Origin of the sequence: Chachezhania sediminis (genome assembly GCF_009765275.1) — a bacterium.
Taxonomy (GTDB): domain Bacteria; phylum Pseudomonadota; class Alphaproteobacteria; order Rhodobacterales; family Rhodobacteraceae; genus Chachezhania; species Chachezhania sediminis.
This window is the reverse complement of the sequence record NZ_VOPH01000008.1, coordinates 57,261-114,931: the sequence shown is the minus strand read 5'-3', so window position 1 is coordinate 114,931 and position 57,671 is coordinate 57,261. Positions and strand designations below refer to the sequence as shown.

At 66.4% G+C, this 57,671-nt stretch carries 51 protein-coding genes (1 of these 51 only partly in view); 38 read left to right on the top strand and 13 right to left on the bottom strand.

Annotated elements, in window-relative coordinates:
- The first annotated feature begins 249 nt into the window (after positions 1-249).
- The 12 genes from FQK05_RS20030 to nagA all read left to right on the top strand — a co-directional run bounded on the left by FQK05_RS20030 (position 250) and on the right by nagA (position 12,606).
- Positions 250-954: an SDR family NAD(P)-dependent oxidoreductase gene (locus FQK05_RS20030; RefSeq protein ID WP_158970202.1), complete on the top strand. Its 705-nt coding sequence runs from the start codon at positions 250-252 to the stop codon at positions 952-954.
- 63 nt (positions 955-1,017) lie between these two features.
- Entirely contained in the window at positions 1,018-1,461 is a 444-nt protein-coding gene (locus FQK05_RS20025; protein WP_158970200.1) for a tripartite tricarboxylate transporter TctB family protein, read from the top strand.
- A gap of 3 nt (positions 1,462-1,464) precedes the next feature.
- A complete protein-coding gene (locus FQK05_RS20020) occupies positions 1,465-2,970 on the top strand; it encodes a tripartite tricarboxylate transporter permease (protein WP_158970198.1) in 1,506 nt (501 codons plus the stop codon).
- A gap of 502 nt (positions 2,971-3,472) precedes the next feature.
- Positions 3,473-4,969 (top strand): FGGY-family carbohydrate kinase, encoded by a 1,497-nt coding sequence (locus tag FQK05_RS20015; protein WP_158970196.1) that lies wholly within the window; start codon positions 3,473-3,475, stop codon positions 4,967-4,969.
- A 93-nt stretch (positions 4,970-5,062) separates the two neighbouring features.
- Positions 5,063-5,809: a GntR family transcriptional regulator gene (locus FQK05_RS20010; protein ID WP_158970194.1), complete on the top strand. Its 747-nt coding sequence runs from the start codon at positions 5,063-5,065 to the stop codon at positions 5,807-5,809.
- Positions 5,806-6,537, top strand: a complete 732-nt coding sequence (locus FQK05_RS20005; RefSeq protein ID WP_158970192.1) for an SIS domain-containing protein — start codon at positions 5,806-5,808, stop codon at positions 6,535-6,537. Before FQK05_RS20010 ends, FQK05_RS20005 begins: the two co-directional genes overlap by 4 nt.
- A 52-nt stretch (positions 6,538-6,589) precedes the next feature.
- Positions 6,590-7,873 carry an ABC transporter substrate-binding protein gene (locus FQK05_RS20000; RefSeq protein ID WP_158970191.1) on the top strand — a complete coding sequence of 428 codons (1,284 nt, stop codon included), beginning with the start codon at positions 6,590-6,592 and terminating at the stop codon, positions 7,871-7,873.
- 20 nt (positions 7,874-7,893) lie between these two features.
- A complete protein-coding gene (locus FQK05_RS19995; RefSeq protein ID WP_158970189.1) occupies positions 7,894-8,772 on the top strand; it encodes a carbohydrate ABC transporter permease in 879 nt (292 codons plus the stop codon).
- A complete protein-coding gene (locus FQK05_RS19990; RefSeq protein WP_158970187.1) occupies positions 8,769-9,596 on the top strand; it encodes a carbohydrate ABC transporter permease in 828 nt (275 codons plus the stop codon). The genes FQK05_RS19995 and FQK05_RS19990 overlap by 4 nt, the downstream gene beginning before the upstream one ends.
- Positions 9,597-9,608: 12 nt before the next feature.
- Positions 9,609-10,697: an ABC transporter ATP-binding protein gene (locus FQK05_RS19985; RefSeq protein ID WP_158970185.1), complete on the top strand. Its 1,089-nt coding sequence runs from the start codon at positions 9,609-9,611 to the stop codon at positions 10,695-10,697.
- A complete protein-coding gene (gene nagB / locus FQK05_RS19980) occupies positions 10,697-11,476 on the top strand; it encodes a glucosamine-6-phosphate deaminase (protein ID WP_158970183.1) in 780 nt (259 codons plus the stop codon). Before FQK05_RS19985 ends, nagB begins: the two co-directional genes overlap by 1 nt.
- A complete protein-coding gene (gene nagA, locus FQK05_RS19975; protein ID WP_158970181.1) occupies positions 11,473-12,606 on the top strand; it encodes an N-acetylglucosamine-6-phosphate deacetylase in 1,134 nt (377 codons plus the stop codon). The genes nagB and nagA overlap by 4 nt, the downstream gene beginning before the upstream one ends.
- Positions 12,607-12,857: 251 nt before the next feature.
- On the opposite strand, the gene FQK05_RS19970 is transcribed toward nagA, so the two are convergent.
- The 4 genes from FQK05_RS19970 to FQK05_RS19955 form a co-directional block, all read right to left on the bottom strand.
- On the bottom strand, positions 12,858-13,910 hold the full coding sequence (locus FQK05_RS19970) for an ABC transporter ATP-binding protein (RefSeq protein WP_158970179.1): 1,053 nt from the start codon (positions 13,908-13,910) through the stop codon (positions 12,858-12,860).
- Positions 13,910-14,692 (bottom strand): ABC transporter permease, encoded by a 783-nt coding sequence (locus tag FQK05_RS19965; protein WP_158970177.1) that lies wholly within the window; start codon positions 14,690-14,692, stop codon positions 13,910-13,912. Before FQK05_RS19965 ends, FQK05_RS19970 begins: the two co-directional genes overlap by 1 nt.
- Positions 14,689-15,534: an ABC transporter permease gene (locus FQK05_RS19960; RefSeq protein WP_199252718.1), complete on the bottom strand. Its 846-nt coding sequence runs from the start codon at positions 15,532-15,534 to the stop codon at positions 14,689-14,691. The genes FQK05_RS19965 and FQK05_RS19960 overlap by 4 nt, the downstream gene beginning before the upstream one ends.
- Positions 15,535-15,664: 130 nt before the next feature.
- Entirely contained in the window at positions 15,665-16,768 is a 1,104-nt protein-coding gene (locus FQK05_RS19955) for an ABC transporter substrate-binding protein (protein ID WP_158970173.1), read from the bottom strand.
- Between the two features lie 630 nt (positions 16,769-17,398).
- On the opposite strand from FQK05_RS19955, the gene FQK05_RS19950 reads away from it, so the two are divergent.
- The gene (locus tag FQK05_RS19950; RefSeq protein ID WP_158970171.1) at positions 17,399-17,692 is read left to right on the top strand and encodes a hypothetical protein; all 294 of its coding nucleotides are present in this window, start codon (positions 17,399-17,401) and stop codon (positions 17,690-17,692) included.
- Positions 17,693-17,694: 2 nt separating this feature from the next.
- Here FQK05_RS19950 and FQK05_RS19945 read toward each other — a convergent pair whose 3' ends face one another.
- From FQK05_RS19945 to FQK05_RS19930, 4 genes are all read right to left on the bottom strand, one after another.
- A complete protein-coding gene (locus tag FQK05_RS19945; protein WP_233270595.1) occupies positions 17,695-18,975 on the bottom strand; it encodes an ATP-binding protein in 1,281 nt (426 codons plus the stop codon).
- A 385-nt stretch (positions 18,976-19,360) separates the two neighbouring features.
- Positions 19,361-20,899, bottom strand: coding sequence for a tripartite tricarboxylate transporter permease (locus FQK05_RS19940; RefSeq protein ID WP_158970167.1), 1,539 nt, complete (start codon positions 20,897-20,899; stop codon positions 19,361-19,363).
- A 10-nt stretch (positions 20,900-20,909) separates the two neighbouring features.
- A complete protein-coding gene (locus FQK05_RS19935) occupies positions 20,910-21,341 on the bottom strand; it encodes a tripartite tricarboxylate transporter TctB family protein (RefSeq protein ID WP_158970165.1) in 432 nt (143 codons plus the stop codon).
- A gap of 91 nt (positions 21,342-21,432) precedes the next feature.
- Entirely contained in the window at positions 21,433-22,425 is a 993-nt protein-coding gene (locus FQK05_RS19930) for a Bug family tripartite tricarboxylate transporter substrate binding protein (RefSeq protein ID WP_158970163.1), read from the bottom strand.
- Positions 22,426-22,591: 166 nt separating this feature from the next.
- Here FQK05_RS19930 and FQK05_RS19925 point away from each other — a divergent pair, with 166 nt between their 5' ends.
- Genes FQK05_RS19925 through FQK05_RS19915 form a run of 3 tightly spaced genes read left to right on the top strand, consistent with a single transcriptional unit; the run spans position 22,592 to position 25,690 of the window.
- On the top strand, positions 22,592-23,263 hold the full coding sequence (locus tag FQK05_RS19925) for a response regulator transcription factor (protein ID WP_158970161.1): 672 nt from the start codon (positions 22,592-22,594) through the stop codon (positions 23,261-23,263).
- Entirely contained in the window at positions 23,256-24,659 is a 1,404-nt protein-coding gene (locus FQK05_RS19920) for a sensor histidine kinase (RefSeq protein ID WP_158970160.1), read from the top strand. The genes FQK05_RS19925 and FQK05_RS19920 overlap by 8 nt, the downstream gene beginning before the upstream one ends.
- Entirely contained in the window at positions 24,656-25,690 is a 1,035-nt protein-coding gene (locus FQK05_RS19915) for an ABC transporter substrate-binding protein (protein ID WP_158970158.1), read from the top strand. Before FQK05_RS19920 ends, FQK05_RS19915 begins: the two co-directional genes overlap by 4 nt.
- Positions 25,691-25,796: 106 nt before the next feature.
- Here FQK05_RS19915 and FQK05_RS19910 read toward each other — a convergent pair whose 3' ends face one another.
- Positions 25,797-27,836, bottom strand: coding sequence for an NADH:flavin oxidoreductase (locus FQK05_RS19910; protein ID WP_158970156.1), 2,040 nt, complete (start codon positions 27,834-27,836; stop codon positions 25,797-25,799).
- Positions 27,837-27,953: 117 nt separating this feature from the next.
- Between FQK05_RS19910 and FQK05_RS19905 the strand changes: the two genes are divergently transcribed.
- The 10 genes from FQK05_RS19905 to FQK05_RS19860 all read left to right on the top strand — a co-directional run bounded on the left by FQK05_RS19905 (position 27,954) and on the right by FQK05_RS19860 (position 39,197).
- On the top strand, positions 27,954-28,607 hold the full coding sequence (locus FQK05_RS19905) for a TetR/AcrR family transcriptional regulator (protein ID WP_233270594.1): 654 nt from the start codon (positions 27,954-27,956) through the stop codon (positions 28,605-28,607).
- 102 nt (positions 28,608-28,709) lie between these two features.
- Positions 28,710-29,141 (top strand): hypothetical protein, encoded by a 432-nt coding sequence (locus tag FQK05_RS19900; protein WP_158970154.1) that lies wholly within the window; start codon positions 28,710-28,712, stop codon positions 29,139-29,141.
- 122 nt (positions 29,142-29,263) lie between these two features.
- Entirely contained in the window at positions 29,264-30,088 is an 825-nt protein-coding gene (locus FQK05_RS19895; RefSeq protein ID WP_233270593.1) for an IclR family transcriptional regulator, read from the top strand.
- Positions 30,089-30,259: 171 nt separating this feature from the next.
- A complete protein-coding gene (locus FQK05_RS19890; protein WP_158970152.1) occupies positions 30,260-31,843 on the top strand; it encodes an ABC transporter substrate-binding protein in 1,584 nt (527 codons plus the stop codon).
- 100 nt (positions 31,844-31,943) lie between these two features.
- Positions 31,944-32,885, top strand: a complete 942-nt coding sequence (locus FQK05_RS19885) for an ABC transporter permease (RefSeq protein WP_158970150.1) — start codon at positions 31,944-31,946, stop codon at positions 32,883-32,885.
- Entirely contained in the window at positions 32,885-33,754 is an 870-nt protein-coding gene (locus FQK05_RS19880) for an ABC transporter permease (protein WP_158970148.1), read from the top strand. The genes FQK05_RS19885 and FQK05_RS19880 overlap by 1 nt, the downstream gene beginning before the upstream one ends.
- A 3-nt stretch (positions 33,755-33,757) precedes the next feature.
- Entirely contained in the window at positions 33,758-35,380 is a 1,623-nt protein-coding gene (locus FQK05_RS19875) for an ABC transporter ATP-binding protein (RefSeq protein ID WP_158970146.1), read from the top strand.
- Positions 35,381-35,399: 19 nt separating this feature from the next.
- Positions 35,400-36,917: a M81 family metallopeptidase gene (locus tag FQK05_RS19870; RefSeq protein WP_158970144.1), complete on the top strand. Its 1,518-nt coding sequence runs from the start codon at positions 35,400-35,402 to the stop codon at positions 36,915-36,917.
- Positions 36,904-38,064 (top strand): M20 aminoacylase family protein, encoded by a 1,161-nt coding sequence (locus FQK05_RS19865; RefSeq protein WP_158970142.1) that lies wholly within the window; start codon positions 36,904-36,906, stop codon positions 38,062-38,064. The genes FQK05_RS19870 and FQK05_RS19865 overlap by 14 nt, the downstream gene beginning before the upstream one ends.
- Positions 38,061-39,197 carry a M20/M25/M40 family metallo-hydrolase gene (locus FQK05_RS19860; protein WP_158970140.1) on the top strand — a complete coding sequence of 379 codons (1,137 nt, stop codon included), beginning with the start codon at positions 38,061-38,063 and terminating at the stop codon, positions 39,195-39,197. Before FQK05_RS19865 ends, FQK05_RS19860 begins: the two co-directional genes overlap by 4 nt.
- Positions 39,198-39,660: 463 nt before the next feature.
- On the opposite strand, the gene FQK05_RS19855 is transcribed toward FQK05_RS19860, so the two are convergent.
- Positions 39,661-40,230 (bottom strand): TetR/AcrR family transcriptional regulator, encoded by a 570-nt coding sequence (locus tag FQK05_RS19855; RefSeq protein ID WP_158970138.1) that lies wholly within the window; start codon positions 40,228-40,230, stop codon positions 39,661-39,663.
- Between the two features lie 150 nt (positions 40,231-40,380).
- Between FQK05_RS19855 and FQK05_RS19850 the strand changes: the two genes are divergently transcribed.
- The 5 genes from FQK05_RS19850 (at position 40,381) to FQK05_RS19830 (ending at position 46,520) form a co-directional block, all read left to right on the top strand.
- On the top strand, positions 40,381-40,878 hold the full coding sequence (locus FQK05_RS19850) for a (2Fe-2S)-binding protein (protein ID WP_158970136.1): 498 nt from the start codon (positions 40,381-40,383) through the stop codon (positions 40,876-40,878).
- Positions 40,875-41,897 carry an FAD binding domain-containing protein gene (locus FQK05_RS19845; protein ID WP_158970134.1) on the top strand — a complete coding sequence of 341 codons (1,023 nt, stop codon included), beginning with the start codon at positions 40,875-40,877 and terminating at the stop codon, positions 41,895-41,897. The genes FQK05_RS19850 and FQK05_RS19845 overlap by 4 nt, the downstream gene beginning before the upstream one ends.
- Positions 41,890-44,136, top strand: coding sequence for a xanthine dehydrogenase family protein molybdopterin-binding subunit (locus tag FQK05_RS19840; protein WP_158970132.1), 2,247 nt, complete (start codon positions 41,890-41,892; stop codon positions 44,134-44,136). Before FQK05_RS19845 ends, FQK05_RS19840 begins: the two co-directional genes overlap by 8 nt.
- Before the next feature lie 198 nt (positions 44,137-44,334).
- Positions 44,335-45,708, top strand: a complete 1,374-nt coding sequence (locus FQK05_RS19835; protein WP_233270592.1) for a hypothetical protein — start codon at positions 44,335-44,337, stop codon at positions 45,706-45,708.
- The gene (locus tag FQK05_RS19830) at positions 45,705-46,520 is read left to right on the top strand and encodes a COG3904 family protein (protein ID WP_158970130.1); all 816 of its coding nucleotides are present in this window, start codon (positions 45,705-45,707) and stop codon (positions 46,518-46,520) included. The genes FQK05_RS19835 and FQK05_RS19830 overlap by 4 nt, the downstream gene beginning before the upstream one ends.
- Before the next feature lie 258 nt (positions 46,521-46,778).
- Here FQK05_RS19830 and FQK05_RS19825 read toward each other — a convergent pair whose 3' ends face one another.
- A complete protein-coding gene (locus tag FQK05_RS19825; RefSeq protein WP_233270591.1) occupies positions 46,779-47,762 on the bottom strand; it encodes a succinylglutamate desuccinylase/aspartoacylase family protein in 984 nt (327 codons plus the stop codon).
- Positions 47,763-47,905: 143 nt separating this feature from the next.
- Between FQK05_RS19825 and FQK05_RS19820 the strand changes: the two genes are divergently transcribed.
- Positions 47,906-49,000 (top strand): pyridoxal phosphate-dependent aminotransferase, encoded by a 1,095-nt coding sequence (locus FQK05_RS19820; RefSeq protein ID WP_233270590.1) that lies wholly within the window; start codon positions 47,906-47,908, stop codon positions 48,998-49,000.
- 8 nt (positions 49,001-49,008) lie between these two features.
- Here FQK05_RS19820 and FQK05_RS19815 read toward each other — a convergent pair whose 3' ends face one another.
- Positions 49,009-49,896, bottom strand: coding sequence for a LysR family transcriptional regulator (locus FQK05_RS19815; RefSeq protein ID WP_158970126.1), 888 nt, complete (start codon positions 49,894-49,896; stop codon positions 49,009-49,011).
- Between the two features lie 152 nt (positions 49,897-50,048).
- Between FQK05_RS19815 and FQK05_RS19810 the strand changes: the two genes are divergently transcribed.
- From FQK05_RS19810 to FQK05_RS19795, 4 genes are read left to right on the top strand one after another with little or no spacing between them, the layout of a single operon-like run.
- Positions 50,049-50,900: an amino acid ABC transporter permease gene (locus tag FQK05_RS19810; protein ID WP_158970124.1), complete on the top strand. Its 852-nt coding sequence runs from the start codon at positions 50,049-50,051 to the stop codon at positions 50,898-50,900.
- A 42-nt stretch (positions 50,901-50,942) separates the two neighbouring features.
- Positions 50,943-51,770: a transporter substrate-binding domain-containing protein gene (locus FQK05_RS19805; protein ID WP_158970122.1), complete on the top strand. Its 828-nt coding sequence runs from the start codon at positions 50,943-50,945 to the stop codon at positions 51,768-51,770.
- A 58-nt stretch (positions 51,771-51,828) separates the two neighbouring features.
- Entirely contained in the window at positions 51,829-52,734 is a 906-nt protein-coding gene (locus FQK05_RS19800) for an amino acid ABC transporter permease (protein WP_158970120.1), read from the top strand.
- 8 nt (positions 52,735-52,742) lie between these two features.
- On the top strand, positions 52,743-53,495 hold the full coding sequence (locus FQK05_RS19795) for an amino acid ABC transporter ATP-binding protein (RefSeq protein WP_158970118.1): 753 nt from the start codon (positions 52,743-52,745) through the stop codon (positions 53,493-53,495).
- Between the two features lie 200 nt (positions 53,496-53,695).
- Here FQK05_RS19795 and FQK05_RS19790 read toward each other — a convergent pair whose 3' ends face one another.
- On the bottom strand, positions 53,696-54,748 hold the full coding sequence (locus FQK05_RS19790) for an aromatic ring-hydroxylating dioxygenase subunit alpha (RefSeq protein ID WP_158970116.1): 1,053 nt from the start codon (positions 54,746-54,748) through the stop codon (positions 53,696-53,698).
- A gap of 289 nt (positions 54,749-55,037) precedes the next feature.
- Here FQK05_RS19790 and FQK05_RS19785 point away from each other — a divergent pair, with 289 nt between their 5' ends.
- Both FQK05_RS19785 and FQK05_RS19780 read left to right on the top strand, forming a co-directional pair.
- Entirely contained in the window at positions 55,038-56,579 is a 1,542-nt protein-coding gene (locus tag FQK05_RS19785; protein WP_158970114.1) for a phospholipase D family protein, read from the top strand.
- Positions 56,580-56,967: 388 nt separating this feature from the next.
- A protein-coding gene (locus tag FQK05_RS19780) for a porin (protein ID WP_158970112.1) crosses the window boundary here: on the top strand, positions 56,968-57,671 show its 5' portion. It continues 487 nt past the right edge of the window; only the first 704 of its 1,191 coding nucleotides appear in the window; its start codon is at positions 56,968-56,970; its stop codon lies beyond the right edge, outside the window.

Here is a 57,671-nt window from a genome sequence, read left to right as displayed (position 1 = left end):
GACCTTCAAGGGGTCAAGACCCCGCCGTATTCCGTCGCAGTCCGCTTTCCTGCCCCATTGCCAATCAATTTAGTTGAAGTCATGTATACGCAGCCAACCAGCCCCGGCGCGGTCACACGCGGATTTCGGAACGGGCGCGCTGGCAAGTAGTGTTGACAGTTATGCGTGCCCTTTGTCACTTCACCCGGGACCGGACGAAAGACGGCAGATGCCAGGATCAAGGATTTTTCCAATCGCAAGGCGGGACCGATGACCGCCACCCAGCCCGTTGCGCTGATCACCGGGGTGGCTTCGGGCATCGGGCGCGCGGCGGCGGACCGCTTTCGCCGGGACGGCTGGCAGGTCGCGGGGATCGATATCGCCCCGGTGCCGGGCGGGCACGGGCTTGCCGCCTTCATCCAGGCAGATCTGTCCCGTGCGGACACGCTGCCGGCTGTCGTCGATCAGGCCCTGGCCCTGGCCCCCACCGCCTTTGTCCATGCGGCCGGGATCATGCGTCCGGACAGCGATGCCGAAACGGGGGCCGACTGCGGCGCAGCACTTTGGATGCTGCATGCCGGCGCCCCGGCCCGGATCGCGAACGCCCTGGCCCCCACCATGCCAGAGCGGTGCGGACGTTTGCTTTTCGTGTCCAGCCGGGCGGCGCAGGGCCGGGCAGGACGCAGCTATTATGCGGCCAGCAAGGCGGCACTCGACGGGCTTGTCCGGTCGCTGGCGGCGGCACATGTGGCCCGGGGCATTACCGCCAACGCCGTGGCGCCGGCCGCCACCGATACGCCTCAACTGCGCGACCCACTGCGCGCCGCGGCCCCGGTCCGGCCCCTGCCCTTCGGACGGGTCATCGCCGCAGACGAGATTGCCGCCACCCTGGCCTTTCTTGCCAGTCCCGACGCCGGCGCCATAACCGGCCAGACGATCACGCAATGCGGCGGTGCCTCGCTGGCCGGGGTCTAGACCGGAACGCCGCCCGATGAACGACGCAGGACCGCGCAACAAGAGACACGGAGAGGAAACGGAATGAAGCCGCCCCGGAACACACAGGAAATAGCCGCAGGCCTGGTCTTTGCCGCCATCGGCCTGGGCGCGATGCTGTTGGCGCGGTCCTATCCGTTCGGCACCGTGGTCCGCATGGGGCCGGGTTTCGTCCCGATCATGCTGGGCGGCCTGATCGTCGTCCTGGGGCTGGCCACCGCCTGGCAAGGGCGGACCGCGCCAAAAGTGGCGCTGAACCTGTCGCCGCGGCCAGTGATGTTCGTCCTGGGCGGCATCCTGATCTGGGTGCTTCTGATCGACCGGCTGGGCTTCGTTCCGGCCACGCTGGCACTGGTCGTCGTCGCGGCCCAGGCCGAACGGGACATCACCTGGTTCGAGACCGCGGCGCTGGCAGTGGCGCTGACGGGGCTTGGCTATTTCCTTTTCATCCGCGGCCTGGGCATCCCGATCGCCGCCTTCGGGAGCTGACCCATGGATCTTTTCTCCGGACTCGCGCTTGGCCTTCAGGTGGCCATCACCGGACAGGCGCTGCTGTTCTGCCTGGTCGGCGTTTCCGTCGGCATGTTTATCGGCGTCCTGCCGGGCATCGGCCCGCTGGCCGCGGTGGCGATGACCCTGCCGATCACCTATCATCTTGAACCGATGAGCGCGCTGATCATGCTGGCCGGCATCTTCTATGGCGCTCAATACGGCGGCTCGACCGCGTCGATCCTTTTGAATCTGCCAGGCACCTCGACCACGGCGGTCACGGCGCTGGACGGCTATCCGATGGCCCAGCAGGGCCGTGCCGGGGTGGCCCTGTTCATCACCACGCTGACATCCTTCTTCGGCGGATGCTTCGCCATCGTCCTGGTAATGAGCTTCGCCCCGGCGCTGGGTCAGATGGCATTGAAATTCTCGTCGGCCGAATATTTCTCGATCATGCTTCTGGGGCTGGTGGCTGCCGCGACCATGTCGCTGGGCTCGCCGCTCAAGGGGCTCTTGTCGGTCGTCATCGGCCTCTTGCTGTCGACCATCGGGATGGATCCGACATCGGGTCACGTCCGCTACAGCTTCGGCGTGCTAGAGTTGCAGGACGGCCTGAACCTTGTCGCCATCGCCATGGGCCTCTTCGGCGTGGCCGAAATCCTGAAGAACGCGGGCAAGCCGCGCGACCTGGAACCCCAGAAGGTGCGGATGCGGGAACTGATGCCGACGCGGCAGGACCTGAAGGAATGCTGGAAGCCTACGATCCGCGGCAGCGTCGTGGGGTCCTTCGTAGGGATCCTGCCCGGCGCCGGACCGACGCTAGCCGCGTTTCTGGCCTATGCGCTGGAAAAGCGCGTGTCGCACCAGCCGGATAAGTTCGGCCGTGGTGCCATCGAAGGCATTTCGGCCCCGGAAGCGGCGAACAATGCCTCGACCCAGGCCGCGTTCATTCCGACGCTGGCGCTTGGCATTCCGGGCGATGCCGGGATGGCGGTGCTGCTGGGGGCGATGATGATCCACGGGATCACGCCCCGGCCCGAATTCTTCACCACCAATGCCGACCTGTTCTGGGGGCTGGTGGTCAGCTTCTGGATCGGCAACCTGATGCTGCTGGTTCTGAACATCCCGTTGATCGGCTTCTGGGTACGCATCCTTCGGGTTCCGCAGCGCCTGCTGTTCCCGGCGATCCTGTTCTTCATCTGCATCGGGGTCTATTCGGTCAACAACAGCGCCTTCGACGTGATGACCGTGATCTTCTTCGGCATCGCCGGATATCTGATGAACGCGTATGGCTATCCCACCGCGCCCCTGCTGATGGGCTTCATCCTGGGCCCGATGCTGGAACAGCACTTCCGCCGCGCCCTGCTGTTTTCGCGCGGCGACATCATGACCTTCGTCGAAAGACCGATCAGCGGCGCCTTTCTGCTGGTCACGCTGCTGCTGGTGCTAAGCTTGGCACTGCCGCCCCTGCTGAAGGCCTGGCGCCGCAACGCGCCGCTGGAAGACTGAACCGCACCGCTCACCCGAACACGCGGACGACCGGCGTATGCAGGCGAAGACCCAAGGGGTGGGACGGCCACACCTCGTCGAAACCGGCGCGGTCCGAACGGCGCGGACATCGGAAGGACGGCCATCCACCGCAATCCGGACCGGCATTCGGTAACGGGTATCTGCCAGACCGCGCGCAGCTCTGGGTCGAACCGGGGACCTTGTAGACGCACCGGCGCCAGCCCTTGCCGAAGAAGCCCGGGGACGCACAGGCAGGGCTGGGTCGGCGCCGAACGGGTTCCCCTTCTCGGGCCGGGACATGCTGCCGGGTATCGCCGACGCGCCCCGATGCCGGTGCGCCGGTGCACGGCATCGGGGAATTGCAGACGACACGGGGGACCACGGGCCCGACCCGCCGGGGACCTCTGCCGGCACGGAAAGCCCCCCAACCCGGAACTTGACGCCTCCGCGCTATGCCGCCAAGTAGTCGACCCGCTCTGACACCCAGACCGAAGGGAATGGCATGACATACGTCCTGGGGCTCGACGCCGGTTCGTCCGTCGTCAAGGCGGCCTGCTTCGATATCGATGGCACCATGATCGCAGTGGCCAGCCGCCGCACACCCCTGCTGCGCCCAGGCAATGGCCGGGTCGAGGCAGATCCGGACCTGTGCTGGTCCGCCACCTGCGCGGTCCTGGCCGAGGTGGTCGCGAAAAGCGGCGTGGCCGCGGACCAGATTGCGGGGCTGGGCCTGACGGCGGCGATGGTCGGCCTTTGGCTGCTGGACGCGGACGGCGAACCGGTGCGGCCGGGCATCAACTGGGAAGACAGCCGCAGTCAGCCAATGCTGGACGCCATGATCGCCGAACGGCCCCGGCTGATGTCGGACATCTTCGCCTCCTCCGGCTCGGTCCTGCAGCAGGGCTGCACCCTGCCGCTTCTGGCGAGCCTCGCCAGGTCCGAGCCCGAAACCGTCGCGCGCGCCGCAGCGGCCGTGTCCTACAAGGACTTCCTGCGCGCCCGCCTGACCGGCCGCATCGCCATCGACCGGACCGAGGCCGCGGTGGCCCCCGGCGATGCCCGGGCGCAAGGCGACAGCCCGGCAATGCGCCAACTCTTCGGCCTGGAACGCTTCGCCCACCTGTTCCCCGAACTGCTGGACAGCACCGCCGAAGGCGGGCGCCTGACCGCCGCCGCGGCTGCGGACACCGGGCTGCCCGAAGGGCTGCCCGTGGCGGTCGGGGCGGGTGACGTACCCGCCACCGTAATCGGGGCCGGCGGGCTGTTGCCCGGTGCGGCTACGGCCGTTCTGGGCACCACCTGCATGCTGGGGCGCGTGTCCGACACGCCGGTGTTCACACCGCCAGATCTGGGGTTGCTGTTTTCGCTCCCCGGCGGCGCATGGTATCGCGCGATGGTGAACGTGGCCGGGACGCTGAACCTTGACTGGGCGATGAACCTTCTGGCCCGGGATCTGGTCGAGGCACCCAACGGCTTTGACCGCCTGAATGCGGAAATCGCGGCGGTCCCGGTCGGCGCTCGCGGCCTGACCTATCTGCCCTATCTCAGCGAAAGCGGGATCATCGCGCCCGTGGCGGACCCGACCGCGCGGGCCCAGTTCGCCGGTCTGACGCCCGCGCATGGCCGGGCCGACATGCTGCGCGCGGTCTATGAAGGGGTGGCCTTTGCCATGGCAGATCTGGCCGATGCGTTGGACCTGGCCCCCGACGCCACGCTGACCCTGACCGGGGGCGGCAGCAACAGCCACCTCTGGTCCGACATGATTGCCGAAGTGCTGGGCCGCGATGTCATCGTGCCGGATGGGGCCGAATTCGGCGCCCGGGGGGCTGCAATGCTGGCCGCCGTGATGGCAGGCGCCCATCCCGACATCGCCACTGCAAGCGCCGGCCTGCGGCGACTCGGGCACCGGAGGCACCGGCCCGGAGGCACCGACCAAGGTGCCTGGGCCGAGGCCCGCATGCGGTTCTGCCGATACCGCGACCGGCTTCTGACCTCCTGAACCGACTGCAAATTCAACGCCTTCCGCCCCGCGGCCCCGCCGCGGCAGGATTTGCGCTTGCATTGCTAAAATTGGGCTATACCAATATGCAGAATGGATAAGACCGCTGAACCAGACCTGCCCCGCTACCTTGCCATCGCGCGGGATATCGAGGCCGACATCCGCGCCGGCAGGCTGACCGCGGGCGAACGGCTGCCATCCGAACGGGACATGGCGAAGGACCGGCAGATCAGCCGCATGACCGCCCGACAGGCGCTGCAGCACCTGACCAACCGCGGTTTCCTGGAAGCGCAGGTCGGGCGCGGCACCTTCGTGCGGTCGGGTGCGATCCAGCAGGAACTGACGACGCTGACCGGCTTTTCCGAAGCGATGGCCCGCCAGGGCCGCGACAGTTCGTCGATCGTGGTCGAGGCCGCGACCCGCGATGCCGATCCCGCCACAGCGCTGGCTCTTGGCCTGCCGCAGGACGGCCAGGTCCACCGGCTGACGCGGATCCGGCTGGTCGACGGCGCCCCCGTCGCGATCGAGATCAGCGAAATCGACGCGCGCGTCACGCCCGGCTTCTTTGCCGGCGCCGACTTTGCCCGGCAGTCGACCTATGACCGGCTGCGCACGGAATACGGCATCGCACCGACCACTGCCGAACAGACGCTGGAAGCCGCCGCCGCCGAAGGCGAAACCGCGCACCGGCTGAACCTGCCCGAGGGCGCGCCGATCCTGCGGCTGACCCGTCTGACCCGCGATGCCGAAGGCCGCGCCTTCGAATATGTCCGGTCCCTTTACCGCGGGGATGCCTTCAACATGAAAGTCCACCTGACCCTGGGGAGCACCGAGCGATGACCGCGGCCCGCACCTATCTTGACCGGCTGTCCGCGCTGCTCGACGCGCTGAAGTCCGGCCCCACCGCCGACGCGATCCAGGCCGCCGCTGCCGCTGTCACCACGGCCGCGCGCGCCGACCGGCAGCTCTTCGTCTTCGGCACCGGTCATTCGCACATGCTGGCGGAAGAGGTCCTGTATCGCGCGGGCGGGCTGGCCTGTGCCGTGCCGATCCTTTCGGCGGCGACCATGCTGCACGAAGGCGCGGTGTCCGGCTCGGCGCTGGAACGGACCGAAGGGCTCGTCGCGCCGATCATCGGCCGCTACGGGCTGGGCAAGGGCGACGTGCTGCTGGTGATTTCCAACAGCGGCGTGAACGCCGCCCCGCTGGAGGCAGCGCAGATCGGACGCGAAGCCGGCGCCACCGTGGTGGCACTGACCTCGCTTGATTATTCGACCGCCGCCGCTGCGGGCCGCACCCGGCTGGCGGACCTCGCCGACATCGTGATCGACAACGGGATCGAGGCCGGCGACGCCATCGCCACACTGCCCGGCACCGACCTGCGGGCCGGGCCCGCGTCGACCGTCATCGGCGCCGCGATCCTGAACGCCATCGTCGTGGAAGTGTCCCACGCCCTGGCACAGGACGGCGACCCGCCGGTGTTCCGCAGTGCGAACATGCCGAATGCGGCGGAAAACAACGCCCGCCTCGTCGCGCGCTACCGCGACCGCAATCCGCATCTGAGATGACCAAGGGCCGATAAGTGCCTTCAACCCCCAGCAACAGAGAGAGACGCGCAGAATGACCCGAATTCGCAAACCCCACCTTCTGGCAGGCGCGGCCCTGACCGCGCTGATGCCGCTGAGCGCCGCGGCGCAGACCGAACTGACGCTCTGGCACATGGAGCAGCCGCCGCACCGCGTCGAGCGGGTGCAAACGCTGCTGGACGAATTCAACGAAAGCCACCCCGACATCGTGGTGAAGCAGGAACCCCAGAACTGGGGCGAGGTCTATGCCAAGGCCCCGGCCGCACTGGCCGCCGGCGTGGGCCCGGACATGCTCTTCGCGATCCCCGACTTCACGCCCATCCTGAAAAGCGTGGGCGCCCTGACCTCCGTACAGGATTTCGTCGAGGAACTGGACGGCGAACACGACTTCATCGATTCCGCGGTCGAAGCCTATTCCTATGACGACGGCATCTGGGCGGTTCCGCTTTACAACATGTCGATGAACCTCTGGTATCGGCCTTCGGTTCTGGATGCCGCGGGCGTCGCGGTTCCCACCACCTGGGAAGAATGGGCTGCTGCCGCCGAAACGCTGACCGCGGACGGCGCCTATGGCATGGGCCTGCCTGCCAACAAGCAGCTTTACACCGACCAGACCGTCTATTCGGTGATGGCCAATGGCGGCGCGTCCGAGATCTATAACGAGGATGGCACGCTGCGTTTCGACAATCCCGAAACGGTCGAGGCCTATACGTTCTACAACGACATGCTGCAATTCTCGCCGCCCGACGCGCCGTCCTGGACCTGGGGCGAGGCCGAGGCCTGCTTTGCCTCCGCCAGCTGCGGCATGATCCTGCAGTTCTCGGTCATCTCCACCTATGACACGCAGGCCGAAGGCGACGCCGCCGACCTGGGCGTGGCGGCGATCCCGTCGAAGGACAGCGAAGGCCACAACACCATCGCCTATGCCAACGCGGTCATGCTCCTCAGCCAGGACGAAGAGAAGATGGAGGCGTCGAAGACCTTCGTCCGCTGGCTACTTCAACCTGAAAACTACGGCCGCTTCCTGAACATGGAACCGGGCCTGTTCATGCCGGTGACAGCGGACGGCGCCAAGGCCGACAGCTTCTGGAGCGACCCGATGGTCGAGAAGTACAAGCCGCAGATCGAGACGGTGATCGAGAATTCGCAGAACGGCATGCTGTTCGGCTTCACCTCGGGCCGCGTCTTCCCGGCCATCGCCGCGATTTCGGCCCAGAACGTGCTGGCCGAAACGCTGCAGGCGATCGCCATCAACGGCAAAGACCCGGCCGAAGCGGTCGCCGCCGGCCAGGCCCGCATGATGGACCTGACCGACTGAGCCAAGACAGGGACGGGCCGATGAAACTTCCAAGGACCTTATTGCCTTATGCCTTCATCGGCCCGGCCATCCTGTTCCTGGCCGCGCTTCTCGTCTGGCCACTGGTGCAGGCGGTCGTCCTGTCCCTTCAGGACGTCCGGTCCGTCGGCACGACCGGCAAATGGGTGGGCCTCGACAATTACCGCGAGGTGCTGACCGACGGCACATTCTGGTCGTCGACCTGGCTGAGCCTGGTCTGGGTGGTCACGAATGCCGTCCTCCAGACCGTGCTGGCCCTTCTGGCCGCGCTGGCCCTGAACCAGAACTTTCCCGGGGTCCGCATCGCCCGCACCTGGATCGTGCTGACCTGGATCATCCCGACCGTCGTCGTGGTGATGATCTGGCGGTGGCTCTTTTCGACCTCGGGCGGGATCGTGAACCCGCTTCTGATACAGGCCGGGATCATCGACCGGCCGGTGGGCTTCTTCGCCCGTCCCAACACCGCCTTCGCGACGCTGGTCTTCATCAATTCCTGGCGCTGGTTCCCCTTCATCACGCTGATGATGCTGGCCGGCCTGACCCGCATCCCGGGCGACCTGTACGAGGCCGCGCGGATCGACGGCGCAGGCCCATGGAAACGGTTCAGCCGCATCACCTGGCCGCTTCTGGCACCGACGCTGGGCGTACTTCTGGTGATCGGCACGCTGCTCAGCTTCAACGTCTTCGACATCATCTGGCTGATGACTTCGGGCGGTCCGGCCGGCGGGACCCGAACGCTGCCCGTGCTGATCTACGAAACCGCCTTCAAATCCTATCGCATGTCCGAAGCCGCCGCCGTCGCCGTCCTGGCCACGCTCTTCCTGATGGGCTTTGCCGTGGTCGCGACCCGCTGGCTGGCCCGCCCGCCGGAGGCCCGATGAAACGCCCGATTCGCTGGACCGTCGCCCTGACCGCCGCACTGGCCCTGTTCGCGGGCCTTGTCCTGCTGCCGTTCTGGCTCGTGCTGACCGGATCGGTCAAGGCCCCGGCCGAGATCATCGCCCGCCAGCCCACCATGGTGCCCCACAGCTTTACGTTGGACCACTATGCCAAGCTGCTGGCCGCGTCGGATTACCCTGTCTACATGATGAACAGCCTGATCGTGGCGTCGGTGTCGACGCTGATCACGCTGCTGCTGGCGATCCCGGCCGGCTATGCTTTCTTCCGGATGTCGTTCCCGGGGCGGGAAACGCTGTATCGGGCGATCCTCTTGGCCTACGCTTTCCCGTCCATCGTGATCCTGATCCCGCTGTTCGGCATCTTCGCAAAGATCGGCCTGATCGACAGCCGGATCGCACTGGTGCTGGTCAACGTGGCCTTCGCCCTGCCCTTTGCCGTCTGGTTGCTGCGTTCCTTCTTTGCCGGCATCCCGGCCGAGATCGAGGAAGCCGCACGCCTGGACGGCGGATCGCCCTTCATCGTGCTGCGGCGGATCATGATCCCGCTGGTGGCGCCCGGCATCGCGGCGGTGGCGGTCTTCGCCTTCGTGACCGCCTGGACCGAATATGTCTTCGCTTCGGTCATGATCCTGTCGGACGCCAAACGCACCGTGCCGGTCGGCTTTTCAGGGATCATCGGACAGTACCAGATCGACTGGGGCCTGCTGCTGGCGGGGGCAAGCCTGTCGATCCTGCCAGTGGTCGTCCTTTTCGCCTTCGTCGGACGCTGGTTCGTCGCCGGCCTGACCGAAGGCGCCGTGAAATGAGAAAGGAATGCCATGGGTGAGGTGACCCTGCGCGGCGTCAGGAAGTCCTTCGGAAGCACCGAAGTGATCCCGCCGCTGGACCTGTCCATCGAACCGGGTGAATTCGTCGTCTTCGTCGGCCCCTCGGGCTGCGGGAAATCCACGCTGCTGCGGATGATCGCCGGGCTGGAAAGCCCCAGCGCCGGCACGATCGAAATCGCCGGTCGCGACGTGACCCATGCCGAACCCGCCGACCGCGGGCTGGCGATGGTGTTCCAGACCTACGCGCTTTACCCCCACATGACGGTGGCCCAGAACATGGCCTTCGGGCTGGAGATGGCAAAGGTCCCCGCGGCCGAACGGGCCGAGGCCGTCCGCAAGGCGGCCGAGATCCTGCAGATCACCGAGCTTCTGGACCGCAAGCCGCGGGAACTGTCCGGCGGCCAGCGCCAGCGCGTGGCCATCGGCCGGGCCATCGTGCGCGACCCGGTGCTGTTCCTCTTCGACGAACCACTGTCGAACCTGGATGCCGAACTGCGGGTGCAGATGCGGCTGGAAATCGCGCGCCTTCATGCGGGCCTTGCCGCCACGATGATCTATGTCACCCACGACCAGATCGAGGCCATGACCATGGCCGACCGGATCGTCGTGCTGCGCAAAGGCGTGATCGAACAAGTCGGCCGCCCGACCGAATTGTATTCCGACCCCGACAACATCTTCGTCGCCGGCTTCATCGGCAGCCCGCGGATGAATTTCCTGCCCGCCGCGATCACCGGGCAAGGGCAGGAAGGCCATGTGCTGGTCGACGTGCCGCGGCTGGGTCTGTCCGGTCTGCCCGTGCCGCTGCGCGATCCGGGCGTGCGCCAAATGGGCGAGGTCACGCTGGGCCTGCGGCCCGAGGATTTCGGCCATCCCGAGACGGGCGACCGGACGGTCGAACTGACCGCCGAGGTGGTCGAGAATCTGGGCGGGACCGCCTATCTTTACACCGATGCCGGACGGGATGCGGCCATCGTAGCCGAAGTGCCGCGGCGCGCCCTGCCATCCCTGGGCGAGACCGTGTCCTTCGGCCTGCGCGCCGCGGACTGCTTCCTGTTCGGGCCGGACGGAAAGCGTCTCTGATGCGGGTCCTGATCTGCCACGATGCCGGTGCCGCGGCGCGCCGGACCGCCGATATCCTGTGTGACGCGGTCGCGGCGCGCCCCGCCGCCGTACTGGGACTTGCCACCGGCGGAACGATGGAACCGGTCTATGCAGTGCTGCGCGACCGCCTGGCCGACGGGTCACTGGACCTGACGGCCACGACCACCTTCAACCTTGACGAATATGTCGGCCTGCAAGGCGATCATCCGCAAAGCTACCGCGCCACAATGGACCGGCTGCTGTTCGACGCGGCAGGTCTGCCCCGCGACCGCACCCATCTGCCCGACGGTGCAGCCCCCGATGTGGCGGCAGAGGCCGTCCGCTATGATGCGGCCATCGCCGCCGCAGGCGGGATCGACCTTCAGCTTCTGGGCATCGGCGGCAACGGGCATATCGGCTTCAACGAACCGACCTCCAGCCTCGGCTCCCGGACGCGGGTCAAGACGCTGACCGCAGAAACACGGAACGCCAACGCGCGCTTCTTCGGGACCGACGAAGCTGCGCCGCGCTTCGCCATCACCATGGGGATCGCCACGATCCTGGAAAGCCGGGCCTGCGTGTTGCTGGCCACCGGCCCCGGCAAGGCCGCCGCCATCGCCGCCGCAATCGAAGGACCGCTGTCGGCCGCCTGCCCTGCCTCGGCCCTGCAACTGCACCCCAATGCCACCATGGTGCTGGACCCGGCTGCGGCCGCCGACCTCCGCCTGCGCGACTACTATGAAACCGTGCATCCCGGCGGGGGGGAGGCATTGTTATGAGCCCCCGGCTGATCCATGCGGAAACGCTTTATGACGGCACCGGCGCCCCCCCGCGGCAGAACCGCCTGATCGAGATTGCCGATGGCCGGATCCGCAGCGTTTCAGACGCGCCCGCCATGCCGCCGCGCGGCACGCAGCAGGTGGAGATCGCCACCCCCGGCTTCATCGACCTGCAGATCAACGGCGCCGGGGACGTACAGTTCAACGATGCCCCGACCGTCGACGCGGTCGAAACTGTCGTCGCCGGGGCGCGCAAGGGCGGTGCCACGCAGATCCTGCCGACCTTCATCACCGCCGAAGGCGATGCCTGGCACGACGCCATCGACGCGGTGACGGCCGCCCGCGCCCGGGGCGTGCCCGGAATTGCGGGCCTGCACCTTGAAGGCCCGTTCCTGTCGCCCGCCCGGCCGGGGATCCATCCGGCCCATGCCATCCGGCCCTTGCGCGACGCCGATCTGGCGCGGCTTGAACAGGTGCGGGTTCCGCTGCTGCTGACCCTTGCTCCCGAGGAACAGCCCGACGGCAGTATCCGGCGCCTGGCTGCGGCGGGGGTGCGGGTCTTTGCCGGACACAGCACGGCCACCGCAGGGCAGATCGACCGCGCCGTGGCCGAAGGGCTGACCGGCATCACCCATCTGTGGAACGCGATGCCGCCGCCGCAGGGACGCGCGCCGGGCATCGTGGTCCGCACGATGACCCATCCGACGCTTTTCGCCGGGATCATCGCAGACGGTTTCCATGTCGATCCTCTGAACCTTCGGCTGGCCGCGCGCATGATGCCGGATCGCCTGTTCCTGGTGACCGACGCCATGCGCACCTATGCCGGGGCGGTGCCGTTCTTCGACCTCATGGGCACGCCCGTCCGCCTGCAGGACGGCCGGTTGACCGGGCCGGACGGAACACTGGCCGGCGCGCATCTGGGCATGGACGATGCGGTGCGCACCATGATCGGGGCCGCAGGAATCCCGGCCGAGGCCGCCGTCAGGATGGCCTCGGCCATACCGGCGAAGGCCTTGGGATGCGCTTCGGATCTTGGCCTTGTCGCGCCGGGATACCTGGCGAACCTGACGTTCCTGGATCGCGGGTGGAAGGCCACGGGCACCATCGTCGATGGCGATCACGTCTTCTGAGAGCTTCCACACGCCCGCAGGCCCCACAGGCGGTCGGGAGAGCGGAGAGCGGAGAGCGGAGAGCGGGCCATGACGGGTCCGCGACCAAGCCTGCAAGACCGACTCCCATGATCGCCTGAAAGGGCCCTGCCCCTCAAACGGTTCGATCAAACGAGGGGCCCGTTTCCCGGATCTGCCTGTTCCGCAGTGACCGCGAAGGGACAACCGGATGCAGGGCTTCGTTTCAGCCCGGTGGCCGGGTCCTCTCCCGCCTAGCGGTCCAACAGGAAGGCGTGCTTGCCGGACAAGCCGATCTCGATGGTCTGGCCGGGGGACGGCGGCGGCATGTCGGGGCGGTTGAACGTATCCAGCGCGATGGCCGTGCCCGCCATCCGCGCCGAAACGCGGATCACCGAACCCAGGAAATGCACTTCCTCGACCACGGCCGGCAGGACCGTCTCGAACCCGTCGGCCCGACCCAGGCGCAGCGCCTCGGGGCGCATCGCCATCGTGATCCGGCTGCCCGGTTCCGCCGTCACGGGTTCGGCCATCGTGACCATCTGGCCATCCATCTCCAGCGTTGTGGAGTTGACGACCGTGACCTCGAAACTGTTCAGCGTGCCCACGAAATTCGCGACGAACCGCGTCGTCGGCCGGTTGTAGATCTGGAACGGGCTGCCGACCTGGTCGGCGATGCCCGCGTTCATCACTACGATCCGGTCGGAAATGCTCATCGCCTCTTCCTGGTCGTGGGTGACGAAGATCGTGGTGATGCCCAGATCGCGCTGGATCTCGCGGATCTCGTTGCGAAGGCTGACGCGGACCTTGGCGTCCAGCGCCGACAAGGGTTCGTCCAGCAGCAGGACCCGCGGACTGGGCGCCAGCGCGCGCGCCAGCGCCACGCGCTGCTGCTGGCCGCCCGACAACTGGAAGGGAAAGCGCTGGCCAAGCTCGGGCAGGCCGATCAGCTTCAGCATCTCGGTCACGCGGGCCTCGCGTTCGGCCCGGGGAACGCCGTTGACTTTCAGGCCGAAGGCCACGTTGTCGGCGACCGTCAGGTTCGGGAACAGGGCATAGGCCTGGAACATCATGCCGATCTTGCGGGCATTGGGCTTGAAGCCGGTCACGTCCTGCCCGTCGATCAGGATCCTGCCCGTGGTCGGCGTCTCGAACCCTGCGACCATCCGCAGGACCGTGGTCTTGCCGCAGCCCGACGGCCCCAGAAGCGAGATGAACTCTCCCTGTTCGACGTCGAGGTTGAAATCCTTCACCACGCGAAGACTGCCGAAGGATTTTTCCAGATGCGAAATGTTCAGGAAAGACATCAGGCCTTGGCCCTCTCGTGTTTGGCAAGCCGGGTGACAAGCTGGATCAGGCCCATGCAGCCCCATGTGATGGCAAAGGCGATCACCGCCAGCGCCGGCGGTTCATAGGCGCGGTTTGCGCCCAGCAGCTGCATGTAGGGACCGAAGGCCGGACGGTTCAGAAGGGCCGCCATGGTGAATTCGCCCATCACGATGGCCAGCGTCAGGAAAGCCCCTGACAGGACCGCAACCATCACGTTGGGCAGGATGATCTTTGCCAGGATCGTGACCCAGCCGGCGCCCAGGCTTTGCGCCGCCTCCGTCAGGGTCGCCACGTCGATGGTGCGCAGGCCTGTGTCGACGCTGCGGTACATGTAGGGCAGCGCCAGCGTGGTATAGCCCATGGTCAGCAGGAAATCGGTCCCGATGGCCGACCCGGTCAGCGGCAGGATGCTGGAGGTATTGTAAAGCCGGATATAGCCGAAGACGACGACGATGGCCGGGATCACCAGCGGCAGCAGCGTGACGAACTCGATATAGGGCCGGGCCTGCGGCAGCTTCAGCCGCACCCAGTAGGCGGTCGGCACCACCAGCAGCACGCCCACCACGATCGTCGCCGCAGCCAGCGTCAGCGAATAGCCGAAGGTGGCCCAGAAGGACGGATCCTCGAACACCTTGCGATAGGCATCCAGGCTGTAGACCCCGCGCCGCATCTTCAGGCTGAATTCGGTCATGCCAATCAGCGGCAGCGCAAAATAGATGCAGCCCGCCAGAAGGGCGAGCCAGGCGAAGAGACGGGTCATTTCAGCCACCTCTCGGCCCGGATGCGCAGCACGATATAGACTGTGTTGGCGGCGGCGGTGATCACGATCATGCCGAAGGCCAGGGCATAGCCCAGGTTCGGATTGCCCAGAACGTCGCCGCGGATCTGTGCGAAAAGCTTGATCGGCACAATGTTCAGTTGCGGGCCCACCAGCGCAAAGGCGGTGGCCACGGCCCCGAAGGCATTGGCAAAAAGCAGCGCGAAGGTGCCCAGCAGCGACGGGAACAGCACCGGCAGGGCCACCATCCGCCAGTATTGCAACCCGGTCGCGCCCAACACGGCCGCAGCCTCGCGCCATTCCTTCTTTAGCCCGTCCAGCGCCGGGGTGATGATCAGGATCATCAGCGGAATCTGGAAGAACAGATAGGTGATCACCAGCCCCTGGAACGACAGCAGGTTGAACCCCATGGCGCGCAGGTTGATGCCGAATTCGGTCCGAAGCCACATCGTGATCAGGCCCACGGGGCCCAGCGTCGCGATGAAGGCAAAGGCCAGCGGCACGCCGGCAAAGTTCGACGCCACGCCGGAAAAGGTCATCAGGGGCCCGCGGATCCGTTTCGGCAGGCCGCCGAAGACCACCGCGGCAGCCATGGCAAAGCCCACGCCCCCGCCGATCAGCGCCGTCGCCACCGACAGCTTGATCGAGGTCCAGTAGGCATTCCGGATCGAGCTGGTGTTCAGGTCGATCAGGTTCTGGAGAGTGAAGCTGCCGTCCTGGGTCTGGAAGGCGCCGATGACGATCTTCATCGTCGGCAGGATCAGGAACAGAAGCGCGAACAACATGAAGGGCACGAGGCCCAGCCAGTTCAATGGAAGACGCATGCCCCGTCGCGTCGGCTGCTGTGGCATCCGGTTCCCCCTTCGGTCCCTGCTGTCGGATCCGGGGCTTCTGGCCACCCCGGGGAGTCGCGGCCCCGCCCCGGACCGATCCGGGACGGGGCCGTCTGTCCTGTTACTCGACGTTCGCACCCACGGTCGCGTCCCAGCCACCGGTGACGGCGGTCTTGTTCGCGTTCACCTGGTCGATGGTCGGGAACACGGCGGCCTCGTAGGCGGCGGCCGGCGGCAGCGCGTCCAGCAGATCCTGCGGAATCTTGCCCGCAGCGGCCATCGCGTTGAAGCGCGCCGGGTGGCAATAGCCCTTCAGCCACAGGGTCTGGCCCTCGTCGCTGTAAAGGTATTCCATCCACAGCTTGGCGGCATTGGGATGCGGTGCGAAGGCGCTGATCCCCTGCACGTAGACACCGGCCAGGACGCCGGTCGACGGGACCACGATCTCGACCGGGGGATTGCCGGCCAGCGTGTCCTTCCACGCAAGGGCGTTATAGTCCCAGGCGACGACGATCGGAGTCGTCCCCTGCGCCAGCGTGCCGGTCTTGCCGATCACGGGGACGAAGTTCTGGGACGCGTTCAGCTCCTTGAAATATTCCAGGCCGGCGGTCCCGGCAGCTTCGCCCGGTGCAGCACCGGTCGACATGCCGGCGGCCATCACGCCCAGGATCGCCTGGTTCGACGCCCGCGGGTCGCCCGCCAGCGCCACCTGCCCAATATATTCCGGCTTCTTCAGGTCCGCCCAGTCGGTCGGTGTCGTGTCGACAAGGTCCTTGTTCACGATGAAGGACATCACGCCGTAATAGTCGCCGTACCAATAGCCTTCGGCATCCTTGATGTCGGCCGGGATCTCGTCCCAGGTCGAGACCTTGTAGGGCTGAAGCAGGCCTTCGGCCTTGGACGACGGCCCGAATGCCAGGCCCACGTCGATGACATCCGGCGCCTGCGGGCCGGTATTGTCCTTGTTCGCCTTGATCGCCTCGATCTCGTCGGCGGAACCGGCATCCGGGTTCAGTTCGTTGACCTCGATGCCCGGATACTTGGCCTTGAAGCCGTCGATCACCGCGCCATAGCCGCACCAGTCGTGCGGCAGGGCGATCGTGGTCAGCATGCCTTCCGCCTTGGCGGCGGTGTACAGTTCGTCGATCGACTGCGCCGAAACGACCGTGCCTGACAGCACCACGGCGAAACCGGCCGCACTGGCCAGCAAATTCTTCATCGTCATGAGACACTCCCGGTTGTTAGATCCGGCCGCTTTTCTCCGGTGACCCTTGCCCAATACGGGGCCCACGCGCGCGGCCGTTTCATCGTCAATCTAGCGACGGCTTCGCGAGATTAGCAAGCAAAACCGGGGACATGGCAGAAACCTGGACGTGTAACGTGCCCCTGCCGGGACAAACCCGCGGGCCAACGCGCAAATATTGATCGAAGAGCGCCGGCAGAGCCGCGGAAACAAGGACTTACAGGGCGGACTTCGCGCCCGTTCGGGACGGTCCGGGCAGGTCCTCTGCGCCCATATCGGGCGTAGAGGGGCGCGCGGCCGATCAACCTGAGCGGTGACATGCCGCCGCAGGCCAGGGAACCCGGGCCAGGACCGCGGGGCGGGAACGTCCTGCGAACCGGTCTGCCAGCGCCAACGGGCAAGGGCGGCCGACGGCACGGAATTCCCGGCTCGCCTGTCGTGACCGCGCGCTGCGCAGGGTCGCCGCGCGTCCCAAGAGTTCTTTCCCGGCGCACCCCACACCCGCAGCCACTCGCCAGGTTCTGCATCCGTTCTGATCGCACAAGCAGCAAATCTTGAAAATGTTCCCTTTCTGTTCTATATTCGAATCGACCCCAGAAAGGGAGAAACCCGATGGAAGGCACGACTTTCGCACTCCCCGCGACACCGAAACAGGTCGCCTATGCCCGCGCGCTGGCTCTGCGGAACGGAACGCTTTTGCCGGTAGAGGTCCAGCAGGATCGCCGCGCGCTCAGCAGCTGGATCAACGGGCAGGCCCGGCTGAAGCCCTTGACGCATGACAACCGCCCGAGCTCGAAACAGGTGGCCTTTGCCGAGAAGCTGGCCCGGATCAAGCGCCGCGCGGTGCCCGAGGAATGTTTCCGAGACAAGGGCCTGATGTCGAAGTGGATCGACGGCAATCGCTGAGGTCAGACGTCCACGACACTCCACAGCGCGCTGAGCGGCAGGGCAAAGTTCCTGTCGCCGAAGGTCAGCTTTTCCCGCCCCAGGTAAAAGACGATCCCGGTACAGGTCCGGCTGCGCCCCGGGCCGTCGGCCGCGAACCAGCGCAGATGCTTGAAATCGCCGGCCTCCACGGTTGCCGAGGCCTTGACCTCGACGTTCAGCAGATGGCTGCCGGCATCGACCAGGATGTCGATCTCTCGCTGGTCGGCGCTGCGCCAGTGGTACAGGCGATAGTCAGCGTCCTGCAGCGGCAGTGCCCGCTGCAGTTCGCCGGCGACATAGCTTTCCAGCACTCCGCCCAGAACCTGCGGCGTGCCGTCCAGACCGAAGGTCGCCGAGGTGAACCGCCGCAGGGCGCAGGTGATCCCGGTATCGACGAAGTGGAACTTGGGCTGCCGGATCTCTCTCCGGCTTTCACCCGATGACCAGGCGCCCAGCTTCGTCACCAGCGACAGGCGGATCAGGATATCCAGATACTGGTCGACCGTGACCCGTTGAAGCCGGGTCAGCTTTGCCAGTTCCGTGGTATTAATCTCTTGCGCGGTGCGCGCCGCCATCTGGTCGATCAGCTGCCGCAGTGCATCGGGTTTGCGGACCGGCATCACGTCGGCCACGTCCCGGTCGACGACGGCATCGATGTAGTCGCGGTATTGCCGCTGGCGCGGCCGGATCGGCAGGGTCCGGGTTTCCGGGAAACCGCCTTCCAGCACCATCTCGACATAGTCCTGCCGGGCCAGCGGTTCCGGATCCGCGATCTGCGCCAGCAAAGGGTTCGGCTGCATCGCCCAGTCCATCAGGCGGTTGACCGGCGCACGCCGGATCTCGGCCGCGGACAGGGGCCACAGCTTCAGCGTCCGCATCCGCCCGGCCAGCGAATCCGCTACCTCTGCCGTGGTGAACACGTTCGACGACCCGGTCAGCACGAACTGCCCCTTGCGACGATCGGCATCGACCAGCCGCTTGATCGCCAGGGCCAGGGTCTTGGACCTTTGCGCCTCGTCGATGATCAGCGGGGCGTCGCCCAGCCCGGCCCGAAGGCTTTCAAGCTGACCTTCTGGATCGGCCTCGACGGCGGCCAGGACGGCGGCATCGTCCAGCGTCACGAAATGCCCGTGTCCGAACAGGTCGCGCACCAGCGTCGTCTTGCCTGCCTGCCGCGGCCCCACGAGGTTGACCACCCGGGCCGAGGCCAGGGCGTCCTGCAATTCGGGTACGAGATGCCTTGGAAGATAGCTGTCGTTCACCGGTGGGTATCCGTCTTGGTGCCGGGCCGCCGGCAGTCTTCTGTCGAACGCCTGTCGAGCATTCCGCGGAACGCTTATCAGGATATCCACCATTTGTATATTAGAGTATCCACGGAAAGATCATTATTTCCAGTGCGAAAGGAAAGCCGGCATCCAGGCAGCCCATGGTCGACAGGGTGCCGGATACACGACATGGAACAGATGTCCATGTCCGGCACCGTGCCGGGCGACAGTCTGACCTTGTCACGCACCGCACGGACCGTGCGATACCCCCCGCGTCCCGGTCCGGGTCCGCGCCACCGAAACCCGGAAGCCGGACGTGAAAAGGCCCCGTCCGGGGACAGGGCCTTGATCTGTGCCTTGATCCTTGTCCGGGGCGGCAGGGTCAGTCGCTAATCGCGCCTTCCTCATCCCGTTTCTGATGCATCTTCGCCTTGGCCTTGCGGTTGACGATTATGGGCAGCACGAAGCCGATGATGGCAATGGTCCACAGCGCGATGGCCAACGGACTGTCGATCAGGGTCCACCAGTTGCCGTTGTCGATGGAAATGGCCCGGCGCAGGTTGTTTTCCATCGCGTTGCCCAGCAGCGTGCCCAGGATGACCGGCACCAGCGGCACGTCCAGCTTGCGCAGGCCCCAGCCCATGACGCCGAACCCGATCATCACCAAAAGGTCGAAGGTCGAGCCCGAGATGCCATAGATCCCGACGAAGCTGACCATCGCCACGATCGGCATCAGGATCCGCGACGGAACCAGCAGGATCCGGGTAAAGAGACCCACCATCGGGATGTTCATCGCCAGCAGCATGAAGTTCGCGATGAAGAGCGCGGCAATCAGGCCCCAGACAACGTCAGGGTTCTGGCTGAACAGCAGCGGCCCCGGCGTGATGTTCAGCGACAGCAGCACCGCCAACAGCACCGCGGTCGTCCCCGACCCCGGCACCCCCAGCGCCAGCATCGGCACCAGCGCCCCGCCGGCAGCGGCATTGTTGCCGGCCTCGGGCGCCGCGACGCCGCGGGGATCGCCGGTGCCGAAGGTGCCCTCCTTGTCGACGAGCCGCTTTTCCATCGAGTACGAGATGAACGACCCCAGCGAGGCCCCTGCTCCCGGAAGCACGCCGGCCAGGAAACCGAGGACCGAGGTGCGCAGCATCGTTGGCGTGCACTGTTTCAGCATCGACAGCGGCGGATAGATCCGCCCGATCTCGATCTTGCGGCCTTGCGCGTCGGACCCGCCGTGACGGTGTTCCAGGAAGATAAAGACCTCGGACAAGGCGAACAGGCCCACAATGGCGACAAGGAAATCCAGGCCGTCATAAAGGTGCACCTCGCCGAAGGTGAAGCGCGGGACGCCCGTCTGGGTGTCGACGCCGATGGTGGCCAGACCCAGCCCAAGCGCCGCGGCAAAGGCCGACTTGGCCTGGTTGGTCGACGACACGCCGCCCAGGGTCATGAAGGCCAGCGCGAAAAGCGCGAAGTATTCGGCCGGACCGAACAGCAGCGCGATCTTTACCAGTTGCGGGGCCAGCAGGATCAGGCCCCAGGTCGCCAGGAAGGCGCCCACGAAGGAGGCGACGCCCGACAGCGACAGCGCTTCGCCCGCCATGCCCTTCTTGGCCATGGGATAGCCGTCCAGGCAGGTCATCATCGCCGGTTCGTCTCCGGGGATGTTCAGCAGGATCGAGGAGATCCGCCCGCCATACATCGCTCCGTAATAGACCGATGTCAGAAGGATCAGCGAAGGCGTGGCGCCAAGACCCATGGTGAAGGCCAGGGGGATCAGGATCGCCACGCCGTTCGACGGGCCCAGCCCCGGCAGCGCGCCCATGATCGTGCCCAGAAAGCAGCCCAGAAGGGCCAGCAGAAGGTTCTGCCAGGTCAGGGCGATGACGAAGCCGTCGGCGAGGTTGGATAACGTGTCCATGCCGGTCCCCTCAGAAGCCCAGAGGGCCGCGGGCCAGCGACAGCCCCAGCACCAGGTGGAAGATGACGTAGATACCGACCGAGGTGCCGATGCCCGTGGCCACCGCTTCCAGCGGCTTCGACCCCAGCCGCCAGGCAAGGTAAGCCGCTGCGAAGGCGGTCGCGATCACGAAGCCCGCAACGGGAAGCATCTCGGCATAGATGATCATGACGACCACGGCCGCCGCGATTTCGGCCAGCCGGCCCAGGGCGGGCCACTCGGGTTCGGCCTCCGGACGCAGGGCTATGGCGGCGCTGGACAGGCCCAGGATGGCCGCGATGATCAGGGGGAAGGCCTTGGGGCCCACGGCATCCGACAGGAAGCTTTCCTCGATGGCGAAGGCCGCAAGGGCGTAGCCGATCGCAAGGAGCATGCCGAAGACACCGAAGATGCGATCGCTCATGTCGATCTCCTCTCGTTCGGGTGTGCGGGACAGGGCCGGAAGCCGCGCAGGGCGCACGGCTTCCGGCGGGGGTAATCCGCTTGGGGCCGGATTACTTGATGATACCGATCTGGCGCGAGATCGACTGGATCTGGTTGACCGAATCCGCGACGAAGGACTGGAAATCGGGGCCCTGCAGGTCCAGCGGGGCCAGCCCGTTGGCTTCCATAACGGCCTTCCATTCGTCCGAGGCGTAAAGCGTTGCGATCTTCGACACCCATTCGTCATAGGCCGCGTCCGACATGCCGCCCGGGGCATAGAAGCCGCGCCAGTTCGCGCCAATGGCGTCGACACCCTGTTCGCGCGCGGTCGGGAACTTGCCGAACTCGCCATCCAGCCGCTCCGGTGCCAGCACCGCGATGACCTTGATGTCGCCCGAGTCGACAAAGCCCTTGGCCTCGGAGATATCGCCGGTAAAGCCCTGGACCGACCCGGCCAGAAGCTGGGTCACCGCCTCGCCGCCGCCGTCGAAGGCGATGTACTTGACCTTGCGCACGTCATCGATGCCATAGGCATTGGCCGCGATCAGGACCTTAAGGTGGTCCCAGCCACCGACGGCCGAGCCGCCCGCGATGGAGATGGAGGTCGGGTCTTCCTTGATCTTCTGCAACATCTGCGGAAGCGTATCGATCTCGCTGTCGGCGGCCACGGCAATCACCCCGTAATCGGCCCCGACCGACGCCAGCCAGCGCACCTGGTCCATCGTGTTGCCGGGATAGGCGCCCTGCGCCAGGCGGGTCGCGGTGGCGGAGGATGCCGCGACGATCAGGTTGTCGGCCGCGTTGCGCTTGTTCACGACCTCGGCAAAGGCCACGCCACCGCCGCCGCCGGCCAGGTTCACGACCTGCATGGTCTGGTCGATCAGGCCCTGATCCTGCAGCGATTTGCCCACCTGCCGGCAGGTGAAGTCCCAGCCTCCGCCCGGGTTGGCGGGGGCGATGCATTCGGGGCTTTCCTGGGCCTCGACCGCGACGGCGGACAGGGTCAGGGCGCCTGCGGCAAGGGCGACTGCGGCAAGGGCGCCGCGGGTTGCGGAAAAGATCATCTGGTCCTCCTCAGGTCCGGAATGGCGCAGGGCGTGGCGCCGGAAATCATCCGCAGGCGGGTTTCGTGCGACCACTTTCCTGCGGGTCCGCGATGTGTAACCCTTGATCCTGTCACCAAGCTGTCATCGTGACAGGAAAGACCGCAGCAATGGGGAAGGCGGACCGATGCGTGTCCTGATGGTCGAGGATGCCAGGGACCTGGCCGAAGGAGTGATCGCCCAGCTGGCCCGGTCGGGCATCGTCTGCGATCTGGCCACCGGGGTCGGCGATGCCCGGGATTTCCACGCCGTCCAGCGCTATGACGCGATCCTGCTGGACGTCAACCTGCCCGACGGATCGGGCCTGACCTTCCTGCGCGACCTGCGCGCCGCGGCCGATCCGACGCCCGTCCTGATGCTGACGGCGCTGTCCGCCGTCGAAGACCGGGTCGAAGCGCTGGACCAGGGCGCCGACGATTACCTGCCCAAACCTTTCGACCAGCGCGAGCTGGAGGCGCGGCTTCGCGCCCTGGTCCGGCGCGAGGCCGACCGGAAGGCGGAGCAGATCAAGCTGGGCGCGCTGGTCTACGCCCCCAAGGATCGCAGCGCACGGCTGGACGGCCGCCAGCTGGACCTGACAAGGCGCGAGGCCGCGCTGCTGGACATGCTGATCCGCCATCGCGGCCAGTACCTGTCGAAGACGCGGCTTTACGATTCCCTTTACGGGTTCAACGATGCCGATGTCGGCGTGAACGCGATCGAACTGTACATCGCACGCCTGCGGAAGAAATTCGCGGGGTCGGACGTCGCGATCACCACCCAGCGCGGCGTCGGCTACCGGATCGGACTGGATGAGTGACGCCATTGCCCTGAAGCGCCCGGTTCGCAGCCTCGTCACCCGCGTCATGGGCACGGTGCTGGTCCTCCTGGTGCTGGGCGGCCTGCTGGTGTCTGCCTCGATCTGGTGGAACGGACGGCTGGCGGCGCGACAGTCCTATGACCGGATCCTGCTGGGCGCGGCGCGGGACATCGCGGAATCGGTGCGGATCCTGGACGGCGCGCCGCTGGTCGACCTGCCGGTGTCCGCCTTCCAGCTGCTGGCGCAGGCGCCGGACGACCGCATCTACTATGCCGTCCATGGCCCCGGTGGGGACATCGTCACCGGCGTCGATCCCGACAGGACGGTGGACCGGCCGTCCGGCGGCACCGCGCCGGTCCGGTTCTTCGACGCGATGCTGAACGGCGAACCGGCACGCTTCGTCCAGGTCACCCGGCGCTTCGTGGAACGCGACTTTTCCGGCCCCGTCGATGTCGTCGTGGGCCAGACCCTGCGCGCGCGCCAGGCGATGACGCGGGAACTGATGCTGGACGCCCTTCTGCCGATGGCCATCGCGGGCGTGGCGCTGATGGTCCTGTCCTTCCTGGTGATCAGTTCCGCCCTGCGGCCGCTGGGATCGCTGGTCGAGGATCTGTCCCTTCGCGATCCCCGCGACCTGACGCCGATGCCCACCGATCGCCTGCCACGGGAACTGCAGGTGATGCTGGGTGCCATGAACCGATTCATGCAGCGGCTGGACAGACAGGTCGACGCGATGCGGAACCTGATTTCCGACACAGCGCACCAGTTGCGCACCCCCGTCGCCGCGATCCGTGTCCATACCGAGACCGCAGCGGCCGAAACCGATGCCGGGGCAAGGGCGCTGGCGCTGGACCGGCTGCAGGCGCGGACGCGGTCGCTGGATGTGCTGCTGAACCAGCTTCTGGCCCGCGCGCTGGTCATCCACCGGACCGACAGCGCGCCGCGCGCGCCCGTCGACCTGCGGGAAATCGCGCTGGAGATGCTGGAGCGGGACGACCACGCCGTACTGATGCCCGATGCCGACCTGCGACTTGTGATTGGCGAAGATCCGGTGATGGTCCGCGCCGATGCGTTTTCCCTGGGCGAGGCCGGGCGGAACCTTCTGGGCAATGCGCTGACCCATGGCGGGCAGCCGATCCTTGTCGGGGCCGAACGGGCCGGCCCTGATGCCATCCTGTGGGTCGAGGACGGCGGCCCCGGCCCGGAGGCCGCCGTGATCGAACGGTTGGGGCAACGGTTCAACCGCAACTCCGCCACCAGCGAGCAGGGCACCGGGATCGGCCTGTCCATCGTGGCCGCCGTCGCCGCAGCCTTCGGCGGACGGGTCGAGATGACGCGCACCGACACCGGCTTTCGCGCCAGCCTGATCCTGCCGGCAGAGGAGACGACGCCATGAAGATCCTGCGCCTTGCCGCGGCCCTCGTGCTGCTGGCCTCACCTCTTCCGGCGCAAGAGGCCACCGCCCGCTTCGGAGAGGGCGGAACCGAAGTTCTGGTCCGTTCCACCACCGATATCCAGATCATTCGCCCTGTGATCGAACGTTTCGTGACCCGCAACCCGGACCTTTCGATCCGCTATGAACAATGGGGCTCGAACGCGCTCTTCGACCGAAGCCGGGCGGATTGCCAATCCGGCGATGCGCCGGCCGATGCGATCGTGTCATCGGCGGTCCAGCAGATGGTCTGGCTGGTGAACGCGGGCTGCGCGCAGCCCTACCGGTCCGCCGTGACGCTGGCCCTGCCGCAGGCCCGCCGCTGGCGGGACGAGTTGTGGGGGATCACCACCGAACCCGCCGTCATTGCGTACAACAAGGACCTGCTGTCGGCAGAGGACGTGCCGCGCAGCCGATTTGCCCTGCTGGACGCGATGCGGGACAATCCGGAATTCTATCGCAAACGCATCGCGACCTATGACATCTCTGAAAGCGGCCTGGGGTTCCTGTTCGCCTACAGCGACAGCCTGGAGGCCACGACCTTCGGCGCCCTCTTGGAAGGGTTCGCCCGGATCGAGGCGGTGGCGACCTGCTGTTCGGCCGAGATCATCGCCGGCGTGGCCGACGGGACGTACCTGCTGGCCTACAACGTCCTTGGTTCCTACGTCCTCAACGCGGATGCCGCAACGGTGGGGATGGTACTGCCCGAGGATTACACGCTGGTCCTGTCCCGCGGCCTGATGATCCCTAAGGGCGCGGCCCAGCCGGCCGCGGCGGGGCGGCTGCTGGAATTCCTGTTCACGGCCGAAGCGCAAAGCCTGCTGGCGCAGGCCGGGCTGGTGGTCGACACCGATGACGACGACGCGGGGATGGACGTCGGTGCCAGGCGCTTCATCCCGCTGTCGCCCACGCTTCTGGTCGCCCGCGACGCCAGCCACCGGGACCTGTTGCTGCGGTTCTGGTCGGAAACCTTCCGCCAGGCCGAGATCCCCTGATCCGTCCGCGACCCGGTGCGGCTGTCCCCGCGATGCCCCGGACCGGCGCCGGTGCAATGGCGCCAAGGCCGATGATCCCGATCTTCAAGGGCCGGTCCTTTGCCGGTCAGACCGTCCGTACCAGCCGCAGAGCGTCATAGACCGCGGCATGGGTATTGCGCGCCGCGACGGCGTCGCCGATCCGGAACAGCTGATAGGTGCCGTCCCCGTTCGTCGCCACGTTCTGCGGCTGCCCCGCGATCAGCGCGTCATAATCGACCTCGCCCAGGTTCGACGATCCGGGCCGGAGGTCGAAATAGAGGTCGTCCAGCGGCCGCGTCCCGTTGTTCACCACGACCTGGTCGACGGACCGCGTCCGCGTGGCCCCGGTATAGTCGGACCCGACCCGGGCCTGCAGCAGGTTCCCGTCGCGCGCGACCGCGTCCAGTTTCCACGTCACGGTGAAGGTCACGTCGCGCTGCTGCAGTTCCCGCATCGCAGGGGTCAGCGACATGGCCATAACCTCGGGCACCAAGGTGCGGTCGCGGGTCATCACCTCGACCGAGGCACCGGCGGCGGCAAGCGCCTCTGCCGCCTGCAGCCCGGCATAGTCGCCGGCATCGTCATAGATCAGGACGTTCTGGCCGGGCCGCGCATCGCCCGACAGGATGTCCCAGGCGGATACGACAAGGTCGTTGCCGTCCTCCAGCAGCGCGGTATGGGGCAGACCGCCGGTGGCGACGACGACAACATCCGGCCCCTCGGCCTTCACCACTTCGGCATCGGCGAAGCTGTTGAAGCGGAAGGTCACGCCCAGCCGTTCGCATTCGGCGAAACGCCATTGGACCAGCTGCATCATCTCGGCCCGGCGCGGGGTGCGGGCGGTCAGGCGAACCTGCCCGCCGGGCCGGTCCGCGGCCTCGTGCACGATCACCTCGTGCCCGCGCTCGCCCGCCACGCGCGCGGCCTCCAGCCCTGCGGGGCCTGCACCGACGATGACGATGCGACGGCGGTCCACGGCCGGTTCGATCCGGTGCGGCTGTTCCAGTTCGCGCCCCGTCGACGGGTTGTGCAGGCACAGCGCCATGCCACCCTGGTAGATACGGTCGAGGCAGTAGTTGGCACCGACGCAGGGCCGGATCCGGTCTTCCTCGCCCCGCCGGATCTTGGCCACGATATGCGGGTCGGCCATATGCGCGCGGGTCATGCCGACGATGTCCAGCTTGCCGGACGCAATCGCGTGCCGCGCCGTCGCCACGTCCTGGATCTTGGCCGCGTGGAAGGTGGGAAAATCGGTGGCGGCCCGGATTTCCCCGGCGAAATCCAGGTGCGGTGCACTGGCCATACCCTGAACCGGGATCACGTCCGTCAGCGCCGCGTCGGTTTCGATGTGCCCGCGGATCACGTTCAGGAAATCGACCAGCCCGCTGGCCTTCAGCCGGCGCGAGATTTCCATCCCTTGCGCCTTGTCGATGCCGCCCTTCATCGCCTCGTCGCCCGCATAGCGGACGCCCACGATGAAATCCGGCCCCACCCGTTCCCGGATCGCGGTCAGCGCGTCCATCATGAAACGCATTCGCGTGTCCAGGCTTTCGGCGCCGTAAGGACCCTCCAGCGCGTTGGTCGCAGGCGACAGGAACTGGTCCATCAGGTGGCCATAGGCCTCCAGCTCGATCCCGTCGAGGCCGGCGGCCTTCATCCGTTCGGCGGCATCGGCATAGTCCCGGATGATCCGGGCGATGTCCCAGTCCTCGACCGGTTTCGGAAAGGCCCGGTGCGCGGGTTCGCGTTCGTGTCCGGCAGACACGACCGGCAGCCAGTCGCCCTTGTCCCAGCGGGTGCGGCGGCCCAGGTGGGTCAGCTGGATCATTACCGCGCAGCCATGGTCGTGGCATTCGTCGGCCAGCTTCTTCATCCAGCCCACGACCTCGTCCTGCCAGGCCAGCACGTTGTTGAAGACCGGCGGGCTGTCCCGCGACACAGCGGCGGACCCGGCCGTCATCGTCAGCCCCACGCCCGCCCGTGCCCGTTCGACGTGATAGGCGCGATAACGATCCTTGGGCATGCCGTCTTCGGGATAGGCCGGTTCGTGGCTGGAAATCATCAGCCGGTTCTTCAGGCGCAGATGCTTCAGATCATAGGGCTGGAACAGGGGATCGCTGGACATGGGTACACCTCCGAATGCCCGTCATGATCGGCAAAATGTTCACTTGTGTCAAGAAACCGTTCACTACTGTACGCAGACCCCAAAACACCCCATGATGATCGGGCAGGAGGACCGGACGTGGCGAAAGAGAAAACCACCGGCTGGCGCGGCTCGCGCGATATGTGGCTGGCGGCGGCGAAGGCGGCGCTGGTCGATACCGGCGTGGGTTCGGTGAAGATCCAGCCGCTGGCGACGCAGCTGAAGATTTCCCGCACCAGTTTCTATTGGCACTTCAAGGACCGCGAGGCGCTGCTGGACGCCCTGCTGGACGATTGGGAGACGCAGAATACCGGCGCCTTCCGGACCGCCTGTGCCGCCTATTCCGAAACGATCACCGAGGCCGTGCTGTCCCTGATCGGCATGTTCCTGGACGGCGCGCCCTTCGATCCGCGGCTGGATTTCGCGATCCGCGGCTGGGCCCACCGGTCGGACGCGGTCACAAGGCGGGTCATCGCAGCGGACGAGGCGCGGCTGGACGCAATCCGCGCCATGTTCCGCCGTTTCGACTATCCGCAGGACAGCGCCGATGTCCGGGCGCGGACCGTCTACCTGACGCAGATGGGCTATATCTCGCTCCAGGTGTCAGAGGATCTGGCCACCCGGCTGGCCCGCATCGAAAGCTATGTCGAAATCTTCTCGGGCCACCGTCCCGCCGCGCTGGAAATGGCCCGCTTCGTCGCCCAACGGCAGCTGTGCCAGGCCACGCGGGCATACAGGGACCCGCCCGGATGAACGCGGGCCATTGCCGGGGGCAGGTCGGTCTACCATAGTCCGGGCCTACAGGCGCGTTTGTCGCCCCCCCCGGCCGGGCGTCCCGCGCGACATTAACCCCGAGTGAACCTGGCGGTGCAGGCCGCTCCGATCGCCGGCCAGCACATCATCTTCTCGCCCGGTGCCGGTATCCGGGCACGGGTCACCACGCTGTTCATGGGATCCATGTTCCTGGACGGCGCCACAGGCTCGGCCATCGCCGGAACGGCCCATCACATCGGCGGCTGGTCCTTCATGTGTCTGGCGGGCCCGGGCTTCGCCCCGCTCGGCACCGCGACGCATTTGTGGTGGAATCGGCCGGATCGGCGGCATCGTCTTCCGGGGGCAGGTTGCAGCATCCTTCCCCGACAGCCTGCCTGCCCGACGCGCCCCGCAGCCCATCCGCCGCATCCGGGTCGCATACCAGGGCAAGCCGCGCACCGGGTCGGCGAATCATTTCTTTTGTATCGCCTGCCGATACAGTATAATCACTGGACAATCATTTACGGGCGCTGACAGGGCCGCCTAAATTGAAGGCACACATATTCCGATCTCATCTCCTCGGGACACTGATTGATGAAAAAAGAAGCAAACCTGAATCACGCTCTGACCCGCTTTCAGGGCCGGGGCGACACCGCATGACCGGCTATCTCAGTCCCGCCATGCTGCATCGCAATCCTGAGTTGCGTGAGGGCGAGGGCGAGGAGGCACACGATCCGCTGTTCGTCCGTTCCGTGGCCCGCGCGATGGGGGTGCTGTCGGCCTTCCACACCACGGACCGCCCCCTTAGCCTGTCGGAAATCGCCCGCGCGGCCGAGCTGGACCGCAGCACCACCCAGCGGATCGTCCACACGTTGCGAAAGCTGGGATATATACAGCGAGATCAATACGATCAGGGATATGTGCCGGGTATCCGGATCTACGATCACATCTTCGATTCCATGCGCCTGAACCGGCTGATCCAGCGCGCGGTGCCCTATCTTCTGGACCTGCGCAGCGCGGTGAACGAACGGGTCGACCTGTCCCTGATCGACGATCTGCGGCTAGTCTATACCGCCAGATTTCAACCTAAAAGCGAAGTCATTCATGCCATGATGGTCGGGCTCAGCGTGCCGATCTACTGCACCTCCGCCGGCTGGGCAGTGCTGGCGCGCCTGCCCGAAGACCGGGCCCGCGACATCATCCGCCGGTCGGAGAGGGTCAGCTATACGCCCAGGACCCTAACCGACGAAGACGCGATCATGGAGCGTGTCGCCCAGGCCCGGGAACAGGGCTATATCGCTGCAGCGGAACAACTTTTACCCGGGGAACTTGGCATCGGCGCGGCCGTGACGGACAGTGCCGGCCACCCGATCGGCGCGGTCACCATCACCTCGCTTATGTCGGACTGGACTCTCGAGGAATTCGATCACGCGATTTCGCCGACACTGATGCAGACCGTCCGGGCACTGAGCACCGGTTAGATCCCGTCCGGCGTATCATTTGCACAATTTTTGATCTTCATGAAAAAGGCTTGTCCGAAAGTCGTGTTTCACCTTCAAGGTAGCCCACCGGGTGACGATGCTTCGGCCAAGCCCCCGCCAAGCGGGGCCCGCGACACCCCCCAACGTGATACGACAACAGAGAGGACCGATATGACCGCCTTTTGGAGCAATCTGCGACGAGGCGCCGTTGCGGCCAGCGCCCTGACGCTCTCCGCGATGTTGCCCGCCAACGCCGAGACGACCATCACCGCGGTGATGCATTCCGGCCTGCGCGTGCTCGACCCTGTGATCACCACGGCGCACATCACGCGCGACAACGCCTTCATGGTGTTCGACACGCTGGTGGCCCTGAATTCCGACTTCGAGGTCACGCCCCAGATGGCGGATTTCGAGGTGTCGGCCGACGGGCTGACCTATACTTTCACCCTGCGTGACGGGCTGAAATGGCACGATGGCGGCGACGTGACGCCGGCCGACTGCATCGCGTCGATCAAGCGCTGGATGCAGCGCGACGGCGGCGGCCAGATGATCAACGACCGCATGGCCAGCCTGGAAGCGACCGGCGACAAGACCTTCGTGCTGACCCTGACCGAACCCTTCCCCTATACGCTGGAAGCCATGGCCAAGGTGTCGAGCCTTGCGCTCTTCATGATGCCCGAACGCATCGCCAGCGCCCCGGCGAACGAGGCGATCACCGAATTCGTCGGGTCGGGCCCTTTCAAGTTCGTGGCCGACGAATTCCAGCCCGGCGTGAAGGTCGTTTACGAAAAATTCGACGATTACGTGCCCGCCCCCGGCCCGCGCAGCTGGTTTTCCGGCGCCAAGGACGTGCTGGTCGACCGGGTCGAATGGGTCACCATGCCCGACGCGCAGACCACGATGAACGCGCTGATGAACGGCGAGATCGACTTCATGGAAAGCGTTCCGGTCGACCTTCTGCCGCTGCTGGAAGGCATGCCCGGGATCAAGACCGAGGTTCTGTCGACGCTGGGCGCGGTCACCATCGGCCGGATGAACTTCAAGCATCCGCCGTTTGACGATCCGAAGGTGCGTCAGGCCGCCAAGCTGGCGATCAGCCAGGAAAATGTGCTGACGGCGCTGATCGGCAACTCGGAATATTTCCAGGTCTGCGGCGCGATCTTCGGCTGCGGCACGCCGTACGAGTTTACGGACGGTTCGGAGTCGCTGACCTCGGGCGGCGATATCGAGGCGGCCAAGGCGATGCTGGCGGAATCGAGCTATGACGGCACACCCATCGTGCTGATGCAGCCGACCGACGTGGTCACCCTGACCGCCCAGCCCATCGTGGCGGCCCAGGCCCTGCGCGAGGCCGGCTTCAACGTCGACATGCAGCCGATGGACTGGCAGACGCTGGTCACCCGCCGCGCCAGCCAGATCCCGCCCGCCGAAGGCGGCTGGAACCTGTTCTTCACCAACTGGATCGTGCCGGAAGTCTCGAACCCGCTGGGCAACGTGATGCTGAACGGCCGCGGCGACCAGGCATGGTTCGGCTGGCCCGAAGATCCGGAAATCGAGGACCTGCTGAAGGCTTTCGCCGAAGCGCCGGACCTGGCCGCCCAGCAGGCGATCACCCAGCAGATCCAGGCCCACGTGATGGAGAACGTGAACTACATCCACCTGGGCCAGTACTTCTCGCCCTCGGCATGGAGCACGAAGCTCTCGGGCGTGGAACCGGCACCGTTCCCGGTCTTCTGGGGCATCAGCAAGGAATGACCTCCGTCGGGGGCGCCTGACGCCCCCGACCGTCGATATCGCCCCGGCCGGCCCGCCCGGTTGGCCGGGGCCGCGCCAGCGCCACGACCAAGGACCTCAAATGCCCACCTACTTCATCCGTCGCGTGCTTGCTGCCATACCGGTCATGCTCGTCGTCGCCGTGTTCGTGTTCCTGCTGTTACGACTGACGCCCGGCGATCCCGCCGCGATCCTGGCCGGCGACATGGCCACGCCGGATCAGCTGGAAAAGATCCGCACCTCGCTGGGCCTGAACGAACCCGTCTACGTGCAGTTCACCCGCTGGATCGGCGGCCTGCTGCAGGGCGATTTCGGCACCTCGCTGATTTCCAACACCCCCGTCATCGACCTGGTGGCCGACCGGATGTGGCCCACGATCTGGATCGCGCTGATCACCATCACGCTGTCGGTCATCGTGGCCGTGCCGATGGGCGTGCTGGCCGCCTGGAAGCATCGCTCTTGGGTCGACCACGCCGTCATGACCTTTTCCGTCCTTGGCTTTTCCGTCCCGGTCTTCGTCATCGGCTATCTGCTGATAAAGCTGTTCGCGCTGGATCTGGGCTGGCTGCCGGTGCAGGGCTACATCGCGCCCAGCCAGGATTTTGCCGCCTTCGCCGCGCGCGCCGTGCTGCCGGCGCTGACGCTGGCGTCCATCTACATCGCGCTGATCGCCCGCATGACCCGTGCCAGCCTGCTGGACGTCCTGGGCGAGGATTATGTCCGCACGGCCCGCGCCAAGGGCCTGACCGAACGCCGGGTCCTGTTCCGCCATGCGCTGCGGAACGCCGCAGTCCCGGTCATGACCGTGATCGGCACGGGCTTTGCGCTTCTGATCTCTGGTGTGGTGGTCACAGAATCCGTTTTCAACATCCCCGGCCTCGGCCGTCTGACCGTCGACAGCATCTTTGCGCGCGACTACCCGGTGATCCAGGCGCTGATCCTGCTGACCTCGGGCGTCTATGTCGGCGTCAACCTGATCATCGACCTTTCCTACTCCCTGCTTGATCCGAGGATCCGTTACTGATGGCCGAAACGACCCAACGCGCCGCCTTTCCGATCAGGACGAGCTTCATCACCGAAAAGGTCGGCATCGCGCCGATGATCGCTGCCGTCGTCCTGCTGCTGATCGTGCTGGCCGCGATCTTTGCCCCCCTGATCGCGCCGCATGATCCGATTTACCAGAACCCGATCATGCGGCTGAAACCGCCATCCGCCGAGTATCCGCTGGGCACCGACAATTATGGCCGCGACCTTCTCAGCCGGGTCATCTGGGGCGCCCGCGTCTCGCTTCTAATCGGGATCGGCGTCACCGTGATGGCCGTGGTCGTGGGCCTCCTGATCGGCCTCGTCTCGGGCTATATCCGCCTGGCCGACGCGATCATCATGCGCGTCATGGACGGCCTGATGGCCATGCCTTCGGTCCTTCTCGCCATCGCCATCGTCTCGCTGATCGGCGCCAGTATCTGGACTGTCATGGCCGCGATCACCATTCCCGAAATCCCGCGGGTGGTGCGCCTTGTCCGGTCCATCGTGCTGTCGGCGCGGGAAGAGCCTTACGTCGAAGCCGCGATTTCGCTTGGAACCTCGATGCCCAGGATCTTGTGGCGGCACCTGATGCCCAACACCTTCGCGCCGCTGACGGTGCAGGCGACCTATGTCTGCGCCTCCGCCATCCTGACCGAGGCGATCCTGTCCTTCCTGGGCGCAGGCGTCAGCACCGAAACCCCCACCTGGGGCAACATCATGGCCGAGGCGCGGGTCTATTTCCGCCTGAAGCCCGAACTGATCTTCTGGCCGGGCATGGCGTTGTCCTTGTGCATCCTGTCGATCAACCTGTTGGGCGATGCTGCCCGCGATATCCTCGACCCCCGCATGAACAAGAGGGAGGCCTGAGCCATGTCGCTTCTTGAAATCGACAACCTGACCGTCGCGGTCGACCGCAAGAACGGCAAGACCGTGGTGCGCGATATCTCGATCCACATCGAACCCGGCGAACTGGTCTGCCTGGTCGGGGAAAGCGGGTCGGGCAAGTCCGTCAGTTCGCTGGCCACCATGGGCCTTTTGCCCAAGGGCGCACTGAAGGTGACCGCGGGCAAGATCCTGCTGGACGGGGAAAACCTGCTGGACCTGTCGCCTTCGGAACTGCGCGACCGGCGCGCCACGCGCATGTCCATGATCTTTCAGGAGCCGATGACCGCGCTGAACCCGGTCCACAAGGTCGGCGACCAGATCACCGAGGTGCTGGAGGCGCATACCAAGCTGTCGAACGCCGACAAGCATGCCAAGGTCATGGACATGCTGAAACAGGTCGGCCTGCCGGATATCGAACGGGTCGCCGGCAGCTATCCCCACCAGTTGTCGGGCGGCCAGCGGCAGCGGATCATGATCGCCATGGCGCTGATCCTTGAACCGCGCCTGCTGATCGCGGACGAACCTACGACGGCGCTGGACGTGACCACGCAGAAGCAGATCCTGAAGCTGATCAAGGACCTGCAACGGGAACACGGCACCGCGGTCCTGTTCATCACCCACGACATGGGCGTCGTGGCCGAAATCGCCGACCGGGTCTATGTCATGAACCAGGGCGACCTGGTCGAGGACGGCCCGGTGATGGAGATTCTGGCCACACCCAAGGAAGACTATACCCGCAAGCTCCTGTCCTCGGTCCCGTCGCTGGTGCCCCGCCCTGCAAGGGCATCGGTCAGCAAGAAGACGGCGCTGGACGTGTCGGACCTGAACAAGTTCTACGGCGCGGGCAGGTTCCTGGCCAAGGGCAGCGCCACCCACGCGGTGCAGGACGTCAGCTTCAAGGTCACGGCCGGCAGGACACTGGGCATCGTCGGCGAAAGCGGATCCGGCAAAAGCACCGTCGCCCGCTGCATCATGCATTTGATCGAACCCACCTCGGGCGGTATCCGCGTCGGAGGTCAGCAGATCTCCGGCCTGTCGCGCCGCGGGCTGAAGCCCTATCGCAAGAAGCTGCAGATGGTGTTCCAGGATCCCTACCGGTCGCTGAATCCGCGGCTGACGATCGAGGAAAGCATCATCGAGGGCCCGGTGAACTATGGCACGCCCAAGGCCCAGGCAAAGGCCCGCGCCGCGGAACTGCTGGACCTGGTCGGAATGCCCGAAGGATCGGCCGACCGTTACCCCCACATGTTTTCCGGCGGGCAGCGGCAGCGGATCGCCATTGCGCGCGCGCTGGCGATGGAGCCGGAGCTGCTGGTCGCGGACGAGGCTGTCTCGGCGCTCGACGTTTCGGTCCAGGCGCAGGTGCTGAACCTTCTGGCGGAAATCCAGGAACGAACCCATGTCGCGATTCTGTTCATCACCCACGACCTGCGGGTCGCGGCCCAGATCTGTGACGAGGTGGCAGTGATGCAGCGCGGACAGGTCGTGGAATACGGCCCCACCGCCGACGTCCTGGGCGCCCCCGCCCACGATTACACAAGGTCGCTTCTGACCGCCGCGCCGGGTCGGGACTGGGACTTCCCCAATTTCCGCCCCGTGGCCGCCTGACATCCCGGAGAAAAGACCCATGCCCCGGATCGCAATCGGCGGCTTCCTGCACGAAACCAATACCTTCGCCCCGTCGAAGGCCACCTACGAAGACTTCCTGCACGGCGGCGGTTCCGGCCGCCTGCTGAAAGGCGAGGAAATCCTGACCCAGATGGCGGACGTCAATTCCGCCATCTCGGGCGCCATCCGCCATGGGACAGAGCACGGGTGGGAGCTGGTGCCGACGCTTTTCGCCGCCACCTCTCCATCCGCCCATGTCACCGCCGATGCCTTCGAACGTATCGGCGGCGACCTGGTCGAACGCATCGCCGCGGCACTGCCGCTGGACGGCGTCATTCTGGACCTGCACGGGGCCATGGTCACCGAACACCTGGACGATGGCGAGGGCGAGCTTCTGGCGCGCCTGCGCGACCTGATCGGGCCGGACGTGCCGGTCGTCGTCTGCCTTGACCTGCATGCGAATGTAACGGCCAAGATGTTCGACATGGCGGATGTCCTGGAAAGCTATCGCACCTACCCGCACGTCGACATGGCCGAAACCGGCCTGCGCGGCGCCCGTGCGCTGGAGGCGATGCTGGACGGCACGCGCCCCGAAAAGGCGATGCGCGTCGCGCCCTACCTGTCCGCCATCGCCTGGCAATGCACCTTCGCCGAACCTGCCCGCGGTCTCTATGCCCTGCTGGAGGATCTCGCCGGCGACACGCGGGAAATGAGCTTCAACATGGGCTTTCCCGCCGCCGATTTCCCGGAATGCCAGATGACCGTGCTTGCCTATGGGCCGGACGCGGACAGCGCCGCCGACCGGATGCTGGCGGCCGTGACCGATGCCGAACCCGCCTTTGCCGGGAAGGTCTGGACGCCAGAAGACGGCGTGGCCGAGGCGATGCGCCTTGCCGCCCTGCCCGAGACCAAGGGCCCCGTGGTCATCGCCGACACCCAGGACAACCCGGGCGCCGGTGCGGACAGCAACACCACCGGCATGATCCGCGCCATGGTCGCGGCCGGGGCGAAAGGCGCCATCGGCAACCTCTACGACCCGGCCACGGCCAAGGCCGCGCACGAGGCCGGTGAAGGCGCCACGCTGGACATCGCCATCGGCGGCCAATCCGGCATCCCGGGCGACAGTCCCTTCCGGGCCAGTTTCACGGTGGAGAAGTTGTCGGACGGCAATTTCACCGCCTCCGGCCCCTACTATCGCGGCAAACACATGGCCATGGGGCCGTCCGCCTGCCTTCGGCTGGGCGCCCTGCGGATCGTCGTCGTTTCCGCCAAGGCGCAGATGGCCGACCGGGACATGTTCCGCCAGGTCGGCATCGTGCCCGAGGACGAGCCTATCCTGATCGTCAAAAGCTCGGTCCATTTCCGGGCCGATTTCGAACCCATCGCGGGCGCGCTTCTGACCTGTGCCGCCCCCGGCCCGATGGCCGTCGACCCCGCCCTTCTGCCCTTCACGCGGCTGCGGCCCGGCCTGCGCATCGGCGCCACCGGTCCCGCCTTCGCCCCCGATACCAAGGAGACCCAAGATGCCGGTCATTGAAGACATCGCCGCCTTTGCCGACGACCTGACCGCGATCCGCCGCGATCTGCACGAACACCCCGAGCTGGGCTTTCAGGAGGTCCGCACCTCTGCCATCGTGGCGGAAAAGCTGAAGGAATGGGGGATCGAAGTCACAACCGGCATCGGCAAGACCGGCGTCGTGGGCGTGCTGAAAGGATCCCGCCCCGGCAAGACCATCGGCCTGCGCGCCGACATGGACGCGCTTCCGATCCACGAAACGACGAACTTGCCCTGGGCGTCGAAGACCCCGGGCGTGATGCATGCCTGCGGTCATGACGGTCACACGACGATGCTGCTGGGCGCCGCGCGCTATCTGGCCGCCAATCCCGACTTCGCCGGCACCGCCGTCTTCATCTTCCAGCCGGCCGAGGAAGGCCTGGGCGGCGCCCGCGCGATGATCGCCGACGGGCTTTTCGACAGGTTTCCCTGCGACGAGATCTACGGGATGCACAACAACCCGATGGACGAACCCGACCGGGTGAAGATCCGGAAAGGTCCGGCAATGGCCGGGTCCGACTTCTTCGACATCACCATCAACGGCCGCGGCAGCCACGGCGCAAGGCCGGAGGACAGCAAGGACCCCATCGTCATCGCCACGACGCTGGTCCAGCAGATCCAGTCCATCGTCGCCCGGAACATCCCGCCGGTGAAGCCCGCCGTCGTGTCCGTCACCAAGATCCAGGGCGGCGATGCCTATAACGTCGTGCCCGAAACCGTCAAACTGGGCGGCACGATCCGCTTCTTCGATACCGAAGTGGGAGAGCTGATTTCCGAACGGATCCGCGCGCTGTGTGCCGGAGCGGCGATGGCCTATGACGTGGACGTCCATGTCGACATCCGCAACACCTTCGACGTGCTGGTCAACGACGGTCCGCTGGCGGACGCGGTGCTGAAGGCCGCGGCCCCGGTCGTGGGCGACGACATGTACGGCTATAACGACGAGCTGGTCATGGGGTCCGAAGACTTTGCCGACATGCTGCGCGTCGTGCCCGGCGCCTATTGCACCGTGGGCCATTCCGGCGGCGTGCCGGTCCACAATCCGGCCTATACGCTGGACGACGCGATCCTGCCGGTCGGTGCCAGCATCTATGCCAACCTGATCACCGCCCGCGGAGAAGCTGCATGAGCACCTGGCGCGACCTGCCCTTCGACACGGACGACATCATCGCCGGCCTGAAACCCTGGATCGAGTGCGAAAGCCCGACCTTCGATGCTGCCGCGGTCGACCGGATGATGGACCTCGTGGCCCTGAAATGCGCCGAACTGGGCGCCGTGGTCGAACGCATTCCCGGCACGCTGGGCCTGGGCGGATCGGTCCGCGCGCGGTTCCCCCATCCGAAAATGGGCGAGCCGGGGATCATGATCAGCGGCCATTTCGACACCGTTCACCCGGTCGGCACACTGGCCAAGAACCCGTTCCGTCGCGAAGGCGGCAAGGTCTATGGCCCCGGCATCCAGGACATGAAGGGCGGGAACTACATCACGCTGGAAGCGATCCGTCGCATTCAGGAGGCGGGGATCGTGACCCCCCTGCCCATCGTGGCCCTGTTCACGCCCGACGAGGAAATCGGCACCCCCGCCACCCGCACCCTGATCGAGAACGAGGCGCTGCGCGCGAAATACGTCCTGTGCCCGGAACCGGCCCACAGGGACAACGGCGTGACCACGGGCCGCTATGCCATCGCGCGCTACAAGCTGCGCGCCTCCGGCACCCCATCGCACGCGGGTGCGGCGGCGCTGGCCGGCGTGTCGGCCGTGCGCGAACTGGCCCGGCGGATCATCGAGATCGAGGAAACCACGACCGAGGATCGCAGCTTTTCCTGCAACAACGTCCACACCGGCCAGTGGGTGAACTGCGTGCCCGACCTGGCCACCTGCGACTGCCTGTCGATGGCCAAGACGCAGGAGCTTCTGGACGAAGGGACCGACTGGCTTCTGGGCCTTGCCGGCGAACGGAACGGCGTGACCTTCGAGGTGGAAAGAAGCGTCGTCCGCCCGGTGTGGGAACCCGAACTGCCCGGCACAATGGATCTTTACGCCAAGGCAAAAGCCCTGTCGGAAGAACTGGGTTACGACATGCCCCATGCTTCGACCGGCGGCGGGTCGGACGCGAACTTCACCGGCGCACTGGGTATTCCCAGCCTCTGCTCGCTGGGGGTCAAGGGTGCGGGACTGCATACCCTGAACGAGCACATCGACGAGGACATGATCATCCCCCGTACCCGCATCATGGCGGGCCTGCTGACCACGCTGGACTAACGTCCGGCTTCGCCCGGCGTGTCCCCTCATGCCATGGCGCGGGGGGCCTGCTCCGGGCGGATGTCACAGGGCCGGCGAAGCCAGACGGCACTGTCGGCCAATTGCTGGCAAACGGGGTTTCGGGACGTCGGGAGCCGGGCCGAGCCGCGTTCGTCCCTGACGGCAATTGGCGCACCGGCTCCACATCTGACCCACATCGGGCATTGCCCATTGGCCGGTCCGGCGGCCAGCGCCGGACCCGCACATCCGGCGGGCGGGGATTGCAAATCGGCCCTTTCAGGCAGCAATGTGACGGACTGCGCGACAGTCATCGCAACGCCTGGCACGCAGCCCGCATCCTGTCTCGGGCTGCGGAAAATCTGCGCCATCGTCCGGCCGCAACAGGGCGTTGTCCGGCACCTCGCGCAGAACGGTGTCCAGGCCCGCGCCCGGACGGCAGCGCGTCAGCCCCGGGTTTCCGCGCTCAGCATTCCAGCCCGTCTAGGAAGATGTCCAGCAGGCGCAGAACGCGCGGGCGCCAGTCCGGGCCTGCGGGGCGCGCATAGCAAAGGGCGTACATGGTCTGCATCAGATCCTCGGAGGTCACGCCCTGGCGGATGCGGCCTTCGGCCATGCCCCGTTGCAGAAGGTGGTCGACCGCAACGGTAAGGCGTTTGCTCAACTCGGCATAGGACTGCTTCGATTCCTCGGTCATCACGACCGACAGCGCGCCCAGCATGCCCCGCTTGGTTTCCACCACTGCCACGTTGGCATGCAGCCAGTCGCGCACCGCGGCGACCGGATCGGGCGCCTCCTGCTGCCCCTCGACCATGCGGACCAGGTCTTCCAGCTCGCGGCTGAAGACCGCATTGAACAGGTCCTCGCGTGTCGGAAAGTGCCGGTAGAGCGTACCGATTCCCACCCCCGCCTGCCGGGCCACCGCTTCCAGGCTGGCCTCCGGCCCGCCCTGCCCCAGCACGTCCCGCGCCGCTGCCAGCAACAGCTCGCGGTTCTTCAACGCATCGGCACGGGGCTTTCGCTTACGAACTTCCACGCGCGCACGACCTTTCCCTTGCTAAACGGAGGCATCCTCCGTATACATATCCCACGGGGCCAGGCAAGCGCCCCGCTCCGACCATACGGACTTATCCGCCGGGGCGCGAGAGCCCGGGCCATCAGAACATTGCAAAGCCAAGGGGGGCATATGTCACTCTCCATCAGCCTGTCCATCAACGGGGCAGCGCGCGACATCGTGCTCGACGATGTCCGCGTGACCCTTCTCGACCTTTTGCGCGAACGTCTGGCGCTGCCCGGCACCAAGAAGGGCTGCGACCGTGGCCAGTGCGGGGCCTGTACCGTACTGGTGAACGGCCAGCGGGTGAATTCCTGCCTGACCCTGGCCGCAACGCTGGACGGCGCAACCGTCACCACCATCGAAGGCCTGGCACAGGGCGACCGGCTGCATCCCGTCCAGCAGGCGTTCCTGGAGCATGACGGGTTCCAGTGCGGCTATTGCACCCCGGGCCAGATCATGAGCGCGGTAGGCCTGATTGCCGAAGGCCACGCCGGCGACGATGCCGACCGGATCCGCGAGGGGATGAGCGGCAACCTCTGCCGCTGTTCCGCCTATCGCGGCATCACCGAAGCGGTGCAGGACGCCACCCGCCGCATGACCGCTCAAGCGGCGGAGGACGCGGCATGAGACCTTTCGACTTCGTGCGACCCACTTCTGTGGACGAGGCGCTGGCGGCCTGGGAAGACGGCGCGGCCTGGCTGGGCGGCGGCACCAACCTTGTCGACCTGATGAAGACCGGCGCCGTGGCGCCGACGCGTCTGATCGACCTGTCCCGCCTGCCGGGTATGCGCGGGATCGAGGTGCTGGCCGATGGCAGCACCCGCATCGGCGCGCTGGTCGGTAATTCGGAACTGGCGAACGACCCGGACTTCGCCGGAAACTTCCCCATGGTGGCAGAGGCGATCCTGTCCGGCGCTTCCGGTCAGATCCGGAACGCCGCGACGGTGGCGGGCAACGTCATGCAGCACCCGCGCGAAGCCTGGTTTCACGGGCCCGCCTCCGACCCGTTGGCCGGCGACACCGGCAAGCTGGCCGTTCTGGGCACGGATGGCGCACCGGCCGCGGTGAACCCGTCGGATTTCTGCGTTCCGCTGGTCGCCCTTGGAGCGGTGGTGGAGATCGTTGGCCCCGATGGCACCCGGGACATCCCGGTGGCGGACCTTCACCGGATGCCCACTGCAGACGACCCTCGCCACACCACCCTGACCCCGGGCGAGTTGATCCTGGCCCTGCGCCTGCCGCCGGAAGCCGCCGGTTTCGCCGCCCATTCTCGGTATCTCAAGGTCCGCGACCGGACGTCCTTTGCCTTTGCGCTGACCTCTGCCGCCGCTTGCATGCGGATCGAGGACGGCAAGATCGCCGAGGCGCGACTGACCCTTGGCGCGGTGGCCCCCCGCCCTTGGCGCGTGGCCGAAGCCGAGGATCTGCTGAAAGGCCAGACCCCGGGACCGGAGGTCTTTGCCACGGCCGCCGAACTTGCGCTGGACGGTGCCCGTGCCGTCGGCGGCAACGACTGGAAGATCGATCTGGCCCGCCGCACCGCCCTGCGCGCGCTGGACATGGCCGCGGCCGGAACCCCGGCCGAGATGCCCGCCCTGCCCGCCTCTGTCTTCGGGACCCAAAGGAAGGAGCCCGCACATGCCTGACACTCTGGACCGAACCATCCGCTTCGGATCGAATTCCGGACAGCCGATGACCCGCCGCGACGGCATCGCCAAGGTGACCGGTGCCGCCACCTTCACCGCCGACAACACGCCCGACAACGTGCTTCATGCCGTCTATGTCCCCGCCACCATCGCCCGCGGACGGGTGACCAGCCTGGACGTCGCGGCGGCCGAAGCTCATCCGGGCGTGACCCATGTCCTGACGCCCGCCAACCGCCCACACCTGCACGGCGACCCGGAAGCGAAACCCACCATGTTCTCGTTCCGGATCGAGGTGCTGCAGGACGACACCGTCCGCTATGCGGGCCAGCCCGTGGCCATGGTGCTGGGCGAGACGCTGGAAGCCGCGACCGAAGGCGCGCGGCTCCTGGCTCCGACCTACGAGATGGCGCCCCCCCGCGTGGACCTGGACAGGGCCGAACCCTATGACGTCGAGCCCGGCGGCTTCGGCCGGCCCACCGGCGCCAGCCATGGCGACATCGACGCAGGCCACAGGGCAGCGGTAAAATCCGTCGACGTGACCTATTCCACCGCGCCGCAATACCACAACGCGATGGAAACCCATGCCATCGTCGCGGCCTGGGACGGCGACAAGCTTCACCTGGACGTGCCGACACAGGCGCTGTCGATGTCCTGCGCGGCCTATGCGTCCTTCTTCGACATCCCGGTCGAGAATGTGACCATCAACAGCCCCTATCTTGGCGGCGGCTTCGGATCCAAGGCGGTCCCCATCGGCCCCAACATCCTGGCGATCCTGGCCGCGCGGATGACCGGCCGCCCCGTCAAGCTGATGCTGACGCGACAGCAGATGTTCGGTCCCACCGGGCACCGCGGCGCCACGCGCCAGCGGCTGCGGCTGGGGATCGACGAAGACGCCAGCCTGACGGTGATCGACCACGACTCGCTGTCCGAAACCTCCAGCTTCGACGACTTCCACGAACCGGCCGCCGGGGCCTCGCAGGGGCTTTATGCCGCCGGGGCGCTCAGGTCGGTCCACCGCGGCGCGCGGCTGGATATCGGCACGCCCGGCGCGATGCGGGCGCCGGGCGAGGCATCGGGCTCGGCCGCGCTGGAATGCGCGATGGACGAGATGGCCGAGGCCGCGGGCATGGACCCGCTGGAATTCCGCCTGAAGAACTATGCCGAGACGGAGCCGGGGACCGGCCGCCCCTATTCGTCGAAGGCGCTGCGCGACTGTTACCTTCAGGGGGCCGAACGCTTTGGCTGGGCCGGGCGGCCGCTGGCGCCGCGGCAGATGCGGGACGAAAACGGCCTGCTGACCGGCTGGGGCATGGGGACGGCGCTGTTTCCCTGCCCGATGTTCATGGCCGAGGCCCGCGCCACCCTGCGGGCGGACGGCAGCGCGCTGTTCGAAACCTCGGCCGTGGACATGGGCCAGGGCGCCCTGACCGCGCTGGCGCAGATCGCCGCCGACAGCCTGGGCCTGCCGGTGGACAACGTGGAGTTCCGCGCCGGCCATTCCAGCCTGCCGGATGGCGGCGTTGCCGGCGGGTCGGGCCACACCGCCACGGCCGGGGGCGCGCTTCATGCCGCCGGTTCGGACGTGATCCGGCAACTGGGAGAGATGGCGGCCGCCGATCCGGCCTCGCCGCTGCATGGGGCGGGCAATGCCAGCTTCGTGGCCCGGCACGGACGTCTTTACGTCGACGGCGACGACAGCCGGTCCGAACCCTTTGCCGACATTCTGTCGCGGGCCGGCGGGGCGGATCTGGTCGGCAGCGGCAGCGCCTCGCGCCCGCCGGAGACGGCGGCCCAATATGCGATGTATTCCCATGGCGCGGTCTTTGCCGAGGTGAAGGTCGATCCCGACCTGTGCCAGGTACAGGTGACGCGGCTGGTGGGCGCCTTCGCGGCGGGGCGGATCATCAACCCGAAACTGGCCGACAGCCAGCTTTTGGGCGGGCTGATCTGGGGCATCTCCTTCGCGCTGCATGAAGAGGCCCACCACGATCCGGTAACGGGCCGCATCGTGAATGCCGACTTCGCCGGCTATCACGTGCCGGTGAATGCCGATGTCCGCGGGCTGGAGGTGCTGACCGTCCACGAGGACGACCCCCATGTGAACCTCCTGGGCATCAAGGGCGTGGGCGAAATCGGCATCGTCGGCACAGTGGGCGCCATCGGCAACGCCATCTGGCATGCCACCGGCCACCGCATCCGCCGCTTCCCGATCCGGATCGAGGACCTGCTGAAGGCCTGAGCGCCCGCACCGAAATCGACGGCCCGGACCCCGCGCCCGGGCCGTTTGCGTCCTTGAAAGGCCAATCTGCGAACAAAAGCCCCTCACTTCCCCGTGCATCCGGCCTCCACGGCCCTATGGACCTTGATCGCGACTTCGCGCGTTCACACTTGCGAAAGCATTGTCCGGGCTTCCGGTCGAGATCTCGGGAACGACTGCATGCAAGACGATCCGGCACGTTCGGTTGACGGCCAGCGCGGCCTTCGCCACGTCCGTGAACTGGAAGGCCATCTGGCCTGGCTCGACAGCTTTTCCGGTGCCGCCCTTGGCGTGCTGGCGGCGGCGTCGGGCATCTATACCTATCTGGGCGTCTCGGGGCTCCTGGACGATACCGGCGCCTTCGCCTTCTTTGCCGCCGCGGCCTATTCTATCGCCGTGTCTGTCGGGATCTTCGTCTTCTGGTCCTACATGATGCGCCTTCTGCCGGCGATGCAGACGGCGGCGTCTAAGCTGAAGCTGGCCGGCGCGATGATCCTGGGTTGTTGTGCCATCGTCGCCATGTCGTCCTGGCTGAATGCCGCGGCGCTGGCGGGGGCCGCCGCCGTGGAACAGCACCTGGCATCGACCGTACAGGATTACCAGAAGTCGCTGGAACAGGCCCATGACACGGCGATCACCGCGCAGGCGCTGGAACGCGACGTGGCGCGCGTCCGGCAATCGTTCGAGGACCTGTCCAGCCAGGAGGCGGACGGTAACTTGTCGGGCCTGTCGGGCCGCGGCGCGGTGTTCCGGGTGCTGACCCAGAAGGCGTCCGAACTGTCGGCGCTGGAAACCCAGATCGCGGCGCAAGGCCCCCTGATCGATGCCGCCTTCGATGAAGGCAACGCGCTTCTGTCCCGGATGCGGTCCCTGACGGTGGAGCCCGGTCCGGTCGAGGCGCGCAGCGTGGCCTTCAGCGAGGATGCCGTGCGCCTGGCCGGGCTGGTGGCGCAACTGCGCCAACTGTCCGTGGCACCGCTGGTGGAACGAGCCGCGGCGGATCTGTCGGCCTCGGTCGTGCTGCCGGAACTCGACGGGCGCACGCCCGGCAGCCAGCTGACCCAGCAGCAGACCATCACCTCGGTCATGGAGGTGCTGCAACTGCGCGCGGATTCACTGGCGCAGGCGGCGGACGAGGTTCTGTCGCGCCCCGCCCCGGACGACGTCGTCTATACCCCCGTTTCGGCCGCCGACGCGGTCATCATCTACGCCCGGAACTTCGTGCCCTCCTGGGCCGGGGCCATCGCCATCGACCTGCTGCCGGCGGTGCTGGTCCTGATCCTGATGGTCACCCATTCCGCCATCCGCGCCGGCCGGGGCCAAGCCGCCCCCGTCGACGCGCTGAGCCTGGGCGAGCTGCGCGCCGCCCTGCGGGCCATGCACGATATCGAACAGGAACTGGGCGCACGCACCGGCACCCCCCGAACCGATGCGCCCGAAGCTGGACCTTTGCCCAGCCGGGATGACGCCAAAGGCACTGTACAAGGTACAGACCAAGGGACTGGCCAGGGCAACGGGCCGGACCACAAGAACGGCGGCACCGCCGCGCCATGAGCGACGCGACCGAAGTGCCCGCCGCCCGTTCGGCGCGGTCGATCCGGCGGGTCATCCTGGGCGTCCTTTGGCTGCAGGTGGCGATCGCGCTGTACCTTGCAGGCTCGGATATCGGCGCGCGGCTGGACGGGCTGGCGAGCGGATGGCGCCCCTCGGCCGCGCCGTCGATCCGGGAACCCGTGGCCCCCGGCGACCAGACCCGGCGTTATCGCCCCGCGGACATGGGGCCGCAGCCGTCCGACCCGTCCCGGCGCGTGGCCTTCCCGGGCGGCGACAGCCTGCCCCCGCGGCTGGCCTTCGAGGAAGCGGACGGCACCGCCTTCCTGAAGGGCACTATCGCGCCCGGCGATGCCGCCCGGTTCGGTGAATGGCTGGCGGACCGGCCCGACCTGACCGCGGTACGCCTGATGTCCCCCGGCGGATCGGTACAGGATGCGCTGCAGATCGGCCGCGCGATCCGCAGCGCCGGGCTGGAAACGGCGATGCTGGCCGGCGACATCTGCTATTCCGCCTGTCCCTATGTTCTGGCGGGCGGCGTGCGGCGGCAGGTCGACGACGGCGCCTCGGTCGGCGTGCATCAGCACTATTTCGGCGAAAGCACGGTGCTGCCGGCCTTTGTCGCGGTGGAAAAGATCCAGCAGGGCCAGGCCCGGGTCGTGGCCTATCTGGACGAGATGGGCATCGACCTGCGCCTGACCGAACACGCGCTGGCGACCCCACCGGACGAAATCTATGTGCTGATACCCAAGGAACTGCGCGACTATCGCCTTGTCACCCCAGCCGAAAACCAGGCTGCGGTGGACGAAAGCTGAGCCGCGCGCCTTGAACCCGGCGCAACGGAGCCTTCAGCCCTCCGGCCCGGCCAGCCGGGCGGCAATCATCGTCGCCAGTGCCCCGCCCAACAGCCGGGCAGGACACTGCGGTCGGTCAGCGGCGCGAAGCGCAGCGTTCCGGCCAGCAGTTTCGCCAGCGCGCCCAGGCGCGAAGTGATGGCCATCAGCCACCCCTGACCCGGCACCTGATCTTTCGTGGATTTGGCACCGATGGCGCAGGACGCATGGGTCCTGAGCCTAGTCCGCCGACACCTCGTCCTGCGCGACAAGTGCCAGAAGGTCGCCGCGTTTCACCATACCGCGGTTGCAATGGGCCAGAACGAAACCGTCCGCAGGGAAGGTGACCGGGACCGACGCGCGCGCCGGCTCCTGCGGGAAGAAGAACCGTCCCGCCATCTGGCCGACCGTCACGTCCTGCCCCGCCGAGACATGGCGGTCGAACATCCCGTCCGACGGGGCATAGAGGGAATGGAACGGCGACGCGATCTCGATGGACCGGGGCGTGTCGTGCATCAGGGGGGCGTCGTCGAGACAGCCAAGATGGCGCAGTCCGTTCCAAAGGCCCGCCTCGGTCGCGTCGGCGATCGCGGGATCGACCCCGCCGCAGCCGCCCAGTTCGGCGGCGATCATCGGCACGCCCACCCGGGCGGCGGCGCTGTTGACCGACCGGTTGTCATTGTGTTGGCCCAGCCGCCACATCAGCGGCAACCCGAAGGCGCGGGCCAGGGCGTCGTTGGCCGCCGTCAGGGCCGGATCGTCCGTCCGCGTCGACAGCGAACAGGGCGCGAAGAACGACGCCTTGCCCCCCGAATGCAGGTCGAAGACGGCATCGGCCATGGGCAGAAGCTCCGTCTCCAGGAAATCCGCGATCATCGCCGTGGGGCCACCGTCCGGGTCGCCCGGGAAGGCCCGGTTCAGGTTGGCCCCGTCCAGCGGCGACACGCGGGAAGACCCGAAGAAGGCAGGGGCATTCAGCGCAGGCAGGATCACCACCTGCCCGGCCAGCCGGGCCGGATCCAGCGACTCGGCCACGCGCATCATCGCGGCAGGGCCTTCGAATTCGTCACCATGGGTGCCGCCGATGATCAGGACCGTGGGGCCCGTCCCCCCGCGGATGCTGATCACGGGCACCGGGTAATACCCAAGCGGCGTCGCGTTGTCCGACCAGCGCAACATGATATCGCCGACCTGCCGGCCTGCAGCCGCAAGGTCGATCGTCATCTTCAGCCTGCTTTGCACCATCCCGCCCCGCCTGCGCACGTTGACCCGCAAGCGGATTGTTAACATAGTTTTTTCTGAAGTAAACGGCAGCGAATATTCACGGATGTGATAGATCCAGCATGCCCAGGTCGGGAGAGAACACCGTGACCATAGCCCTTGCGAAGCCCGGGATCGACAGGATCCGGCCACACATGATCGGCCGCGGCGAAGAAGCCCAGACGCCCGCGACGATCCTGCTGAATTCCAACGAAAGCGCCTATGGCCCCAGCCCCCTGGCCCGGATTGCCGCCCGCGCGGCGGTGGACCGGATCGAGCGGTATCTGGAAGATCCGGACCGGCTTCTGGCGCCGGCCCTGGCTGACCGATTTGATCTGAACGGCGACCATATCGCCGTGGGACACGGGTCCGACGACCTGCTGGCGCGGCTGGCCCGCGCCTATCTGGGGCCGGGGACGGAACTGCTGCGCACCGCCAATGGCTATCTGAAGGTGCCGAACTATGCCCATGCCAACGATGCCGAGGTCGTTTCGGCCCCGGACGAGGATTTCAGGCCGTCCGTCGACAACATGATCGCCGCGGTCAGCGACCGCACCCGGATCGTCTATGTCGCCAATCCCGAAAACCCTGCCGGCATCCATCTGTCGGGCGCCGAGATCCGGCGGCTGCACGCCGCGCTGCCCGACCACGTGCTGCTGGTGCTGGATTGCGCCTACGAGGAATATGTCGACGCCCCCGATCACGAACCCGCGCATCGGCTGGTCCAGGAGGCGCCGAATGTCGTCATGGTCCGGACGTTTTCCAAGATCTTCGGGCTGGCCGGGGCACGGGTCGGCTGGATGTACGGTCCCGATGCGGTGGTCGATACCGTGCGCCGGATCGGCACCACCTTCCCGGTTGCGACCCCGTCTGTCGCGGCGGCCATCGCCGCGCTGAAACATCGCGAACACACCGACCTTGTCCGCGCCGAAACCGCCAGGTCCCGCCGCTGGTTGACCGGGGAGCTTCAGGCCCTTGGCCTGCAGGTCGTCCCCAGTCAGGCGAATTTCGTGCTGGTCCGCTTTCCCGATCCGGGCCGTTCCGCCGAAGCGGCGGATGCGGCGCTGCGCGCGCAAGGCATCGTGGTCCGGCGGCTGGCGGCGCCGGCCTATGCCGACTGCCTGCGCATCACGCTGGGCCTGCCGGTCGAACTGCAGGCCACCCGCGACGCCATCGCGGCCTTTCTGGCCGGGCAGGCCTGATCGCCGCCCTATCCGCTGACCGAGGCCCGGGCGATGTCGAGGAAGTCCCGGGCGACGGCCGACAGGGGCTTGTTCTTCGACCAGAACATGACAGCCCGGAAGGACAACGGCGCCTCGAAGGGCAGGGCCACACAGCCGGGCATGGTTTCCAGGTAACTCTTGCTGCAGCCCACGACGGACACGCCCAGACCGCGGGCCACCAGACGGCAGATCGCGTCCGTTGTCCGCGTCTCGTGCCGGGTGATCCGTTCGACCCCTTCGGCTTCGAAGAACTCGTCCACCTCGAACCGGAAGCGCGAAGACGAAACATAGGAGATGAAACTTTCCCCCGCCAGGTCCCTTGCCCGGATGATGTCCCGGTCCGCCAGCCGGTGACCCAGCGGCAGCACGCAGCAGACATCGTCGCGGCGCACGATCAGACGTTCGAAAGACGGGTTGGGCGGTTCGCTGGTGGTCAGGCCAAAGTCGAAATTCTGCGACACGCGCCATTCGACCGTGTCGTCGATGGCCTCGATCTCCAGCTGGACCAGGGTGTTCGGCCGTTTCGCCGCAAAGGCCGCGATCAGGTCGGGCGCCAGTTGCAGCGAACATGTGGGCGTGGTGACAAGGTTCAGCCGTGCGTGACCGTATTCGCCGATGGCCCGGGCGGTTTCCTTGATATGCTCCATCCCGCTGATGGCCTGCCGCACCTCGACCGCCAGCAGCCGTGCCTCTTCCGTGGGCACCAGAACCCGGCCGGACCGCTGGAAGAGCTGAAACCCCACCTCGGCCTCCAGGTCGGAAATCAGCCGGCTGACGGCAGGTTGCGATATCCCGAGCATCGTCGCCGCTTCGGTGACGGTCCCGGTCGACACGACGGTTCTGAAGGCATCAACCTGCCTGAACGTGATCTTCATCGCCCCCTCATCTGCAAATGCTGCATCTGCGCAATGTTTAAGCCATCCATAGTATTTCTGAAATCCGTATGCCCCATTTGATTGACAGCACTATACATCAATGCCGATAGTTTCAGCACCAAGTTCAGCGACCGGGAACCAGGGGGACACTTATGGAGCGGCAGGTCTGGGCATCCACGCCCCGTGACGAACGCCTGCCGGACCGGGCCCGGTTCGATCTGTCGGGCACGTCCCGCCGGACCTGGCAGGTCGCGCAGGCGGCGATCGTCTTCGCCGCCCTTGGCTACCTGATCTGGCGCGGAGCCGCGGCGATGGAATATCGCTGGCAGTGGTATCGGATCACGCCCTTCTTCTATCGCGTCATCGACGGGGAAATCATCTGGGGCCCGCTGGTCCGGGGCCTGATCATGACGCTGAAGCTGGCCGGTCTTGCCGCCGTCTTTGCGGTTCTGATCGGCTTTGTCACCGCCTTCGCGCGCATGTCCACGCTGATTTCGGCGCGGGTCATCTCGTCGGTCTACCTCGAAGCCATCCGCAACACGCCGTTGCTGGTGCAACTGTTCCTGTTCTACTTCGTGCTGTCGCCGATCTTTGGCATCGACCGGTTCTGGACCGGGGTCCTGTGCCTGGCCCTGTTCGAAGGATCCTTCGCCTGCGAGATCATCCGCGGCGGGATCCAGGGCGTCGACAAGGGCCAGTACGAGGCGGCGGACGCCATCGGCCTGAACGCCTTCGACAAGTTCCGCTTTGTCGTGGTGCCGCAATCGCTGCCGCTGATCCTGCCGCCGCTGACCGGGGTGCTGATTTCCCTGGTCAAGCATTCGGCCATCGTCAGCGTCATCGCCGTGGCCGAACTGACCACTGCCGGGCTGAACCTGATCGCCGACACGTTCATGGCGTTCGAGATCTGGTTCATCGTCGCCGGCATCTACCTTGTCATCACCGTCACCCTGTCGGTCTGCGTCAGCCTGTTCGAACGCCGCCTGAACAGGGGCCGGCGATAAGTGTTCATAAAAACCGAAGATCGTTCCAACAGGAGGGAAACAATGACGTTCGTGAAATCCGTCAAGGCCATGCTGTTCGCCGTCGTGGCCACCGCCGTGGCCGCAGTTGCCGTGCCGGCCGCCGCCGACAGCGTGGTCGACGACATCCAGAAGCGCGGCAAGCTGATCGTCGGCATGTCGACCTTCGTGCCCTGGGCCATGCGCGACAAGGATGGCAACCTGATGGGCTTTGAAGTCGAGGTCGCCAAGAAGGTGGCCGCGGACATGGGGGTCGAGGTCGAATTCGTCCCCACGGCGTGGAGCGGCATCATCCCCGCCCTGCTGGCCAAGAAGTTCGACATCATCATCGGCGGCATGTCGATCACGCCGCAGCGGAACCTGACGGTCAACTTCACCATCCCCTACGCCCATTCCGGTCAGCAGATGGCCGCGAATACCGAACTGGCGGGCGGCTTCACCTCGATGGACGAATACAACGATCCGAAAGTGACGATTTCCTGCCGTCGCGGCGCCACGCCCTGCAACTTCGCCCAGAAGCGGTTCCCCAAAGCCACGCTGCGCCAGTTCGACGACGATGCCCAGGCCTTTCAGGAGGTCGTGAACGGCAACGCCTATGCCACGATCTCGTCCGCGCCCAAGCCGCGGTTCTGGGCCGACGCCTATCCCGACAAGGTCTTCGTCGCCAACAATGGCGAGAACCTGTCCAAGGGGGACGAGGCCTTTGCCCTGCGCAAGGGCGACCCGGACGCGCTGAACTTCTTTTCCAACTGGATCCTGGTGAACATCTCGAACGGCTGGCTGCAGGAAACCCACGACTACTGGTTCAAGGACCAGTCCGCGTGGAAGGACATGGTCGCCCCGAACCAGTGACCCGACACAGACCAGAGCGCGGCACGCGCGCTCTGGCCCTTTCCACGAAAGACCCCGCATGAACCGCACCGACCCGCCGCCCGCGCCGCCAAGGAAGCGCCTGACCTTCGTCGACCTGATCCTGTTCGGCGCCGTGGCGGCCCTGGTCCTTTATGCGGTCTACAAGGTGAACGACGTCCTAGTCTATGACTGGAACTGGTCCCGCGTCCTGGGCTTCGTGATCCGCTGGGATCCGGAGACCGGCCACTGGGTCGCGAACCTGCTGCTGCTGGGCCTGTTCACCACGCTGCGCCTGGCCGTCTGGGGCACGATCCTGGCCACGGTGATCGGCGTCGTGATGGGCTTTTGCCGAACCAGCGACAACCTGACCCTGAAGATCCTGTCCCGCGGCTATGTCGAGCTGATCCGGAACATCCCGCCGGTCGTCTTCATCTTCATCTTCTTCTTCTTCGTCACCAGCCAGATCTTTCCGCTGCTGGGTGTCGACAACATCGACACCCACAGCCCCGCCGTCGACAACTCCGTCTTCCGCGTGCTCTTCGGCCGCCCAGAGCTGTTCGGGAACTTCCTGGCCGGCCTTCTGTGCCTTGCGATGTTCGAAGGCGCCTATGTGACTGAAATCGTCCGCGCCGGCATCCAGTCGATCCCCAAGGGCCAATGGGAGGCCGGGCAGGCCATCGGCCTGTCGCCGCTGAACGTCCTGCGCGACGTGATCCTGCCGCAGGCGCTGCGCAAGGTGTTGCCGCCGATGGCGGGTCAGTTCATCTCGCTGATCAAGGATTCGGCCATCGTCTCGCTGATTTCCATCCAGGAGCTGACGTTCCTGGCGACCGAGGTCGCATCGACCACCACCCGCGTGTTCGAGACATGGATCCTTGTCGGCGCCATGTACTTCGCCCTTTGCTACAGTTTTGCGCTGCTGTTCGGCTGGCTGGAACGCCGCGCCGCCCGCACCCGCCGATAGGAGCCTTCATGTCCGACGCAACCAACAGGCCGCTGGTCGAGATCGCGGGCCTATGCAAGTGGTACGGCGATTTCAGCGCGCTGTTCGACATCAACCTGACGGTCCACGAACGCGAAAAGGTGGTCGTTTGCGGGCCGTCGGGGTCCGGCAAATCGACAATGATCCGCTGCATCAACCAGCTGGAGGCACACCAGAAGGGCACGATCCGCGTCGACGGGACAGATGTCACTCCCGGCATGAAGGATATCGAGAAGATCCGCCGCGAGGTCGGCATGGTCTTTCAAAGCTTCAACCTGTTCCCGCACATGACCATCCTGGACAACCTGACGCTGGGTCCGATGCGGAACCGGGGGATGTCGAAGGCCCAGGCGCGCGAACTGGGGATGCACTATCTGGAACGGGTGCATATCGCCGAACAGGCCGCGAAGTTCCCGACACAGCTGTCGGGCGGCCAGCAACAGCGCGTCGCCATCGCGCGGGCCTTGTGCATGAAGCCCAAGGTGATGCTCTTCGACGAACCGACCTCGGCCCTGGACCCCGAGATGATCGCGGGCGTCCTAGACGTGATGATCGAGCTGGCCGAGGACGGCATGACGATGATCTGCGTCACGCACGAGATGGGATTTGCCCGCAAGGTGGCCGACCGCGTGGTCTTCATGGACGAGGGCGAAATCGTCGAGATCGCCGAGCCCGAGACATTCTTCAACGCCCCCAGGACCGACCGCGCGCAACTGTTCCTGAGCCAGTTGCTGGGGCACTGAAGGGGTACGCAGGTACATCGAATGTCCCGCCGGGCCGCAGGCCGGGCAGCGGGTGGAAGAAGCGGGACGTCCGGTGTCTCGACATGACGGATGGCGACAGTCCCCAGGGATGGTCGCGAAACGGCCGCTCCCGGGGTGGCGGGTCGATCGGTGCCCGGCGTGCCGCCGGGTGGGACTTCAGCTCCGAAGCGTGGCCGGCCTTACTCTGCCCGCTCCGCCTCCGCCCGCCTGGCGACCTTCTGGCGGAACCGCATCGCGCCCTTGTCCAGCCCGAGGTTCAGATAGGGTGTCACCCGCCCCGCCATGCCCTTCTGCACCTCTTCCAGGACTTCCTTGTCCTCGTTGAAGGCCATGGTCGCACCTTCGAACATCTTCCGGTCGATCTCTGCATCCCCCGCATGGCCGTTCCGGTGCTGGAACCAGAAATAGAGAGAGCTTTCGCCGTCCACCGGCGTGATGAAGTTGTACGAGATGTTGATGAAGGACTCTGCCGGCAGGGCTGCGTCGTCGCCGCCCTGCCCGGCCGGCGTATAGATCGACTTGTTGATCGCAGTGGACGGCACCCGGCATTCGTAGTGCTGCTTGCGGTCGCAATTGTCCCCGAAATCCATCAGTGCCTTGTAGTAGGGCGGCGCGGGTTGCGACGGGATCCAGCGATAGATCGTGACGTGATCGTCGCTTTCCTCCATTTCCAGCGGGCGATTGTCCGTCCCGGCCCCGGCGAATGACGTGACATGCACCCAGGCCACGTGGCTGGGGTCCAGCAGGTTGTCGGTGACGTACAGGTAGTTGCACGCGATGCTCAGCGCACCCAGCGCCGTCCGGCCCCAGGTCGGATCGTCGAAATGCGGAATGTCGATGATCGCGTCCCGGTCCGCCTTTGCCGCATCGCCCATCCAGATCCACAGAAAGCCCCAGCGATCCTCGACCGGGTAGGGCCGCACCACCGCGCGCCCGGGGATCGCGTCTTCCTGCGTCGGCGCCGCCACACAGGCGCCGGTGCAATCGAAGGTCAGCCCGTGATAGCCACAGACCACGGTGCTGCCCTTCACCTGCCCCTTTGACAGCGGCAGTTTGCGGTGCGGGCAGGCGTCTTCCAGTGCGATGGGTTCGCCCCCTGCCCCGCGGAAGATCACGACCTTCTCGCCCAGCAGCGTCATCGCCGACAGCGACGGCCCGAAATCCGCGCTGCGCCCGGCGACGTACCAGCAATTGCGGACAAAGACGTCCCCGCCGAGAAGATCATTCTGCATGGCATACCTCTGAAAACGAACGGAAAGCGGCCCCCGGCCGCGCCCCGGATCATTTTACTTCCAGTTGAAAAATTTCTCCAAGAGAAATCGCCGCCACGGGGCAGATGCCGTGACCAGACGGACCTGCCGCCCTCTCGGCACCTGGTTCCGGCTGCGGCAGTCCGGGCCCTACGCGCCCCGTCGCAGCGCGATCCGAACTTGGAGCCGGGCGCCTTGTGTGTTCAATTTGCCCCGGCAAGGCCGGCTGCGCCTCCCCCCCGACCGACAACAAACCTGGTGACGTCGACCGATGCGAATCCTGAAATTCCTGGCCGTGATCGTGATTGCCCTTGCCGTCGCCCTTGTCGGCCTGATGATCCTTTTCCCGTTGCCCTCCGAACATTTCGCCGCGCGCAGCCACCGGCTGCCGCCGGACCGGGACGGCCCGCTGGCACAGGCGATCCTTCCAACCACGGAACGTCATCCCGGCGAAACCGGGATCCGGCCGCTGGCGGACGGACGCGGCGCCTTCGCCGCCCGGGCGATACTGGCCCGCGAGGCGGTATCGTCCATCGATGCCCAGTACTACATTTGGCAGGACGACACGACGGGGCTGCTGCTGCTGGACGAATTGCGGGCGGCGGCCGCGCGCGGTGTGCGCGTCCGGCTTCTGGTCGATGACAACGGCATTCCCGGCCTCGACCCGCTGCTGGCCGAACTGGATGCGATGCCTTCGGCCGAAGTGCGCATCTTCAATCCCTTCGCCCTGCGAAATCCCAAGCTTCTGTCCTATGCCTTTGCCTTCAGCCGTCTGAATCGCCGGATGCATAACAAGTCGATGACGGTGGATGGCGTTGCCACGATCCTTGGCGGCCGGAACATCGGCGACATCTATTTCGGCTATGGCGAAGGCACGCATTACTTCGATGTCGACGTCATCGGCGTCGGCCCGATCGTGGGTGACGTCGCCGCCAGTTTCGACGCCTACTGGAACAGCGATGCGGTCTGGGCAGCCGACAAGTTGCTCACCCCGGCCGGAACACCGTCGATTGCCGCCCTCGCGGCCGAGGCGCGCGACACCGCCATCGGCGCAGGTTACCGGGATGCGATCCGGGACAGCCTTTTGATCAAGGCGATGGAATCCCGTGACCTGCAGTTCGAATGGGGCACCGCGGTTCTTTACGTCGACGATCCGCTGAAAGGGTTCGGCCAGGTCGCGGACGACCGGCTTGTCAACGAAGGGCTGCTGGCGCTGACGGCAGATGTGGACACTTCCCTCGATCTGGTCTCCGCCTATTTCATCCCGGGTGACCGCGGGACCGAGGTCCTGACCTCGCTGGCGCGACAGGGCGTCCGCGTCCGGGTCCTGACCAACGCGCTGGAGTCGACGGACGTGATGCCGGTGCATGCGGGCTATGTGGCCTATCGACAGGACCTCGTCGACAGCGGGGTCGAGCTTCTGGAACTTAGGTCCATGCGCGAGGAACATGTCGCCCGCAGCCTGCCGGAAATCCTGGCGGGATCGGCATCGGGGCTTCACGCCAAGGTCTTCGGCTTCGATGGAAAACGCGTTTTCGTCGGATCGTACAACCTGGACCCCAGGTCGGCACGACTGAACACCGAGATGGGGGTCCTGATCGACAGTCCGACCATGGCAGCCTCGCTCGCGGCCCAGCTCGATGCGCCCGGTTTTGCCTACAGGGTCGGACTGGACGACAAGGGCCACCTCGACTGGACCGAGACCTTGCCCGACGGCACCACCCGGACCTATGACGCCGATCCCCGCACCAGCCTGTTTCAGCGGCTCATGGTCCATGTCGTCGGCTGGCTACCTGTCGAATGGATGCTGTAGGTGCAGGATCGCAAGCGCCGCTGGGGCGCGCCTTCTGCCGCCGGAATGGCGGCGGGTGCCGTGGGACGGCCCGGCCGCGGCCGGGCCATCGCGCAATGAAGGCCGAAGAGGCAGTTCAACCGGTGGCAGACAGCCCCCGGCCATGCTAGCCTGCTCCGGCACGGCGACCCGGGCCGCAACGCCGCGGGCATGCGCGTTCTGCGATGATCCGGCTTTCGGGGCAGCACCGAAGGCCGGAACCCTTCGGCAGATCAGCTCCGGGACGCGGTGCAGGACGTGAAATTGGAACGGGCGGGCCAGTGCATTCTTTCGAAACAAACAAAGCGCGGGGCGCGGGCATCGATCCCAACGCCAAACCGAAACGCGAACCGTTCGGCCCCTTGATCCCATGACCAGTTTCAACGGCTTTTCCGGTCTGACCGGGGCGGCTCTGACCGCAACGCTTCTTCCCGCGGCGCTGTCCGCGCAGTCCCTTCCGATCAACGACATTCGCTTCTATGGGCATTTCACCCCGGCGATCGTGTCCTTCGGGGACGGCGAGAAACAGTATTCCAACGTCGCCGACAACTCCTATTCCGGGGGGCGCCTTGGGCTATGGCTGGACCTGCCGGCCGGAAACGGGAAACTGCGGTTCAACATCGAGACGTCGCTGGGCCTGCGCCAATCCGCGGCCATGTCGCAGGTCAACACGCCGCCGCTGATCGACCTGAACGCCGCGGCGCTGCGCAAGGTGGAACTTTTCCTCGACACCGACCGGATGGGCACCTTCGCCTTCGGACAGGGCAGCATGGCGACCGACGGCGTGACACAATCCGATCTGTCGGGCACGCAACTGGCCGCCTATGTCGGCATCACCGACACTGCCGGCGGATTTGCGTTCCGCGACGCAAGCGGCGCGCTGTCCAATGTCACCATTGCGAATGCCTATCCGACCTTCGACGGCGGCCGCGCGCCGCGGGTCCGCTGGGACAGCCCGGAACTGGCGCTGAACCAGCTTGGCTATTTCCGCGTGGCCGTGGCCGCTGGTCTCGACATAACCTACGACAACGTGGTCCTGAACGATTCACTGGCCGACGCGGCGCTGTTCTATCG

Bases quoted from the DNA above. Each gene is read 5' to 3' on its own strand.
- FQK05_RS20015 (WP_158970196.1), top strand. From the start codon at position 3,473: ATGACATACGTCCTGGGGCTCGACGCCGGTTCGTCCGTCGTCAAGGCG.
- FQK05_RS20025 (WP_158970200.1), top strand. From the start codon at position 1,018: ATGAAGCCGCCCCGGAACACACAGGAAATAGCCGCAGGCCTGGTCTTT.
- FQK05_RS19925 (WP_158970161.1), top strand. From the start codon at position 22,592: ATGCGTGTCCTGATGGTCGAGGATGCCAGGGACCTGGCCGAAGGAGTG.
- FQK05_RS19800 (WP_158970120.1), top strand. From the start codon at position 51,829: ATGAACCGCACCGACCCGCCGCCCGCGCCGCCAAGGAAGCGCCTGACC.
- FQK05_RS19865 (WP_158970142.1), top strand. From the start codon at position 36,904: ATGCCGGTCATTGAAGACATCGCCGCCTTTGCCGACGACCTGACCGCG.
- FQK05_RS19810 (WP_158970124.1), top strand. From the start codon at position 50,049: ATGGAGCGGCAGGTCTGGGCATCCACGCCCCGTGACGAACGCCTGCCG.
- FQK05_RS19850 (WP_158970136.1), top strand. From the start codon at position 40,381: ATGTCACTCTCCATCAGCCTGTCCATCAACGGGGCAGCGCGCGACATC.
- FQK05_RS20030 (WP_158970202.1), top strand. From the start codon at position 250: ATGACCGCCACCCAGCCCGTTGCGCTGATCACCGGGGTGGCTTCGGGC.
- FQK05_RS20000 (WP_158970191.1), top strand. From the start codon at position 6,590: ATGACCCGAATTCGCAAACCCCACCTTCTGGCAGGCGCGGCCCTGACC.
- FQK05_RS19860 (WP_158970140.1), top strand. From the start codon at position 38,061: ATGAGCACCTGGCGCGACCTGCCCTTCGACACGGACGACATCATCGCC.
- FQK05_RS19970 (WP_158970179.1), bottom strand. From the start codon at position 13,910: ATGTCTTTCCTGAACATTTCGCATCTGGAAAAATCCTTCGGCAGTCTT.
- FQK05_RS20020 (WP_158970198.1), top strand. From the start codon at position 1,465: ATGGATCTTTTCTCCGGACTCGCGCTTGGCCTTCAGGTGGCCATCACC.
- nagA (WP_158970181.1), top strand. From the start codon at position 11,473: ATGAGCCCCCGGCTGATCCATGCGGAAACGCTTTATGACGGCACCGGC.
- FQK05_RS19805 (WP_158970122.1), top strand. From the start codon at position 50,943: ATGACGTTCGTGAAATCCGTCAAGGCCATGCTGTTCGCCGTCGTGGCC.
- FQK05_RS19935 (WP_158970165.1), bottom strand. From the start codon at position 21,341: ATGAGCGATCGCATCTTCGGTGTCTTCGGCATGCTCCTTGCGATCGGC.
- FQK05_RS19910 (WP_158970156.1), bottom strand. From the start codon at position 27,836: ATGTCCAGCGATCCCCTGTTCCAGCCCTATGATCTGAAGCATCTGCGC.
- FQK05_RS19950 (WP_158970171.1), top strand. From the start codon at position 17,399: ATGGAAGGCACGACTTTCGCACTCCCCGCGACACCGAAACAGGTCGCC.
- FQK05_RS20005 (WP_158970192.1), top strand. From the start codon at position 5,806: ATGACCGCGGCCCGCACCTATCTTGACCGGCTGTCCGCGCTGCTCGAC.
- nagB (WP_158970183.1), top strand. From the start codon at position 10,697: ATGCGGGTCCTGATCTGCCACGATGCCGGTGCCGCGGCGCGCCGGACC.
- FQK05_RS19830 (WP_158970130.1), top strand. From the start codon at position 45,705: ATGAGCGACGCGACCGAAGTGCCCGCCGCCCGTTCGGCGCGGTCGATC.
- FQK05_RS19920 (WP_158970160.1), top strand. From the start codon at position 23,256: ATGAGTGACGCCATTGCCCTGAAGCGCCCGGTTCGCAGCCTCGTCACC.
- FQK05_RS19880 (WP_158970148.1), top strand. From the start codon at position 32,885: ATGGCCGAAACGACCCAACGCGCCGCCTTTCCGATCAGGACGAGCTTC.
- FQK05_RS19815 (WP_158970126.1), bottom strand. From the start codon at position 49,896: ATGAAGATCACGTTCAGGCAGGTTGATGCCTTCAGAACCGTCGTGTCG.
- FQK05_RS19985 (WP_158970185.1), top strand. From the start codon at position 9,609: ATGGGTGAGGTGACCCTGCGCGGCGTCAGGAAGTCCTTCGGAAGCACC.
- FQK05_RS19840 (WP_158970132.1), top strand. From the start codon at position 41,890: ATGCCTGACACTCTGGACCGAACCATCCGCTTCGGATCGAATTCCGGA.
- FQK05_RS19785 (WP_158970114.1), top strand. From the start codon at position 55,038: ATGCGAATCCTGAAATTCCTGGCCGTGATCGTGATTGCCCTTGCCGTC.
- FQK05_RS19870 (WP_158970144.1), top strand. From the start codon at position 35,400: ATGCCCCGGATCGCAATCGGCGGCTTCCTGCACGAAACCAATACCTTC.
- FQK05_RS19895 (WP_233270593.1), top strand. From the start codon at position 29,264: ATGACCGGCTATCTCAGTCCCGCCATGCTGCATCGCAATCCTGAGTTG.
- FQK05_RS19875 (WP_158970146.1), top strand. From the start codon at position 33,758: ATGTCGCTTCTTGAAATCGACAACCTGACCGTCGCGGTCGACCGCAAG.
- FQK05_RS19990 (WP_158970187.1), top strand. From the start codon at position 8,769: ATGAAACGCCCGATTCGCTGGACCGTCGCCCTGACCGCCGCACTGGCC.
- FQK05_RS19965 (WP_158970177.1), bottom strand. From the start codon at position 14,692: ATGACCCGTCTCTTCGCCTGGCTCGCCCTTCTGGCGGGCTGCATCTAT.
- FQK05_RS19795 (WP_158970118.1), top strand. From the start codon at position 52,743: ATGTCCGACGCAACCAACAGGCCGCTGGTCGAGATCGCGGGCCTATGC.
- FQK05_RS20010 (WP_158970194.1), top strand. From the start codon at position 5,063: ATGGATAAGACCGCTGAACCAGACCTGCCCCGCTACCTTGCCATCGCG.
- FQK05_RS19845 (WP_158970134.1), top strand. From the start codon at position 40,875: ATGAGACCTTTCGACTTCGTGCGACCCACTTCTGTGGACGAGGCGCTG.
- FQK05_RS19930 (WP_158970163.1), bottom strand. From the start codon at position 22,425: ATGATCTTTTCCGCAACCCGCGGCGCCCTTGCCGCAGTCGCCCTTGCC.
- FQK05_RS19915 (WP_158970158.1), top strand. From the start codon at position 24,656: ATGAAGATCCTGCGCCTTGCCGCGGCCCTCGTGCTGCTGGCCTCACCT.
- FQK05_RS19890 (WP_158970152.1), top strand. From the start codon at position 30,260: ATGACCGCCTTTTGGAGCAATCTGCGACGAGGCGCCGTTGCGGCCAGC.
- FQK05_RS19955 (WP_158970173.1), bottom strand. From the start codon at position 16,768: ATGACGATGAAGAATTTGCTGGCCAGTGCGGCCGGTTTCGCCGTGGTG.
- FQK05_RS19960 (WP_199252718.1), bottom strand. From the start codon at position 15,534: ATGCGTCTTCCATTGAACTGGCTGGGCCTCGTGCCCTTCATGTTGTTC.
- FQK05_RS19825 (WP_233270591.1), bottom strand. From the start codon at position 47,762: ATGACGATCGACCTTGCGGCTGCAGGCCGGCAGGTCGGCGATATCATG.
- FQK05_RS19995 (WP_158970189.1), top strand. From the start codon at position 7,894: ATGAAACTTCCAAGGACCTTATTGCCTTATGCCTTCATCGGCCCGGCC.
- FQK05_RS19885 (WP_158970150.1), top strand. From the start codon at position 31,944: ATGCCCACCTACTTCATCCGTCGCGTGCTTGCTGCCATACCGGTCATG.
- FQK05_RS19790 (WP_158970116.1), bottom strand. From the start codon at position 54,748: ATGCAGAATGATCTTCTCGGCGGGGACGTCTTTGTCCGCAATTGCTGG.
- FQK05_RS19835 (WP_233270592.1), top strand. From the start codon at position 44,335: ATGCAAGACGATCCGGCACGTTCGGTTGACGGCCAGCGCGGCCTTCGC.
- FQK05_RS19940 (WP_158970167.1), bottom strand. From the start codon at position 20,899: ATGGACACGTTATCCAACCTCGCCGACGGCTTCGTCATCGCCCTGACC.